The organism is Veronia pacifica, assembly GCF_001707825.1.
GTDB lineage: Bacteria > Pseudomonadota > Gammaproteobacteria > Enterobacterales > Vibrionaceae > Veronia > Veronia pacifica.
Genome location: NZ_LYBM01000029.1, coordinates 1 through 57,671 on the forward strand (window position 1 = coordinate 1; position 57,671 = coordinate 57,671).

Genomic DNA, 57,671 nt, shown 5'->3' on the forward strand with positions numbered 1-57,671 from the left:
AACCGTTGATGACCAAGTTCAAACCTTGCATGGTGCCTATGGTCTTCCTGCTTCTGTCGATGAGCTTGATGGTCTATTTATCGCAGGTACTGAAGCGGCAAGAGGTTACGGTGGTTATATTGAGGGTGCATTAGAAGCTGCAGAAGTCGCCGTGGACAAGCTATTGCAAACCAAGAACCAGCAGTCAAGCGAAGCCGCATCAATATAAATCAAAGCCGCATCATGCGGCTTTTTTATTTTCACCTCTTGATACAATGTTCAACACATTGACCGCCATTCAACCTGTGCATTTACTCTCGCTCATTGCTGACGCTCGAGAATAAGCGGCTATATGCGTGAAATCACAGTGTTCAACTTATCTCTGCAGTCTCAGTATTTTCAAGGGTTTCAAAAACACGGCTAAAACTCTGGGTGAGCTTGTGTTTAGGCTCAGAAAAAATAAGCGGTGTCTGATGGTAATGAGACTCTTTCATTTTTATCGACTGAGGCAAAAAAGGTTCAATCATTGGTAAACCCAGTTCCCTGATATTTTCGATGATCTGAGCCGGAAATTTCGCCTGAGCATTAAACATATTTACCACGACTCCCTCAAGCTCGAGTTGTCGGTTGTGATCATTTCTTAATTCAGCCAGATTATCCATTAAGGTCAACAGCGCCTGATGAGAAAAACTATCGCAGTCAAACGGAATCAACAGGCGATTTGCCGCAATCAGCCCTGCTTTCGAGTAGAAACCGAGATTTGGAGGTGTATCAATATAAACGCGATCATACTCTTTCTCCAATTCATCCAGTGCTTCCCTTAATTTGTAAATCTTATATCGTCTTTCAAGTTCAGGTTCTAAAGCAGCAAGTCGCGGGCTCGAAGGAATAATATCGAGGTTTTCATACTGCGTTTTTTGTGGAAAAGACTTTATTGGTGTCGACACGGAAAACCAGGACACTGTCTGGTCAAAGAGATCCGCCACCGTCTTTTTACTGCGCTCATTAATATCAACGCCAAGGTAATGGCTGCTATTACCCTGAATATCGAGATCAATAAGCAGTGTCTTTTTCCCGCTGGCTGCACTCAACGCGGCGAGGTTCACCGTAATACTTGATTTACCCACACCACCTTTTTGATTAAAAATTATACGACGCATTATCCCCACCCAAAATAAAAATCGGCATTAACCAACAAACAATAATTATCAATCTAACAAAACTCGCAAAAGGTTACTTTTAACTACTTCTCGATTAAAAGTAATTGATTAGCTGAGCAATTTTTAGTGTAGACGGGGAAAGTAACTACGTTTAACTCAGGTCACTGACTGTGACATACAGAGCCTTTAATCAAAATATATCGACGTCTATTGTTTCTTTATTATGTAAATAGTGACCGAGTCATCAGGATCGATTTTACTTCTATCTTTTCCTTACCTGCTTTTTTCTCTCGACCCATTGAAAAAGCAGCAATGAGCCAAGAATAAGGCAACAGCCAGCCAGCTTAGTTGCTGAAAGTGTCTCTCCGTAATAACCAAGACTGAGTAACACAATCCAAACAGGTTCCATCATCATGACCATTGCAGCTGACGTCACACTGGCCTTTTTTTGTCCCAATGTCTGAACAGCAAATCGCAGACTAGTGGCTAACAAAACACTCATGGCTAACCAGCCAAAGACAGCGGGTGCCACTTCTGACGGCCAGCTTTCAGTAAAAAAGGATAACGTTAATCCCAAACAACCGGTAACAAAAAGCTGAACCGTAGTCAGTGCCAATACGGGTATTTGTTTCGCGATCTTACTGTTCACACTGAAATGACAGGCCATTGCTAGCGCGGCCAACAAAAAAACGAACTGTTCGTCTGAAAAAGACCAACTTCCCCCACTTAGCGAGAGAAATACCATCCCCAATGCCGCCAGAGGTGCACATAACCAGAAGACTCTTGGTGGTTGTTTTCGAAACACCAGCATAGCGACCAAAGGCACAAACAACATTGACAAACTGAGGATGAAACCGCCCACTCCCAGAGAAGTGCTAATAGACACTGCAAATACCCAGATTAATAACGTGGCTCCAAGCAGGCACCCCGTGAGAGCAGATTTTACGACCTCTGAGCGGCTAAATTTACTCAGTTGTCGAAAAGAAAACGGTAAAATGAACAGTGATGCCAGAATAAACCGTAATCCAATAAACCCGAAAGGGGGCAACCCTTGAATAGCTTCTTTTGAGAAGATCCAGCCAGATGCTGCCAACAAAGAAGCGATAAAAATAAAAATAACGCCGCGTCGCTCTGATTGCATTTTTGTCTCGACTCCAAACAAAGACCTAAAAACATCATCGGTACTGCAAACCTGATTAACCGGAGTGAGCAACCCTAAAAAATAAAAATTAGATACTCTTAGACAAAAACGTAATTGTTCTGTTTGAGCACAGACTGACAAGAATGACTGAACATTAGGTGGTGGGTCAATTCAAATGACAATGTAGCTGAAGGAGTTTTGATTTTGTTTGATTTTCAAGAAAAAAGCCTCGCATCCTAGGCGATGTGATAGATTTTCACACAGGATACGAGACTATTGATAATTGACGGTATTTAGGTCCGAACTTCGGCCGGTTTACTCATTTTTGCTTGTTATTCTTTGAAGAGAGCCGCCTGAATACCAGTTCCTCCGTTTCCATCCAACGCGACTATTCCGTACAGTTTTGTTGTGACCACTTGAACGTTAGGTACTGTCAATGCGGGCACTTTAGAATTTTCTGCCGTGACTGTTACTATGTATGTACCTGCTGGAACTTCAACCCCTGTAGCAGAACCCTTGAAATCTACACCGGGTAGAGCGGGTTGCACATTCGCTATGTTACCGTCCGCAGTGAGGTAAACATCTACTTTACCCGTATTCGCAGAAGCATGAACCACAGTAAGCTTAGCTGCAGTTGCTACAGGTCGTCTGTCTTCGACAAAAGCGACCAAGTCTGGCTTTTTGCTGCCAGTTCCATTAACAATACCAGTGGCAAGCACTCTGTAAGCAGTTGCTTTTTCAAGCGTGAGTGGTTTAGTGATAACTTTTGAGTTGGGTTGATTATTCAGGGTGACGTCAAAAACTGCAGTCTCAGATAGAAGCGATGCCTTCTTTTCGTCTTTAAAATTGATGTTGCCTGCTATCTCTGTACCGTTGCGAAGAACGTCCACGCCTTGCGCATTTGCTGCAATAGCATGATAAATCCTCACATCACTCTGGACTAATCTATCCGGTATGACACTGGATGTATTACCTGTCGCACGTTGAAGCGCGATGGGCGCGCCTGCTGAGCCAGGGAATACGTTGTTAATAGCAGTCAGGAACCAGTCATCACCATTTTTCAAAGGGACCGAACCCGTATCGTAAAGCGCAACTTTTTGATTAGGCTCCGTCACTCTCACACGATAGTTACCAACGGGCAAATCCAGCTGACCACTATTCTCCAAAAAGCTCAGCGTCAATGTAGGGTTTACGTTGGCCAAAGGTGTCTCGGGCGCAGTGACATAAATATCGACTTTCGGCGCGCCTGATGCGCCATGCAACACTTGCACTCTGCCATAGCCATGCGCAATGTGGCTTGTACTGTTTGCAACGACTTTGAGTTGCAATTGTTTGCCGGCCGCGCCGTTCACATCACCCAACGCAACGACGGTGTATTCAGTTCCTTGCTTCAATGTATAGGTTTTATCAAGTTTGTTTTCGGTATTACCGCCGGGCAATATTGCATCCACTTCTACGTTATAGTCGCCAGGCTTCACTGTAAGGTAATTACTTGCTACGCCATAATCTACTTCGCTGAGTTCTTTTCTGTCATTGAGAAGAATGTTTACTTTGGGTGCATTAGAACTCGCGTGAATCACTTTCAATTTTGGATCGGGGTGTGAAGATGAGTTGCACCCCATTGTTAATGCCATGACTCCTGCAATGATTGTTGAAGCAACATATTTCATATCTAGTCCTCCTTGTTTGAAAATCCCCCACCACTACGGGTCATCAAAAAGGCGGATCACTGCCGATAATTCTGTATAAAACACCAAAACCAAAACATTAGATATATCTTAATAAAGTTAATGCTCTACTATTTACTCAATAATAATCTGAATTTAAATGAAAAAAATAAAAGTGATCTTTTTTGCATATCTTTGCATAAGCGCACTCGCTAATTAGTACGAAAAATAGAATAACTTTTTCTGGTTAAATTTTTTTTGTCTCACTTTTAAATCAATATTCGTTGCATTCAGTCCAGCTAATTTTGACCAGTGACCCGAGATGATGTTTTACAATTGACGGCTTAATATGTAATCTTCCCCGCGATTTTCCGCCTGCTGAACATGAAATGTCGCCAGCACCGAACTGAATGCTGAAAAACGCATCAGCCACAGAGACTGACTGATAAATATAAAAAAATGTGAATGTGATAGCGTTGAACGTTATTCCCACTTTCAGTTGTCCAGTTGCGGTCACAGACATACCGCCGAATTGATTTACAATGCCGCTGCCTTTCGAACGAAAGGATTTGATTACTTTTCGAGCATAAAAACATAAAAAATAAATGAGGTTCTGATGTTTGGAATATTTAGGCCAGACGCTCATGTCGCGCGTCTGCCTTCCAATAGAATTGATAGCACGTATACCCGACTTCGTTGGCAACTTTTCATCGGCATTTTCTTTGGTTATGCCGGTTATTACCTTGTACGCAAAAACTTTAGCCTTGCAATGCCTTACCTTGTTGAACAGGGGTTCAGCCGCGGTGACCTTGGTGTCGCACTTGCCGCTGTTTCAATTGCTTATGGTCTATCTAAATTTTTAATGGGCAGCATCTCTGACCGCTCTAACCCTCGATACTTTTTGAGTGCCGGGCTTTTAATGTCGGCATTAGTGATGTTCTGTTTTGGCTTTATGCCTTGGGCAACAGGCAGCATCACCGCAATGTTTATTCTGCTATTCCTTAACGGTTGGTTTCAGGGTATGGGATGGCCAGCGTGTGGCCGAACCATGGTGCATTGGTGGTCTCGAAAAGAACGTGGCGAAATTGTCTCGTTATGGAACGTAGCACATAATGTTGGTGGTGGATTGATCGGTCCCATGTTCCTGCTGGGTCTATGGGCATTCAATGATGATTGGCATACCGCCTTTTACGTACCTGCTTTTTTTGCCACTCTGGTCGCCGTTTTTATCTGGCTAACCTTGCGCGATACCCCACAATCATGCGGTTTACCGCCCATTGAAGAATACAAAAACGATTATCCTGACGACTACGACACCTCGCACGAAAAAGAGATGACGGCAAAAGACATCTTTTTCAAATACGTCTTCTCGAATAAGTTGCTCTGGTCGATAGCTATCGCCAATGCCTTCGTGTACCTGATTCGATATGGTGTACTCGACTGGGCACCTGTTTATCTCAAAGAAGCCAAAGGCTTTAGCGTAGATAAGTCATCATGGGCATACTTCCTGTACGAGTGGGCAGGTATTCCGGGCACGCTACTTTGTGGCTGGATCTCCGACAAGCTGTTTAAAGGACGTCGAGCCCCTGCTGGTATTCTATTTATGGCGTTGGTGACCATTGCTGTTCTGGTTTACTGGTTTAATCCTGCGGGTAATCCGGCTGTTGATATGATGGCATTAGTCGCCATTGGCTTCCTGATTTATGGCCCTGTCATGCTTATCGGTCTGTATGCGCTTGAACTCGCGCCTAAAAAAGCGGCGGGCACTGCAGCAGGTCTGACCGGTTTGTTCGGCTATCTCGGAGGCGCGGTCGCTGCAAATGCCATACTGGGATATACGGTTGACCACTTTGGCTGGGATGGCGGCTTTATGATTTTGGTTGCATCCTGTGTGATGTCTATCGTTTGTCTGCTCTACGCCTTGGTGGGTGAAAGTCGTCATCACAAGAACAAGCAACAACAGGCTATTGCCTGACCCCAATTGAACGCGTTAACACTCAGTCATTACCGAGATTGGGCAGCATCGCTGCCCTTTTGGGTTTAACTCGCCAGTGACAGCATTCCCTGTGTTTCAATAAACTCGATAATCGCGGGTAAGCCCTCTTTCTTTTTGAGATTGGTGAAGACATATGGCTTATCGGGCCGCATCCGGCTGGTGTCGGCGTCCATCACTTCTAATGAGGCACCAACGTAAGGAGCAAGGTCTATTTTGTTGATCACCAGCAGATCGGAACGGGTAATACCGGGGCCGCCTTTTCTGGGGATCTTCTCGCCCTCAGCGACATCAATCACGTAGATGGTGAGGTCTGAGAGTTCGGGGCTGAATGTGGCACTGAGATTGTCACCCCCGCTTTCTATGAATACCACATCTAAATTCTTATGCAGTTTTGCCAGTCCCTCTACGGCTTCAAGGTTCATTGACGCATCTTCTCTGATTGCGGTGTGCGGGCAACCGCCGGTTTCTACACCAACAATCCGATCAGCATCCAAAGCTTCAGCTTCGGTAAGCAGCCTCGCATCCTCTCTGGTATAGATATCATTGGTCACTACGGCTATCTGATAACGATCCCTCAATGTTTTACACAAAACCTCAAGGAGTGCGGTTTTGCCAGACCCAACAGGGCCTCCGACCCCAATGCGTAAAGGTTGTTTATATTCCATTTCTCTCTCCTTAAGACCGGAAAAGCCGGGTATATTGTGTTTCGTGTCGACTCGACGCAATGACTTGCGCAGGTGTAAAACTGCCGATATCTGAATCGACAATATGGTTTGATTGCTCGACGGCATTATTCATTGCAGTATCCATCTCAAGCATTACCCGTTGACCATCTGTCTGACCGAGCGGGATCAGTTTGATGCCCGCCATAGTGCTATTTTCCAGCCAACTCCAGAGGAATCCCCTGCACATACTGTCCTCATCAAGCTCCCACACCACACAGGCCAGCGCAAAACCAATCAGACTGTTATGAGCGGAAAGGTCGACAAGCGTTTTATCAGAGGAATTAACGATGCCAAGTTGGGTGATCAATCTTGCCATCGCTTTGCCCCGCGTTTTTTCCTCCGAGCGCAGTTCAAAGGTTTCACGATTAGCATAGAACCAGTCGTTCAACCGATTTACCTGATTGATGTCATTGTCTGACAATGCAGTATGCATCCGCCGGAGCAGCGGGAGTTCGAGCGTCATAAGACTCGACTCAAGCATACTGGTCAGCCACTGGCAAAATGTACTTTTGTTGGTCACCCACCCCAATTCAATCGCTCTTTCCAACCCCTGTGAATAGCTGAAAGCACCAACTGGGAGTGAGGGGCTAATTAACTGAAATAGCCGATAGTCTTTATTGCTAACCATGATCAGTCGCTGTTATTGACTTTTTGTGAGAACAGATAGGTGCTCTCTTTTCTTCGTCAGTAAATTGGTAACTTTGGGTACAGCCACAAACAAACCCGCCAAACACAATCCGCCTGCTAACAACCCACCGTGACTGATCACTGCATGAGCCAGACTATGAAGAAAACCGGGATCAACGGTATGCCCGCTTTCGTGAGACGACGCAGGTAAGCTCATCATGAGTGATACCGCAGTAAAAATAACGATGCAGGGAGATGTCACTTTTTTCATTATGAATACCTCTTTTTCAGTGATGATGTTCGGTTTGATGTTGACCATATGCGCCAGATTCAGGCTCGAACGGGGCTCGTTCCACCACAACTTTACCACCCAGTAATTCAACCATTTCATCCAGTACATGGTCGTGTTGATAGCGCAGGTAACATGCATTGATTTCGAGTGGTACATGTCGATTACCGAGGTGATAACAGAGCTTCGCCATCAAAAGCGCAGAGTCTGCCGAGACACTGCTCACTGACTCAGTCGCAGCAATTATTCTGACAGTGAACCCCTCCTCAGTGGCCACCATATCACCGCCCCGGAGAATTCTGCCCCGCGGTAAAAACAGGCCTGCATCTTCACCATTATCCAATACCACTTTTAATCGGCTCTTAATTCGCTGATCTATGGTCAGGCTGACACTGGTATCAGCCTCTATCGGGGCCTTCTCAACCAGAGTGGTCAATCTTTTCATTGGTTGCTCCTTGCCAACACGCCTACATAACGTGGATTTAGAAAAGAAAATATCGTTGCGCCATAGGTAAAACACTTGCAGGCTCGCAGACCAGCAACTCGCCATCAGCGCGAACTTCATAAGTCTGTGAATCCACTTCAATGTGCGGTTGCCAACTGTTCAGAACCATGTCGGCTTTTGAGATATTCCGACAGCCAGATACCGCCTCAGTTTTGCTCTGTAAGTTAAGCTGTCCACCAATATCAGCATCCATAGCCGCTTTTGACATAAACAATACGGACGTTTGATATTTCGCCTTACCAAAATTGCCGAACATAGGTCGGTAATGCACAGGCTGAGGAGTCGGAATCGACGCGTTTGGATCCCCCATAGGTGCGGCAGCAATCATGCCGCCTTTGAGGATAATGGAGGGTTTTACCCCAAAAAATGCTGGCTTCCACAACACTAAATCAGCCAGCTTGCCGGTTTCAATCGAACCAACAAGATGTGAAATACCATGGCTAATCGCGGGGTTGATTGTATATTTAGCAATGTAACGCTTGAGGCGGTTATTATCATTTTCTGAAGGATCACCAGCCAGACTTCCGCGTTGTACCTTCATCTTGTGCGCCGTTTGCCATGTACGACAAATCACCTCACCTACTCGACCCATTGCCTGAGAATCAGAGGCGATCATTGAGAATGCCCCCAGATCGTGCAGGATATCCTCGGCTGCAATGGTCTCCCTTCGAATCCGTGACTCCGCAAACGCCACATCTTCAGCAATTGCGGGAGATAAGTGGTGACAGACCATCAACATATCGAGATGTTCGTCAACCGTGTTGACGGTATAAGGGCGGGTAGGATTGGTTGAGGAAGGCAACACATTGGCAAGACCCGCCGCTTTGATAATGTCCGGTGCATGACCGCCACCCGCCCCTTCTGTGTGATAGGTATGAATCACCCGATCGCCTATTGCCTCAAGGGTTGATTCAACGAATCCAGATTCATTTAACGTATCGGTATGGATAGCAACCTGAACGTCCATCTCGTCAGCGACAGACAGGCAGCAATCGATGGCGGCAGGCGTTGTTCCCCAGTCTTCATGAAGCTTGAGACCTATACCACCCGCAGCGATTTGTTCCCTCAATGCCTCAGGTTGACTGGCGTTACCCTTGCCCAGCAAGCCAAAGTTCATCGGGAATTCATCTAAGGATTCCAGCATCCTCGACATATTCCATGGTCCGGGCGTACAGGTGGTAGCATTGGTTCCTGTCGCAGGTCCGGTTCCTCCCCCCAGCATTGTTGTTACACCAGAGCAAAGCGCTTCTTCTATTTGCTGAGGACAAATAAAGTGAATGTGGGCATCGATACCGCCCGCTGTCAGGATACACCCCTCACCTGCCAATATTTCAGTGCCCGGACCAATGACAATATCGACACCACTTTGCACATCAGGGTTACCCGCCTTGCCTATCGATGATATCAAGCCATCTTTGACTGCTACGTCGGCTTTTACTATGCCCCAATAATCGAGAATAACAGCATTGGTGATCACTAAGTCTGGTGTTTCAGCGCTGGGCCTCTGGCTTTGACCCATACCGTCACGGGTCGTTTTACCACCGCCAAATTTGACCTCATCACCGTATACGGTGAAATCTTTTTCTACTTCAAGAAACAGTTCGGTATCTGCCAACCGGAATCTATCGCCTGTTGTTGGCCCAAACATCTCGACGTAGGCTTGTCTAGAAATACTTACCATACCGCTCTCCAATCCCTGAAAGTGTCCGCAAAAAGTCGTTAATGACGAAGATGCAACTCGACGTTTACTTGGCGCTCAACGGCCCCATACAACGACCTTTGAAACCGTAGATTTCTCGCTTACCGGCAAATTCAACCAACTCAATCGTCCTTGTCTGACCCGGTTCAAATCGCATAGCAGTGCCCGATGCGATATTGAGTCGAAAACCTCTCGTCAAATCTCGGTCAAACCTGAGGGCATCATTCGCTTCGAAAAAGTGATAGTGAGAACCCACTTGGATTGGCCTGTCACCAAGATTGGCAACGGTGAGCCGCTGTGTTTTACGACCCGAATTGAGTTCGATATCGGCACCTGCGGGAAGGCATTCACCGGGGATCAGGTTTTTTGTGTTTTTGTTGTTATCCTTCATAGGCTCATCCCTCATACAATGGGATCATGAACGGTGACAAGCTTGGTTCCATCAGGAAACGTCGCCTCAACCTGGACATCAGTGATCATGCTCGCCACGCCATCCATGACTTCATCTACACCAAGTACGGTTCTGCCGTAGTCCATCAGCTCAGCCACAGAACGGCCCTCTCTTGCACCCTCCAAAATAGCTGCACTGATCAGTGCTACAGACTCTGGGTAATTAAGCTTTAACCCTCTCTCTCTCCGACGTTCGGCGAGAAGCGCAGCAGTGAATAACAACAATTTATCTTTCTCTCTCGGTGTAAGTTCCATCTTTATCACCTCAGATAATGAGTCACTCAATTTAGTGATATGCCTCGTAAATTTATACAAGCACATCAGCAAGAGTCATGCCCAATCACCAAAGATTTTTATCTCACTGATTTTATTGGTTAATTTAATTTTTATGTGTTGTGTACTCCCCGATGATGTCAAGTTATTGCACCATGAGTGTGCGCGCATAAAGAGGCGCACCAAGAAGAAGCAACATCGTCATTCCGGCTCACAAATGAACACGTCAACGATAGTTAAATCACCTCATACTAGGGGAGTTTGAGCTTGAGCTTGCCGAGGCTCACCTTTGATAAGAAATTACAACTTTTTCAATATAAAAGGGGCTTTGTAGATAAGGGTCGTTCTTTTGATAGAAAATAACTTTTTATTGGAACGTTTCAGGCCTGAAAATCACTCAGTAGAAAATGGAACTTTCATCGGCGCTGACAATGATAAAATTCACAAAAAAGTATTTCTTCCCATTGCTCTCACTCCTTCTTATATCAATACAGGGCTGCGGTGGCGGCGACGACGGGAATACAGAAACACCTCCTGTCAATAATGGAAATACTGACCCAAGTTTCCTGACTTCTCTCTCATCATATGCCTTCGACGACGATTCCAGAGAAACGGAGATTCTCATACGATGTGCCAGAGCATTTTTGTCCGAACAGTCCTGTAACCTCAGTGAAATCAGTCCAATAGGGGCAGGAACGTTGCGAGCAACAATTCCGCTTTCGTCGATCACCAATCGACTGCTCGTCTCGCACTCATGGATGGCTGATAGCTTTATCGAGACACTTGAAACCATTGACAATCAAGAGCTGCTAAATATGTTCGGCTCGGTCAACACGATAGTGATCAGCCACGATGTTTTACCTTCTTTTTACTCACCTCGTACTGGTTCTGTATATCTCAATCCGTCATATCTATGGAGGAATGTTGATGAGTGGGCGACGATAGATAAAAAGGAAGATCCCCGTACCGATTATGGTCGGGAATTACAGATGATGGGCTTCTCCCGCTTTATTGATCCAACTGATAAAAACAGGGTGACGACTTCTAATCGATATAGCGATGAAAACGAGACGCGCCTTTCGTCCGAGATAGCACCCGGCATGTTCTCACTATTGGTGCACGAGCTTGCACACGCAAACGACTTTTTACCCCCCAACTCTTTGCTGGCAATACCCAACTATGGCGTCTTCACCGACTATTTATATGCCCCTAATATGGTTCAGAATCAGCTGAAACAGTACTGGCCACTTCGTTCTACCACCCTGAAGAATCTCGCATCAGTGATGTTTGAAGGCAAAACCGCGACAGACAGATTGAAAGAGGTAACACCTCTGGATGCAGGACGCGCGTTTTCCGACGATGGTGCCGCAATGATGTATGGTTACTCATACTATGACTCATATGGAGCAGAAGACGTCGCGACCCTGCTTGAAGAAGTCATGATGTGGATTCAGTATGGTGCAGTTTCCGACGTTGCATTCGTCAGAAACCCTAAAAACGACAGCCAAGATTGCGCTGACTATGTTGTGAAATGGGGACAGAGAGTCCGCCTTGCAGACCAGAATGTCCGCGCACGAGCAGATTTTGTCGCTCAACAGATTTTAGGACGCTCGGTATTCATTGAGCTGCAAAACCTTCCTGCGCAACCCATAGAGTTGGTGACAGAAACAGACTGGTGTTCCAGCAGGACCGAAACGGATACATTGAGCCAAAGTGTTCGAACAAGAGCCGCTATCCAACGTGATGATAGTGGAAACAATGACTTCCTTGATGACTATGGGCCTCGTAAGTAATGCTGCAAAGTGAACATGATAAAAAAGGCTGCTCATTGGCAGCCTTTTTTGTTTTTCAGTCATATGTTCGTTTCACACCAACCAAATCCGCGGTACACCCGGAGTTTCACCTTTCCAATGGCCTCGGGTAAGCTGCCATACTCTGGTAAGCACACGGAACATCGATTCAACATCATTCGCAAGGCCTCTGACAACGGTCAGACCGTCAATGTAGGTCGCCCCCATCACGACGTTGTCAAAGTCTTCGTGGTCTTTTTGGGATTCGAATATTTCCTGCCATTGTGAACAAAGCTTTTCACCTTCATCGCATACAATGTAGGCAGTAGCGGTAATAGGAAAATCACGCATCCCTGCAGCCTGACCGACGGCTAACCCCTCACCGATTCTCATCCGCTCACTGAGTACTAAACGCTCGTCAATGTATATCCGACTCGTGCCTTTTATCAGCCCTTTTTCGAACACATCGCCATTTGCAGGTCGTCCAACGCTCCAAATATCCCAGCCAAAAAAACACCCGCCAGACTGAATATGAATGTCGGTATCAATATCCAGCCGGGTGCCCGGGAACGCAATGTTCTCTAGTGGTAACCATTCCATAATTGCGTCTTTATCTACAACAAACGTTTGACGCAGTGAAGCAACTTTGCCGCCAGACCGGTAAAAACGGGTAGCACCAGGTGTGGTCAGTAGGGAGTGAGCACCCTTTTCCGTTCGGCTGTTAAAAAACAACTGATCGCCACCGACAACGCCACCGGGAGGATGCAAAAGATAAACATGACAAATACCACCTTCTGGATACAAAGGGCGTTGTACAGCAAGAGGTCCCCTGTGGTGGTATTTCTTTAATACTGTTTTGTCGCCTCTGTCAGCAAAATCAAGCTCTAGCTCAGCTCTCCATCCATCTGGAGAGATATCTTTTGTGACATTTTTACCATTAAACTCTGCCTCAACGGCCTTTAACCTTCGGACTTCGCAACCATATGTTTACCTATCCATGGTTAACAAACGACACCATAACAATGCATGATGGTGAAAAATGCAGACAATATGCGTCTAAACGGTCAGATACTTATCAACAGTTTCATCAGACAGGTCATCCATTGTGCCTGAAGAAACTGGCCTGCCCCGATCTATGAGACAAAAACGCTGACCAAATTTTCTAACAAATGGAAGTTTCTGCTCAACTAACAAAACTGTCAATCCCATTTCTCTATTAAGCTTTTGAATGATCACACCAATCTCATTAACGATACTTGGCTGTATGCCTTCTGTCGGTTCGTCTAAAAGTAAAAGCTTTGGATCAACTATTAATGCCCTGGCTATTGCAAGCTGTTGCTGTTGTCCCCCGGATAGGTCTCCGCCCAACCTAAATCTCATTTCTTTGAGTATTGGGAAAAGCTCATATATAAATGATGGGATCTTTCTATCATTTTTCTTCCTGATAGGGAGCCCGATCTGAAGATTTTCCTCCACGGTTAACATCGGAAAAATCTGCCGCCCCTGTGGCACATAACCAATCCCCTGATGAGGCCTTAACTCAGTAGGAGACTGTGAGATAGTTTTTCCTGACAGTTGAATTTGCCCACTTTGAATCGGCAAAAGCCCCATAATGCACTGCATTAATGTCGTTTTACCTACACCGTTTCGGCCCATCAGAACTGTGCATTCACTCTCTGGTACTTCCATACTCATATCCCAGAGAATGTGGCTCTCACCATAAAACTGGTTTACCTCTTGGATGGACAACATACTTGTGATTCCCCTATCAATTTATTCACCGAGATAAACTTCTCTTACCGTGTCGTTACTTTGTACAGCAGCCATAGTGCCCTCTGCCAATACTTGCCCCTGATGTAACACTGTGACTGTGCTGGCTATCGAGCGAATAAACTCCATATCATGCTCAACCACAACGACAGACTGCTCCCCGGCCAGACTCAAGAGTAGTTCAGCGGTTCGATCCATTTCCTGATGGGTCATGCCTGCTACTGGCTCATCGACCAAAAGCAGCTGAGGTTTTTGCATTAACAGCATGCCAATTTCCAGCCACTGTTTCTGGCCATGCGACAACTTTCCCGCAAGGCCATTACGCTCTTTCTCTAACCCTATTATCGATAATATCCGCTTAATCTCATCAGTCTGGACTGCCGACAGCCGTGCCCTGAAGACCGCAACCGTGTTGCGAATACCAGCCATGGCTAATTCAAGGTTTTCCCAAACAGTCAGCGCCTCAAACACCGAGGGTTTTTGAAATTTACGGCCAATACCTGCATTGGCAATGGCCGCCTCATCCATTTTCAGTAGGTTGAGCGATGAGCCAAGCCAAACCTGCCCTTCATCAGGCCGGGTTTTTCCGGTGATAATATCCATCATGGTGGTCTTGCCTGCGCCATTTGGCCCAATGATGCATCTCAGCTCACCCGGTTCGATGTAAAGATTAAGGTCGTTAATCGCCTTGAACCCATCAAACGAAACAGACACTCCCTCCATGTAAAGCAGAATGTTATTTCGGGTATCAACCGCAGGATGCAGTTCGGGCTGGACAAAGTCGAACACTTGGTCACGACGAAGCAGTTCCCTCATCCCCTGCACGGAGCGTTGTATTTGTTCTAATCCCTCGCCTACCATCATTTCGGTTCCTCCACCAAGGTGTTGTCTCGTTTGAGCATCGAACTGAGCGTATGGAAAATACCACTGACCCCTTTAGGGAAAAACAATGTCGAGACAACAAACAAACCGCCCAGAGCAAAGAGCCAAACCTCGGGAAACTCAACCGTGAACCAACTTTTTGCGTAATTCACCAATACAGCGCCAATCACTGCACCATAAAGTGTCGCCCTACCACCAAGGGCTACCCAAACAACAATTTCAATTGAGTTAAGCGGCGAGAATTCACCCGGATTAATGATGCCAACCTGAGGCACATAAAGCGCCCCTGCAACGCCTGCTATTACTGCCGACAACACAAAGAGCCACAATTTTATGTTTTCTACCCTGTACCCCATAAAACGTACCCTTGCCTCGCCATCACGAATCGCCATCGACAGACGGCCCAATCGACTATTCACGATGCGGTGACAAACGACGTAGACCCCGACTAATGTGAGGACAGTCGCGACGAACAATCCCACCTTGGTGACATCAGACTGGAGGCTTGCACCGAGAATATCTTTAAAGTCAGTAAGACCGTTATTGCCGCCAAACCCCATCTCGTTGCGGAAGAAAGCCAGCATAAGTGCATATGTTAATGCCTGTGTAATGATTGATAAATACACACCGGACACCCGCGAGCGGAAAGCAAGCCAACCAAAAATAAAGGCTAATGTACCCGGAACCAGCGCAATCATCAGGCAGGTAAACCAAAATTGATCGAAACCGAGCCAGAACCACGGCAAGTCTTGCCAGTTAAGGAACACCATGAAATCCGGTAATAAGGGATCACCATATACACCCCGATCGCCAATTTGCCGCATTAAGTACATGCCCATGGCATAGCCACCGAGTGCGAAAAATGCTCCGTGGCCCAAACTCAGTATCCCCAGATACCCCCAGACTAAATCAACCGCCAAGGCCAGAATGGCGTAAGACAAATACTTTCCCAGTAAAGACACGGTATAGGTTTCAACATGAAAAATGCTTTCCGACGGTACCCACAAATTTAAAATGGGGACGACGAAACCCAGAGCAAGCAAAATGGCAATCAATCGGAAACTTGCAGGCTGTTGCCTGAGATCATTCAGCATCATTTAGCCCTCCGCCATTCGGCCACGTTGCGGGAACAGTCCCTTTGGCCGCTTTTGAATAAACAAAATGATGAATACCAATACCAGAATCTTTGCCAGAACCGCGCCCGCCCAAGGCTCAAGGAGTTTATTGAAAATACCCAGACTCAAACCCGCGACCAGCGTGCCCCAGAGATTTCCAACACCACCGAACACCACAACCATGAAGGAATCTATGATGTATGCCTGCCCCATATTAGGGCCCACATTGGTCAACTGAGAGAGTGCCACGCCAGCGATACCCGCCACACCGGCACCAATACCGAATGTCATGATATCAACACGCTCCGACCTTACCCCCATGGCTCTTGCCATTGCCCTGTTCTGGGATACCGCTCTCACCTGAAGGCCCAGTGCGGTTCTTTTCAATACCAGTAACAAGCTGAAAAAGACAATGAGACAAAACGCAATGATGTAAAGCCGATTCCAGGTAAGAGATAACATCGGCGAGATCTCAAGCATTCCGGACATAAATTCAGGTGTACTGACCGAGCGATTCAGTGGCGAAAACACAGAACGAACCGCTTGCTGAAGAATCAGACTTAATCCAAAAGTCGCCAACAAGGTCTCCAATGGTCTGCCGTATAAGTGGCGGATAACCGTCCGCTCAATCAACATACCGACACTGCCAGACACTATGAATGCGACCGGAATGGATAGCAACAATGCCAATCCAGCCTGACCCGGCAAGAGTTGCTGCATTACATAGGTGCTATAGGCTCCGAGCATAACGAGCTCACCATGGGCCATATTGATAACCCCCATGACCCCAAATGTAATAGCCAGCCCTATACCAGCCAGAACCAATACCGACCCGAGGCTAATGCCGAAATAAAGGGTCTCCACTCCCCTCATCAGACGCTCATACTGATCTAATTGGTCCAAAGACAAATTAATGGCATGTATTAATTCTGGGTTGCTAGTTTTTGGCAAAGCCTGTTTAAGCACCTGTTGAGCCTGCGGCAGCGCTGAAGCGCCAAGTAAAACAATATCCGCTTTGAGCTTGTCTGCTGGGTGCTTATTGAGGTTATTGACAGCATGAATGGCAAGCGCCAGTTCAATCGTCTCTTTAATCTCGTTGTCAGTTTCATTTTCCTTTTGTTCTGACAAGATGTGCGCAGTGCTCGCATCAATCTTTGTCATTAACCGTTTAACTGCTGACAGACGCTTTTCTGGGGAAGTATCCGACAGCTCAAGCCGAGCAATCCCCTCGTTGATAGTACGGCGGACAGCATTGTTGATTGTCACTTTTCTCAGCTTGAGCGACTTTGGCTCTGCGTGAATATAAGAATCAGCAAGACGGCGTGCTGTCTTACCCTCAAGTATCCAGAGTTGGAGGGCTTTCTTGTCATAAACCACTTTTCGCTCAAGCAGTGCCGCCAGCAAATCCCTGGCATCAGGGTGACCTTGACTGACCAGCCATGAGATGGCCCTTTGCTTTTCTTTAAACTTGCCTTTTGAGAGGGTTGACTCAACATCCGCAAACCCAGAAATTGTCGCCTGTGACGGGAGAGAAAAAACAGCGCAGCATAGCAGGCATATTATCGTGAACATGTCCTGCACGTGTTTTTTGCTGAGCCAGGGCCTGATGATCATATCCATATCGTCTTCCGCTTTTTAAGCGATTAACGCCAACATCAATGTCGGCAGCTCCGCTAAACAAGGTAAGGTGGGTATCAAAGGCAGCCCGTTCAGGCTGCCTGTTCTGACAATAAGTTACTTGCTTTCGCCTGAGCATTTGCCTGTCTGAACATTAAAGCTCCCACACGACATCGGCTTCAGCCAACTGGCAAACAGGTCTTTAGAGCCCGACAGAAAGTCTGACCAGGCATCTCCGGCAATGACATCTGTGGTTTCCCAGACAGACACAAACTGACCGTCGTCCTGAATTTCACCGATAAGGACGGGCTTGGTGATATGGTGGTTTGGCATCATTGTCGCATAGCCACCCGACAGATTCGGGACAGTCACTCCAATGATGGATTCCTGCACAGCTTCAGAGTCCGTGGTACCCGCTTTCTCGACCGCTTTTGTCCACATCTTGAACCCTAGATAAGTGGCTTCCATCGGGTCGTTGGTCACGCGCTTATCATCTTTGATGAACTTGTGCCATTTTTCGACGAAGGCGGCGTTGGCATCCGTCTCAACACTCATGAAGTAGTTCCACGCTGCGAGATGCCCCACCAGCGCCGAGGTATCCATACCTGATAGCTCCTCCTCACCGACAGAGAAAGCCACAACAGGAATATCCTCAGCTTTCACGCCTTGAGCAGCAAGCTCCTTGTAGAAGGGCACATTCGCATCGCCATTAATTGTGGAGACAACAGCAGTCTTTTTACCCGCAGCGCCAAACTTTTTAATGTCAGATACGATGGACTGCCAGTCAGAATGACCGAAAGGTGTATAGCTAACCATGATGTCTGTCGCTTTGACGCCTTTATCTTTCAGGTAAGCTTCAAGAATTTTATTGGTTGTTCGAGGATAAACGTAATCCGTTCCCGCCAATACCCAGCGTTCGATATCCAGATCAGCCATCAAATAATCAACAGCGGGTATTGCTTGCTGGTTCGGTGCCGCTCCTGTGTAAAACACATTTTTTGATGACTCCTCACCCTCATACTGGACAGGGTAAAACAGCAAGCTGTTCAGTTCTTCAAAGACAGGTAACACCGACTTTCTCGAAACGGATGTCCAGCAACCGAACACCACATCTACCTTTTCTTTTTCGATTAATTCACGGGCTTTTTCGGCGAATAGTGGCCAGTTAGAAGCAGGATCCACCACAACAGGCTCAAGCTTTTTGCCTAAGAGGCCACCTGCTTTGTTTTGTTCGTCAATCATCATTAACACTGTATCTTTCAGTGTTGTTTCACTGATTGCCATCGTCCCTGACAATGAATGAAGAACACCGACCTTTATGGTGTCATCATCGGCGTACACATTCATTGCACCAAAAAGTGCCAGGGTAAGTGCAAGTTTGCGAGTAAAACGTATTCTGTTCTTTTCCATCTCTGAGCCTCTCCATTTGAAATTAGTTCCAAAGCCAAACAGAGATAGGCCAGATCTATGCCAACTGAGTCGCAAAAAAATTAACTCAATGAAGTTATTGCAAAAAATCAAATCAGTGAGAAGAAATACTGAAGAGTAAAAAAAACGTAACGACACTTCATGGTGCACAATGTTTATTTTTTGCACCAAGATGAATGTCTGGTAAGGCGGCTTATGAAAACCTGTCTAGTTAGGTGCAGCAGAGACGTAATCATGGCTGACAGAAGTGAAGAAGAAAGAAAAAATGCAGTGTCTGTGGTGTGTATCTGAGTGGAAATTAGCCTCTGGTGTTCACTATTATTCAATCCTGCAAGATACAGAGGCTTTCTGAGGTTTATATTACTGACATTATTTCCGCTATTGCTGCGATAGATGCCCTATGCTTCTTGGTTACCTTCATTACTGTCATCGCTGTCGCTTGACAGTTCATGTCTCTCATCGAGATTCCGCTCAGGCGCGAGTATCTTGTCAATCGTTATCCGCGCTTCCATCAAAAAGTTACGTTGTAATACTTTAGACTCTTCCCACAGCTCAGAGCTGTTGTGCTTGACCATTACCCAAGCGTCGTCGGAGACCTCTTTTATCACCACCCACCAGTCGGCAGCGCGTAACTCAATCCAGTGCCATGCATCATCGCTTTTATCTTTGATAGCAATCCAAGCGTTGTCAGCGGCATCTTTCGCTGCATCATAAGCTAAGCCAGCAGACTCAGTGGCTTTGTCCCATGCACGCTCCGCTTTAGTATCGTCAGCCAAGCTGACAAGCGGGCACCACAAAACAATCACTAAGAGTAACTTCTTCCATAAAGTCATGAGTTTTACTCCAATCAGCAACATATTTGCCTGCCGAAATTTTAGAGAATCACGTATGTCAGCGCAAAGCCTCAGACCATGTAAGGGCAGAGAAACACCTTCATTATCACTTCTGAAACGAAATACTTAAATATGCTCAAGTTACCCGTCTTACTGACTGTCGCTATCTATTATTCTGTGAGCTAGCTGTATAGATAAAATTTCCAATAAATAAAGTTATAGTGCATTAAAGTTCAAATTCGAAGTAGATGGGCGGTCTCAATCATAAAATCAGAGCGTGTGTGAGAAGTCTCTCAGAACACAAATGAAAGAGCATAGTAGTTCGAGTGAACGTTGAAATACGATTATCCACTCTTCTTCTCAACACCAGTAGGTGATTAATATTATTTAATATTTTTATATGAGGAGAGTGCAATGGCCGACTTATCTGATCATCAACCTTCATCCAATCACCATAAAGTATCTGATGATAATCGTCAGGCTGTCTGTGTTGATGTCAACATTTTGGATGCCTATTTTGCGGAATTGCGAAAACATGAAAAGCATCTGGGAAGTGCTGCTGTCTACAGAAATGGGATAAAGCAGTATCAGCATACACTCGAACTTAACGAAAATAACGAAACGGTCAGTTCAGAGAATATGCTGAAATATCGGATTGGTTCTGTTACCAAAACGTTTACCAGTGTCCTTGTTTTCACTTTGATTGAACAAGGTCTGTTGAGCCTTGAAACAAAGCTTTCAACCTTTTATCCCGGCATAATTCATGCCGAGAAAATAACGATCAACCAGTTGCTCTCTCATACCAGCGGTATAAAGAATTTTACCTCAATCACAAACTTTCATGAGTTCGAGCGCGTCGAACAAAGCGTGGATACCTTGATTGAACTTATCGCAAGTTTCGACTCCGAATTTGAACCCGGGGACCAGGTTAGCTATAGCAACAGCAACTACTATCTGTTGGGCCAAATCATTGAAACGGTGAGTGGAAGCAGTTATCAAGAAAATCTATCCAAACACATTACCGACAAACTGAACCTAAGCGATACTTATTATGGCGGTGAAATTGATACCAAGGCTGGGGAAGTCCACTCTTACTACAAGCAAGATAACAAATGGAATCAGTTAGAATATAACGCTCATATGAGTGTCCCTTATGCTGCTGGAGCTATTGTATCGACCACCCATGATCTGTGTGTCTTTATCCATGCTCTTTTCAACGACCAGTTGTTAAGTGAATCCTCGTTACAGTCGATGCTTGAGATGGACGAGGATACTGGTAAAGGTCTATTTAAATTAGACATGAATGGAACGTCCGTTTTTGGCCATGAAGGCGGGATAGACGCGACCATGTCGTTTCTTATTTACGATGTAAAATCGGCTACAAGTGTCTGTGTCATATCCAATGGTCTGGTGTTTGGCACCTTACCCGTAGCAACCGCATTGTTCGCGGCAGCTGATGGCGCTGATATCACTATGCCCGACTTCAATTACATTCAGGTATCTGATGAAGCGTTACAAAAATATACTGGCCTCTATACCAGTGACACGTCACAACAAAACGTTCGTATCTTTGTTGATGAATCAACATTGATGTTTCAATTTGAAGGTGACGACGCACAGCATCTTGCAATGAAAACACCTTGTGAGTTCGACTTTTCAAACTCTTCTCAATCAGTGGTATTTGATGAAGATCTTCGCGGTTTATTCTGGAGACTCGGAAGCTACTCTGAACAATACACCCGGAGTGAGACCGCAGAAAACGAAAAGCCGTCGGTTGATGAACAAACTATCAGTAATTAATTGGCGGTAAGAGAAGCAGTAAGAGGCGGAAAGCGTATGTCAATGGCGTGACCGTTTATCCAAAGTAGTGAGTCCGAAACAATATCGGGCTCACTCTTCGATAAATAACGTCCTAATGGTTGCCATCAGAACGACTCAAACAGTACTCAGCAATGGCAAGATCCAGTTTTGCAACGCCAGTTAAGTCACAGATCGTCAGGCCAGGTTGAGGCGCTTTGGCTATATCCGCCAATTCAACAGGCACAAATACTTCATCCAAATCCTCTGACGTTATTTCTTTTAATTCACCGAGTGTGAAAGATTGGTTGATATCGTCACATACCCATCGATCTGCTGACAACACCAGAGATGTCTCTAACTCACGCTTACCTTTACTGTCAGCACCCATCGCAATGATCAGTAAATCTGAAAACTGGCGGCAAGCAAGCACTGTATTTTTATGAAGTACAGGTACATCACTATTTGTGGCGGTAATGATCAGATCGGCGCTTGTGACTGCATGTACCTCTTCGGTAAAACACGATATGGAGACACCATGCGTGTCCAACGCCCAGGCAGCATAGCGCGCCAGACGCTCTGTATTTCTTCCCAAACACCTAATTTCTCTCGGCTGTCTGACCAGTAATAGTCCAGTGAGCTGCATCTTCGCCTGTGTGCCTGAACCCACAATGACTGCAATATCAATCTGCTTAGGTGCAAGTTGGTCAATGGCATAACCACTGGCCGCAGCAGTACGGATTTGAGTGAGGTAACCGTTATCGGCAAGAATCGCGCTGAGTTGCCCGGAAGATGAATCATACATAGCCATCATGCCGTGTATTTCCGAACTCTCTCCTTGATGCCTGCGATAATTCCCTGCCATTTTTACAACAAAATGCGATTTTTCAGACGTATAAAATGACTTTACACACATCAGGCCATTCAGTGGTTCTAGCTCCATTTGCTGTACCGGAGGTTGGCAGTGAAAGCATGAATTATCTGACTGAAATGCCTCCCCTACTTGATGTATCACTTCTCCGGTCAGTGAGACGGTATTGCGAATCTCGGCTTCATTAAGAATAACCATCCTAGTTCCTTTTCACGTAGCGGCAGAAAAATCGCGGTTTCGCCCACTTACCACACAAAGAATCGTTTCACCTTCTCTCCGTTTTTCATCAACAATTGCGGCAGCAAGGGGGATTGCTCCGCAAGGTTCAGTCGCAAGTCCAAGATAAGCCTCTAACATGTTCATCGCGGCTGTAACTTGAGTATCAGATACCGACAGGAAACGGCTGACATTCGCTCTCACAATAGGCCATGTCAGCTCACCCGGCATGGGACGCGGTGGAAGAATAGCGTCACAGATAGATTCTTTTTGCTGCTGGACATGAGTGCGTTCATTTTTCTGCATTGACACAAACCATGGTCGGGACACCTCGGATTCCACACCGACAAGGTGACAATTTGGAAATTGCTGGCGAAAAGCGATGGAGATTCCTGCAAGATAACCGCCGCCTGATACGGGCACATAACAATGGTCAGGAGAAATATGGTGAGCATGGCAATAATTGACCATTTCAAGACCGCTGGTACCCTGCCCCGCAATGACGTCCGGGTGATCATATGGCTTAATCAACGTCATTCCATGCTGTTGCTGAAAATGCTCAGCCAGACTCTCCCTTGTTTCACACTCAGGATCAAAAAGCACCAACTCTGCACCCAAGGCGCGGGTATTTTTGATTTTTACCTTATTGGCATATTTGGGCATGATAATGATGCCTTTCACGCCAAACTGGCGACAAGCATAGGCTACCGCCTGTGCATGATTGCCCGTCGAGAAGGCAACCACTCCGGCCTTTTTTTGTTGCTCAGTAAGGGATGAAACCGCATTTAATGCGCCGCGCAGCTTAAATGCACCTGTCGCACACAAACTATCCGCTTTAACGAGCACTTTGCTCCCGACTTGCTCATCGAGCAAAGGCGATGAGAGCATCGGTGTCTCATCCATAAATGGCCGGATGTTTTTTTCTGCCGCTAATAGCATCTGATAATTCAATAGTTGACTCCTTGTGCTCCTGCGGTGTGATTCGGGCCTGCATTGATTCCCTAAAATGCCGGGCTTTTTGACTTTAAGACCCATGTTCTGTCATTTACCTGTTTACAGTGTAGAGACTGGCAATATGAAAACAATTAGGGTTTGTTGCCAAAAGGCTTTAGAAAAACTTAACTATAAAAACGACTCAAAGAGAGACTATAAAAGAGAGACCCCTCGTAGCCATGCCAAACTTTCCATCTATGAACGCGTTCAAAGTGTTCGCTGCTGTCGGTAGATACCAGAGCATTCGATTAGCAGCACACGAGTTAAACATCAGTGAGTCTGCTGTCAGCCAACATATGAAAAATTTAGAGGAGCGATTGCAAGTTACGTTAATAGAGAAGGTAGGCAGAAATATATCGCTAACAAAAGAGGGTAAACGCTTTTACCCTTTCGTTGTCCGTGGCATGTCAGCTTTTTATGAGGGAGTGGCTTCATTAGAGGAAGACCAGCTCAAGAAAGATGTCACCATTTCACTGATCCCATCAATGGCAAAGTGGTTGGTGAATAGATTGCCAGATTTTATTCACGCCAATGATGGAATTCGCGTCAGCGTCAAACCGACTAATGTTCACACTAACGAGCATGACACAGATGTGGACATTTCTCTGAGGTTTGGTATTGGGCAATATCCCAGTATGACCTCTACGCCATTACTTCATGACAAAATAGTCATTGTGACATCCCCTTCATTAATGATTGATGAAAAAAGACATCTCACACCTGATTTTGCTCTGTCTTTGCCCTGGCTCGGTTACTATGCCAAAGACATCGAAGACATTAATATTGCCATTCAACAGTTTTTGAATGACGAGAACCAAACTATTGCCACGTTAGCGGGTGGTATTGAGGTTCACGACCCCATCGTTGTTCTGGAAGCAGCTTTATCAGGGCAAGGGGTTGCTGTTACACGGCTCACTATGGCATCACAATATATCAGCACGGGGCAGCTCGTTTGCCTATTTGAAATGCCTACGTTTACTGCATTCCAATACTTTATCGTCCATCCCCTAAAAAGGCCTTTATCGAAGGAAGTCGAACGCTTTGCTGCATGGCTAAGGCAATGCCTTCATCATGATTTCCCAGCGCTCATATTAACAGAATAAAAAGTATTGGAGAGAAGGTGTTATATTTATGACCTTGCTTTCAATAGAGCGGTGCTATTTCTGCTGATCTCTAAGACTGAAAAAATATAAACTTATTTAATAAGTATTATGAATCAGTTTTATAGATATCAATCAAACTGATTTTGAGTAAAAAAAACTTAGATTAAAAAGTAAACATCCACCTTCTAAAGAAGGTGGCTTTCAATGATCCCCCTAAAAGGGGGCTTTTGGCTAATCCAGCTCTATCTCTAACTGACTTTGCTTTTCCACCTTTTCTTGGTGTCTTACATATCGGCGAATTATTTCTTCATTGATGCCAACCATATCAACGAAATAACCCCTCTGCCAGAAATGACTTCCCCAAAGCTTGTTCTTACGCAAATACGGGAATTTGCTAAACATCTTCAGAGCTATTTTTCCTTTCAATGCCCCCATTAGCTTGGATATTGATAGTTTGGGGGGACACCTTGACGACTAGGTGAACATGGTCAACCTGAACGCTCAGTTCTACCACTTCACATCCTTATTGACTGCAATAAACATGGATGCATCGAAACACCTCCTTGCCTATTTTATTTTTTAAAATCATCAACCTATATCTCGGCGTCCATACAATGTGATATTGACACCTCCAGTACACATGCGATGCTTGCTTGTATGTACTCATGCTTTATGTCCTCTTCGACTTCGCTAAAAATCGAGATTCCGTTTAGCATGGGTAGATAGGCAGGCAAAGCCTACCTGAATGATAACCACCTACTGAAGTAGGTGGTTTAGGGCTGAAAACAAAAAAGCGCCCCAAGATGGGGCGCTTGCTGAGGAATATCACCCTTATAACTCTATCCTTTTATTTGGGTCTGATATACCTGCTAGTATAATTGACATGATTGCTGGCCATGCAGCATTTGGGCTGTCAGTAGCGACCTTGAATTGACCGTCTGCATCTTGTGATGCCCCAGTTCGCGTATGGAAAAAACTTGGGCGGCCGGGATTTTCATACCCTGCAATTTGACCATGTGAAACCGCCACGTACCCATATCCACCTGCCGTTGACTCATATGGCACGATAAGTGCCACTTCACCATCCGCCTCGCGCAACATCCTGACTGTATTACTTCTGTAATCATCGTCTGACCAATTGTTTACACTGTCATATGAACTAAAATCATGTATCCACTCTCGGGCTGTGTTATATCCGTCTGATGACACATCTTTAAACGTCGTGTCTTCTATATTAAGGTTTTCATTGAATTGAGCATGTCCTTTGTATAATATTTCGCTATCAAGTTTATCTTGTATCGATTTGTCGATAATTTTGAAATTTTTATTCAACTCGAACTTAAATTCATCATTGCTAGGGTCTAGATTAAACACTCCAACTGGAGCATTATTGGAAAACACATCAAGCCTATCATTAACCCGTCTTATATCTATTTTACCCTTAAAATTTTCATCATAAGGGCCAAGATTTACAATATCGCCTTGTTTAATGATGGTATTTTCTCGGCCCACGATTGTCGGCTCTAAATTATCATAAAGAATTTTTACTTTATCTTGATTACTCAACAGTTCGCTGAACGTCGTTGTCGTTAGAGGATATCTCGTAGGTTGATCCGGTCCTTCAATGTTAGGCGTCACTGACCGAGACAATGGTTTATCCTTATCATTGCTGTTGGACTGGGTGGACGACGATTGGTGATTTTCTAAAGCCTCAAATTGTTTTGCCCATGCTTCCAGCGTAGTCACTGGCTTTTGAATGACGCCCGCGGCACCAGAGGATGCATCATCGTCATCATCCCTTGGAAATTGGCTCGCCAAAAGTGCCTGTTCGTTCTTGAGCGCCCCGTAATTGGTATAAAGTGGATTCATGACAAACCCCCCTAAGACTGCTCTTCTGTTCTTTTGATCCCAATATACTGGTGTAGCACCGACTATATTTCCCCCCGGCACGTTCCCATCAACGACAACTTCATTTTCATCGGAATATTCTGAATTGGGAACTTCAACGTTGACATCTTTTACCTCATCGAGGCCCCGTGGATCTATTTCGTACACCCAAAGAGGCTCTCCTCTTGCATTTGCTGCGGGACCGTAACTTCTTCCAACAAAATCCGCAGCAGTCCACTGGCTCTTTGAAGTTGGAACAAAGTTAGAGGGTCGATTGAGTAAAACATGGTCTACGATGTCTACCTTTACACCAGGAGCTCTCGGCTTGAGTCCATTGCTAAAAATATTATCAGGATTGCGGGTATCCCCTCTAAAAAGCATATTAGGTGGCAGGACATTCGCAGAAGTGACTGGGGAGGCATTAAGAAATGCATAGGCATCTCCCGAGATAAATCTCCTATTACCCGCTTGAGCTTGTCTTAACAAACTGTTCAGTAATTTCGGACCTTTAAGCAAAGTTTTCGGCAAGAAATTCGAGATCCCATTATTATCTGAGTCAGCAGCATTAATCATGCCTGAAAACGGTATTGCTCGCTTGGCTGAGTCGTCTCCAATCGTTTCCAGTTGCTGATTGACTTTGCCAATCACAGCCGCTTCATTATCTTCAAGTCCCTGTCCTTTATTTAATAACGCATGGTTTGCCTCGTGGAGAGCAAGGCGTCCAACAGTTACATTTGCCGCATTACCGTTTACGTCCTGATATGTACGTTTAAGGTCTTGGAGGTTTACTCGTATCTCATTTTTTTTATGATCATACTGAGAACTAAATTTTCTATATCCTTCCTCGTCACTGTCATTATATTTTTCATTTATTATTTTCACTGAAATTGGTTTATTCTCCTCACGACGGGTATCTACTGACTTTTTAAACGTCTCGTCTGTATCATAAACCGCACCCAGTGTTTTCTCGATTTCTCTCTGTGCCCAGCTATTTTTTGGCATACTATCGAAATGAAACGCTTCACTGATAGCATTTTTAGTTTGGTTGGAAACACTAAGACCTACACTTTTTCTATCTGGCAGGCTATCGATTGGCATTAACTTGTGATTTGTATTAATTTTTTCTCTTAACCGCTCTCCATTTATCTCAATATTCTTAACTTTTTTTATGTGAGATGGAGATACCTTACTCGAGTGCTTAAGTGAATCTCCTTCTTTTTCTATATCCTTTTTAGTGTCTATTTCTTTATCATTATGAAACTTTTCATTACTGACATTTCTATTAAAATTAGGTATTGATACCACATCCCACCTCACAATCCATTCATTAATTAAATATAAAAAATAGACTAATAGGTAATAAATAAAATGTATTAGTTCATAGTGTTCATATTGTTTTTTATGTCAATAAAATCAAAAGATAATATTTTAAATTTTGATAAATTAATCTTAAACACTAAAGATAATAAATTACATCTAAACACTAAACGTTAAGTTAACTTTTAAACTTATATATTGATTAGACATACCACAAAACCCGACGCAACTTTCGTCACGCCGGGTTTTTAGATTCATTTTTACTGCTAAATCAATTACTCGCAGTGAAATTTGCCGTTGTTAATCCATGCATCAGGTGATGAGGCTGGGCTACTGTTGACCCACCATTTCGCCTGATATAGGTAACCTTCAAAGATCACTTGCTCACCCGCCAGATACGCTTTGCCTGCAGTCCACACTACTGGAATATTGCTTTTGAGTTTCCATGCATCGCTTGAATAAGGTAATGCACCCTTCACCCAATACTTGGCCTCCCAAATCAAGCCGTTGAAACTGACCGTTTCGCCACCCGTGTAGGTGACAGCATCAGACCACACAGGATGGTTTACTGCTTCAGGATCAGAACCACATTGTTCGTTTTGCTCAAGTAAGGAGAAATCTAGCGTTTGCTGATCAACCAGATGACCTTCGTGATCTTTTGACCTTGAAACCAACATATGATGACCAGGCTGTACATTATTTAGCTGCATATCAATCGTTTTAGACCTGCCATCTTTTAAGCTTAATTTTTCGTAAGCCAACGCTTCCTGATCATGGTTGTAAACCGTCAATTCAACAGTCTGATCGCCAAATGCAGTCACAGAATAACTCAGATCAACCTTGTCACCATCCAGTGTATACTCTGCAGCCAACCCATCGATGCTGACACCATAATCAGGCGCTGGCGACTGAATATCGTAGCCAACTTCTACTCGTTTTAAATCACTGGAAGACTTGAGGTAAATTGGGTTGGCGCCAAATATAGGACTGAAACCGCCGTTTGCATCAGTCTGGCCTGCTTTTATGTGCTCATAGTTTTGGTTGATTGCTTTCGCCAGATTGTAAGACCAAGTATTTGCTTCACCCGCTTTATCACTGTCGATGCTCATCCGTATTGATAGTTCAGGACGTTCCCCCTCTGCATCAAAGACTCGGGTAAACACCGCATCACCTTTGTCAAGGTTCATACCGGGATTGATTTGACCATTTTGAATCCATTCCGGCACGACAGGCGCATCGCCATCAAACTGAACATCAATCACGTTGTAGAATGCTGCTGCAGTATCACCTACATCCCAGACAGCCAAGATAACCTGATAGCCTTCTCGCGTAGGAACATTACAGCTGTGAAACATAGTCTTTGGCGGTTTTTGCATATTCCCTTGAACTACACAGAATGGGTTTAAATCAAACGTATTGCGCGTCAACGGCAGGTTAGGATTCCAGTCTGCTTTGGTTATATAGTACTTCCAATTACGAGTGACGTGATTTGCCGTAAACGTCCACTCGAAATTCTGCTTACCGGCCTGAATAGGTTGCTTTACCCAACGTGAAGCAGTCTGCTCATCAAGCGGTGAAAACTGTGTCAGTCCTGCACTGGCAATTTTGCCATCCGGCGGACCAAAATGAGGAAAGCCTTCGGGCCCTTCAACACTTTGCGGTTCCCATTGCACCTGACCACATGCACTGTTTTGTTCACCCGTCGAGGAGGTGTATTTACACAGTGCTGCACGTCCTGCAGCAACGCCGCCATCTGTGGCACTGATATAGCCATGAGACATAACATTTGCACTGAATAAGGCAGCTGCAACCGGTAGAAGAGTGGTTTTAAGTTTGAGCATTTGTGTGCTTCCTAGGTGATCTACAGTTCTTACCCAAGCACGGACAAACTATCGCATCGGTACATTTTCATTGCCCAAAAAGGCGCCCGAAAATGGCGGTCCCGCTATCATAAGTGATGTTGAATTCACTCTTAGACCGGAAACTTTGCGCACTACCTTTTCAGGCAGTTTGCCGTTGACTGTGGAATGGCGCGCATCATATTCAGAAATGACAAACGCACAATTTATTTTTTTGGCATTTCCATACATCGATTTGATTAGTGAACCAGCATCACATTTTTGGTCTTTTTGACGATGTAATGACCTAATTTCACCCCTATTGGGTCATCGAGCAGAATGTCATGAACAGTGTACGTCGTATCAAACTGGCTTATTACAAGACACGTAGACTTCTGATAGTGAGTTAAATCAGATATGAACGAGACAAGGTTATGAAGTCGCAAAGAAAGCTATTGATTGATACAAGATTCACAAAGCGCCGTTGTGGTTTATGCCTGTTGGCTTTCGTTTTGGGCAATAGTTTTATAAAAATATTGAGAAAGCTCTTTTGGCAAGATCTTCAGCTGAAATAAAACCTTATCAGTCAACATACTGATAAATAACATTTAAAAAATAAATAAAATTAATGCCTTGATAGGTCATCGTCGGGCCAATGTATGTATCTTTGGTTATAGCGTATTAATGCGAGGTGAGTGCTTTATTGTTCTGCCATACCTCGGTGCTGTATGGCAGAAGACAACAAAATTACGGACGACTAACCAATATCCCCTGCATAACATGCAACTTATCTCTCACCCTGTCTCGATTAAACTCAATGTTACGAATCTTATTTATCCACATGTGCTGCTCTCTATTGGCATCAGCTTTATCCATATGAAGTTGACCACCCGCATCTATTAGGCCTTTCTGAGCCTTCTCCAGCCTAATCGCAATTCTATCTCTCTGTTTTAGAAGTTCATCTCGTTTCTTTATCACCTCTTTCGTTGATTTGTCTTTCCATTTATCGTGAAATCCCTCTTTGAATGTCTCATAGTCTGCACTATACGTTTGAGGTTTGCCGGGCTTAGCCTGATCAATGTTTATTGTCGGTAATCCATTATCGTATGCCAGATGTTTGATAGCACCCTCGTTATCTCGAATATCACATACTTTATATAAAACATTGAGTTTATTTCTCGCTTTGTTAAGCAGAAACTGAGCTTTAGCGTGGTCCTTGGGTGAGAAATTTTCATTTCCTTTTTCCTCAATATCTCGACGAATTTCATGCAATCTTTCTTCGAGCTTCTTTTCAACACCTTCGAGCCTATGTATTAATTTTTGTGCTTTCTCGGGCGGTAACTCTCCACGCTCTATTAATGTATGAATCTTATTTTCGTAAGATCTCAAATGGTCGCTAAGTTGGGCGGAGCCTACATAAGGGTTCTGATTGTTATTTCTATTTTTTAATGGATTATCACTAATTGGATTTTCATTTTTTTTATATCCGCCACCTTCTTTTTTATCTGTTTTGAATTCAAGTTGAGTCGGAATTGGACCTGGCCGAGTCATCCTCATACTTGGTACTGCTTGTATCGTCATATTTAATACTCCTTTTAGCATCATGGCTAAAATTTAATGATTAATTTATTACTCAATGTGTACCAGCCACAATAATAAAGTTCAACAGAATACCAATATTTAATAGTGCAAAAATTCTAAAAAATTCTATTTTCATATGAATTATATTACCCAATCATTTTATTTACTCATAAATTAAATGAAACGATATTCATATAGTTGGCCGTTATATTTTTTATTTGTTTAATCGTTATTACACGTGATTAATTTTTATAAAAATTCATATAAAACAATTAATTACACTTTATTTAAACCTCTATATGATTAAAATATTTCATAACTTAAGCTTACTATCAGTACTTTTCTTACACTATTTAAATTAAAGCCTACTCATAATATTTATAATATATTGATACGACTTACACTATAAATGAAACTGATTCATATGAAGTCAGTAGAGAGAATAAGTAAGTTAAATAAATACCCAGTACATCATGTCTCTTATCTAGAGTGATTAATTCGAAAAGCACTCTTTATCATTGTCTGATAACCTTTACAATACAAGGCCACTGAACTGATCGCCAACTTAAAGTAATTTCAATAAGAGATAAATATTATCTAGGTAAGAGTATTACGTTACACCTGCCAACACTGCAACTATAAAGATAAAATGGCGGCATAAAAAAACGGCAGAAACTCTGCCGTTTGATAGATAGTTTAAAATATTAGTGTTTAAGATGTGAGTTCCTTTCGCACAATTTCTGCACCCGCACTCAATGCGTTTAACTTCGCTCTCGCCACATCTCGCGGTAATGGAGCCATACCACAGTTTGTACATGGGTAAAGTTTATCTGCATCGACAAATTGAAGCGCTTTTCGCAAGGTATTCGCGACATCTTCCGGGGTCTCGATAGTATCTGTTGCCACATCAATTGCCCCTACCATGACTTTTTTGCCTCTGATTAATTCGAGTAGTTCAATGGGAACACGAGAGTTATGGCACTCTAACGAGATAATATCGATTTTTGACTTCTGTAGTTTAGGGAAGACTTCTTCATATTGTCTCCACTCAGAACCCAACGTCTTCTTCCAATCTGTGTTGGCTTTTATGCCGTAGCCATAACAAATGTGGACTGCTGTTTCACATTTCAGTCCCTCGATAGCCCTTTCCAGGGTTGCTATTCCCCATTCATTGACTTCGTCGAAGAAAACATTAAACGCAGGCTCGTCAAACTGGATAATATCTACACCTGCAGCCTCTAATTCTTTGGCTTCTTGGTTTAATATTTTTGCAAATTCCCATGCCAGCTTTTCGCGGCTTTTATAATGAGCGTCGTAAAGCGTATCTATCATGGTCATAGGGCCCGGCAGAGCCCATTTTATCGGTTGGCTGGTTTGCTGGCGAAGGAACTTGGCATCTTCAACAAAGACAGGTTTTTGTCGGCTTACCGGGCCAACAACCGTCGGCACACTCGCATCATAGCGATCGCGAATTTTCACTGTCTGACGGTTTTCAAAATCGACACCGCTCAAATGCTCAATAAAGGTGGTCACAAAGTGTTGGCGGGTTTGCTCTCCGTCACTGACAATATCTACCCCTGCCAACTGTTGCTCCTGCAGAGACACACGCAGTGCATCTTGCTTGCCGTGAGTGAGTTCTTCACCCTCCAGTTTCCATGGTGACCATAGTGTCTCTGGTTGTGCCAGCCAAGAAGGTTTGGGTAAGCTACCAGCGGTTGATGTCGGAAATAGTGTTTTCATAATCAATACTGCCCTGTATTTTTATCCATTAAATCGCGTAATTTTCAGACCATTGCTTGAGAACAGTTTGATATGGCTTGATGAAATGCTCTTCAGCGAATTTTCCCTGCTTTATTGCTAACTTGCTGCGCTCTTCCCGATCGTAAACAATTTGCGTTAGTGAGTGATCAAGATTCTTCAGATTAGGCTGATAGCATTTTCCTGCTACTGCATTAGCGTTGTAAATCTCAGGCCGATAGATCTTTTGGAATGTTTCCATTGTGCTGATGGTGCTGATAAGCTCAAGATTGGTGTAATCATTGAGTAAGTCACCAAAGAAGAAGAATGCCAGAGGTGCAACGCTGTTAGGCGGCATAAAGTAACGAACCTGCAAACCCATCTTTTTAAAATACTGCTCAGTCAGTGACGACTCATTCGGCAAGTATTCATAACCCAATACAGGATGCTGATTCTCAGTGCGATGATAAACTTTATTGTCAGACACACTCAGGCAAATAACAGGCCGCTTGTTGAAGTGCTGTTTGTAAGCTTCTGAGCTGACAAAGTACTTAAATAGTTTGCCATGTAAGTCGCCAAAGTTATCCGGAATACTGAATTTCGGCTGATCCTTATTATGATCAAGCAGCAACACACTAAAATCATAATCTCGGACATACGAAGAAAAGTTGTTTCCCACGATTCCTTCAGTGCGATCGCCTGTTTGGTGATCGACAATAATGGTTTTCAATATCTCAATAGATGGGAAAGTGTTGCCACTGCCCTCAATATCCACATCGACAGAAACGATCTCAAGTTCTAGAGAATATCGTTCACCATTAGGGTTATCCCAATGCGCGAGAGCATTAAAACTGTTGTCGATCATCTTCAGGGCATTTCGTAAGTTCTGCTGACGACTCTCTCCTCTCGCTAAATTCGCAAAGTTAGTGGTTATCCGCGTACTATCTGATGGATGATAGTTCTCGTCGAGACATATGCTGCTGATTGAAAATGTGAAGTTCTTATTCATGGCGTTCCGGTATCCAATTCTTTAAGTTAAATCCTGACTGTGTGCTTTACGCTTACTGGACTTTGCACTTTTCTTTTTAATTTTTTATCCAGTAATTTGTTCGTTTCGCGACTCAATACGTCGCTAAAAGAAGTTTGTGGTTTTGTATGCGTAAACAGTAAGTTAATTTATACGTGGACATCTGCATGATTAAAACTGCTTTTATTTCATAAGCAACATGAAAGATATTCATAATGAGGCTTTTTAAAATTATCCTCAAGATGATAACGTCAATGGTAAGTGTTCTGAGTTGGCAGTGACAAAGATGGGGACTCTCAGTCATTTCGATACGCCTTAGCAATCGGGTATTCGCATTCAGGTCTGAAGACTGTTCCTGTCACTGTTAACTACAGGAATCACGCCTTCATTTTCCTCTCCACTTTCCCCGCAATAACGCCATATCGAACAAGCTTTAACCATTTCGCTGTGGATTCAATCAGTTGATTAGCGTGAGGCATGATTTAACAGCATCTTTTCCGGCGATGCGGTATTCTCCTGAAACTCAAAAACGAACTGCTCCAGCAGTCAAACATAACTATTACTATGCATTACCAAGATTCTATGGGATATCGCTATCCGAAAGGTCGATTTGCGATGTTCAGCGTCTATTCATTTACCGGCGCTGCTGTCATTACATCTACTGTTTTTTCTCTTCTCCTGTTCCTCTCTATTGATGACGACCCTATGATGAAAGTCCTTTTCGGGACGCTCGCGGTCATCTTTGAGGCGGGAAAGTTCTTTGCCTGGTATGAATACGGGGAAAGGCGTGCTCACAGGAACTTTTCTGGAGCCTTTGTTGCCCTGTTCTTTTATCTCATTCTCGCTGCAATTTCCGTTGGCGGCAGTATTGGCGGTATAAACAGCGCAACTAACAAAGCGCAGAGTCATCTGACAATCAATGATTCTAAAATTTCATCCTATAACAGGCAAATAGAGGCGATTGAAAAGCAAATCGCGTTGAATGATTTAGCCGCAAAAAAGTATATTGAGATGGAGCGTATTGCCTCTGGTGTGGACCGCATACAACGGGAGAACAATAAGCTACGTCAGGAACAACTGAAACTGGCTGCCGAGCGTGATGCACTTCCTCCCGTGACTCAGGGATCTGCGATTGGACTTATCGACAGCATTGCGAAGTCTTTGAAGCTCTCAGCTCAGGATGCCCAATTGGCGCTGGTCATATTCTTATCGTTTTTGCTCGATTTCTTTGCTGCATTTTTTGTTGGTGTCATTGGCGAAGAGCTCCGATTCCGCCAATTTTCAGGCGTCATCGTGAAGTGACTATTGATGCCATTGCAACACCTGTCCCTGCTGCACTGTTGGAGCGACCATCCGCCAACTCTGACAATGAATTATCGACAGCGGCTGAAAACTTGGACGAAGAAAATGCGATTGAACCGGTTGAAGAGCCACTGCCGCTGGAACAACAGGTAGAAAATGCACTCAGCGATAGCGTCATTCCATGTAGTAAAAAAGCTGTGATCCGTCACTTTAATCTGAGTAACGAAAAAGTCGATATGCTGTTCAAAGACATGTCAGAGAAAGGAATGATAGCTAAAAAAGCCAATAATCATTACTACTGGGTGAAGCAAGAGCCAGAAACGGTCTAAACCTGAGTATTTCTCGTCGCAATGAAGGAGGGGCTGCCAGTGACAGCCTCTCTTTCTTTATTTTTGACGGATGCGCACCACCCCGCCAAATGTTCCTGTCACGATGTCTCCATTCGCCCCAATCTGCGTTGCGGCATAAAAGCTATTGTTAATTGGCAGTATCCCCAAGGGATAATGAAATGCAGATTCCCCGGAATGCCAGTCAATCCCCTCAAGAGTCCACACACCTGCTCGCTGGCCAATACAATATGCCAAACCAGTCGCTGCACTCATTGTCGGTATTCCGTTAGGACAACTTATCGCTTTGTTTGACCAGTCGCTCTTAACAGTTTTAAATACAGGATCCCAACTGAAACGTTCAACACCATATGGCGCATTTGGGCCGATATTCGAGAAAAACACTGTCGTGTATTGCAGTAGTCCCGGTAACCATGATGAGCTGAAAGCATAGTCATTACTGACGACCATGGCGCTGTAGTCTCTCACCAACACAGATTGCTCTGACACGCTAGACGTCGCATTCGGGTTACCAAATGTAATAGGAATTTCTGCTGCAATTCTCCTGTCTTTTCCCGGACCAATCGCCTGCCAGTCATTGGGGATCTCTGACCGCCAAAACAAGACCAGATGCGCCAGCTCCTGACCATCAGTGACAACAACAAACTGGTCTTCACCCTGATTCCCCATCAGCGATGGCGTTGAACCAGAACCCGTGCCCAACCTGCCCGGTAGAGGCTGCGTCGGTCCGGTTTCGTATCCAGCCTGCCATGAACCATCATTGCTGCTTGTAGACAGTAAACTCCCTGTCCATTGCACACGGTTCATATATTTGTCACTGACAATATAGATACCTCCTTCTTCATCAATCGCGATGGAGTTGGAGATAGTCTGGTTTTCTTTCAATGTTATGCAATCAAACTGGTTTAGATTTCTGTCAGCGTTACAAACAACACCATTTGCGGTAACGACAATCAAGTGGCCGTCATATGTCATATTTACGCCAACAATGTAATCGCCAGGCGCAATATAACCAGACGGAATTGCAAGCTCTTGCAGCTTTTCAATACGTGATGTCTTCCACCACAAAAACGAGACCTCTACACGTTTAAACTTGCCTAATGCCGTATCACCGACAGGAATAAAGGTCGCATTATCTTTGTCTACAACAATGTAAGCGCCGGACAGCGCATTCTCTGCGATAGGCTTCTTAACATAAACATTTCTATGAATAGATTGAGGTCGGGTTTCTGCATTGAATATGGTAAACAACGAGCTGCCCCAAAATTCTGTAGGCTTATTACTTTCAGTATTTGCATAGCCAAGCGTAATCGAAACAGGCAACCCCGGCAGGTAATCTGAAGTCAAAGACTGTTTCGACGTGGGACCAGGGTAACTGGACGAACCTTGTGCATAGGGGCCTTGATGAGACATCGGCCATGGAGAATCAGCGAGAAAAGGATTTTTAGGCGGAGCCTCTGCATGCGAATGAAATGCAAATAATGTTGCTGAAATAGCAATGGCCCACCTGATTAAGTCGCGCATATTATCTCCTGACTGAATAGATCATGAACGTCAGCGCAAGAGACTTTATTGGTCACTGGCTATCTGTTCCGATTTGATGTAATAAACTCATCACTGTATTTTTTGCTTTTAAACAGGTCGGATGAGTTGTCATTTGAGGATAATAGTGGAAGATAAACAGGCTTTTGGATGACTCAATATAGATACATAAACGGAAATAATCTTTTTTTATGATTTTATATACATAAGGTTTTATATTAAAGAAAGCACACCTTAATAAATATAAAATGTGCTTTCCGATTAATATTATTTAATTTTAATTACGAATATTTTATTAATATTCAGACTCAACATGAAACTACTTTATCGCTCTTCCTCACTTATATCGAGTTTACTTTCTAAGCTGCTTATCTTTTCTTTTAATATAAGGTTTTGTTTTGTTGTATCGTCAAGCTCATTTTTAAGCTTTCTGATTGCAGGCTGATCATTTTTAGATTGCAATGTTATAGTATTCGCATACTTCGCCAATTTTTCTGCACGTGATGCTATGGATAATCTTCGCATACTCTCACCATCAAGTGCCAGATTGATATTATCAAGATAGGCCTCAATGTTGAGTAAATATGCCTCGTATTTTCTGCCTCGGATAGACTTAAGGTTTTTGACTTCTTGAGCAATATTTTCAGTATGTTGAATTTCTATCTGGCCTTTTTCAACCGCATCGGCAATTTTATCTTTATCTCGCGGAGAGGAATGTACAACAGACTTGGCCGTTTCGACAGCCGCACTCAATGCAAGGAAGCTCAGCGGAACAATGTCATCATAATCATCACTCTCCATTCGATCCACAATAGATTCTAAAGGTTCAATGTAGATTTTATGGGCAACTTTAACCTCTAGCGCCTTCGCATCACGCAGAAACTCTGCCTGTAAACTCTGTGCATCGTCAATATCATTGCTTTCCACTTCCCTGAAGAGACGACGATACTGTCTTGCTAATACCTTAAATTCTCGGGAAGATTCCTTATCTGCACCTATTGATGCCAGATATTTCATCGCTTTTATTGAAGGCGCTAATAACTTGTCGGCGCGCTGTTGTAATGCCAAAAGTGCAAGATGCTTCTCGGCGAGGTCTGCAACAGCTTGATCGAATGTTTGCGCGTAACTACGAGATGAAAATAAAGAGTAATCTTCATTTACTCCGCCGGGCTCTTTTTCTATTTGCCTATAAATATGCTGAACATCCTCCCATTGATCCAGAAGATCATTCACCATATTTTTACTATATATACTCATCGGATGGCTCGCCTTTATTTTAGCGCGCCACTCTGTATGTACTTCCCTAATCCTCTCAATTGTTGCTAATAAGTCGTTTTGTTCCGTTGATACCGATGTTGAATCTTGTCCACCCTCAGGAGATTGTGGGGTCGACTGACAGCCAGTCATCATTAAGAAAACCATGCATAGGGCACTGCATTTTATATTACGCATCATTCGACCTCTTCCTTTTAGGGTTATGCATATGAAAAATAAAATTCGCGTGATCATTAACCTTAATAAAAGAGAGAAATAAAAATAGCGCCCAAAATATAAACAGGGGAATTGAATAGACCATAAATAGTATTATTTAATAACTATTTAATTATCTCTCTTTTATAGATCATATGTAATATATTTAAGATTTAATGCCCATACAAGCGAGTTATAACTTTAGCCATTGGAATGTGAACCAGAGTATGATTTTCTTTCTTTTGAGAAATATAGCAGGAGTGTCTAATATAGATAATTATGGATATATAACAGGGCGTTAAAGAAATTTATCCATAATGGTAACGATCACTTATCTTGAACAAAATGTCAGCACCTTTTTCTACTCAGCGCCAGCCTTTCCTATTTCAACTTTTGCCCTATGAATGAAAGTCATGGTCGGGCATAAGGATTAGCTAAAGCGGCAGTATTATGGGCAAATCTATTATGCAGCTCGCACCCTCTGCGTCTGTTGAGGTTCCTCGACTAGAGCTGTCCCTTTTGAGATTTAGGTCTTTTTTGCTGCAAATAATCTCGGAATCAATCAGGAATATTGTATTACCTGCCTGTCGATGTACCCTAGACTTTCAAACGGACTATTTTCGGCTGGGAGAAAGGTGTAAATGGATAAAATCAACAATCGAGAACTGATAAGAGTGCTTTGCGAACAGGGTAATGACACCATTTCTATTGATAACCCTGCCACAGGAAAAACCATCGGTTACATTCCTTCAATGTCCGAGGAAGACATAAACGCCCTGATAGATAAAAGCGCCATCGCCCAGCAGCAATGGTCTGAAAAAACAGCAAAAGAACGCGCTGATATACTGCTGCGATGGTATCAACTCATCATTGATAATGCCGACGATTTAGCTCGCATCATGACAATTGAACAAGGAAAACCGCTAAGTGAGTCTCGCGGCGAAGTCCTTTATGGGGCCTCTTTCGTTCAATGGTTTGCAGAAGAAGGAAAGCGCGCATATGGCGAAGTGATCCCCTCGCCGCGTAATGACAGAAAAATAATCACGCTAAAACAACCGGTAGGAGTGACGGCAGCAATCACACCATGGAATTTTCCCATTGCGATGATCACCCGTAAAGCCGCACCAGCTCTCGCCGCTGGTTGCAGTATGCTGATAAAGCCTGCAAATCAGACGCCTTTGAGTGCCTATGCGATTGCAACACTCGCCCATCAAGCTGGCATACCCGAGGACTGCCTGACCATTGTTTCAAGTACTCGTTCTTCTGTCATAGGCAAACTTTTCTGCCAGCACCCAACAATCAGTAAGCTCTCTTTCACTGGTTCGACACAGGTCGGCCGAATTTTGATGAGAGACTGTGCAGAAAGCATTAAAAGAACGTCGATGGAGCTGGGCGGAAACGCTCCTTTCATTGTATTTGATGATGCCGATATTGATGCCGCCGTCGAAGGCGCTATTGCTTCCAAATTTCGTAACGGCGGACAAACATGTGTCTGCGCAAACCGTTTCTATGTCCACCAAGATATTCATGACAGCTTTGTCGAAAAATTCGCTCAAGCCATGGCTCAGCTTACCGTAGGAGATGGTATTGATTCATCCACTCAGGTCGGGCCGTTAATCGATGAGAAGGCCAAGCAAAATACGCTTCGCTTGCTGACAGAATCTTTAAAACAGGGCGCGACGCTCGTTGCAGGTGGAGAAGATCGAGGAGGCAGGTTTGTGACGCCCGCTCTTCTTACCAATGTCACATCAGAGATGTCTGTCGCTCAAGAAGAAATTTTTGGCCCGATTGCACCCATTATTCGCTTTTCTGACGAGCAGAACCTTATCAAAGAAGCCAACAACACGATATATGGCTTAGCCAGTTACTTTTACAGTAAGGATATCAATCGAATTTTTAGAGTTGCTGAAGCTCTTCAGTCAGGCATGGTCGGTGTCAATGAGGGCATAATTTCAACTGAGGTTGCTCCGTTTGGCGGAGTTAAGCAGTCAGGTATCGGGCGGGAAGGCGCAAGGCTGGGACTCGATGAATACTTGAACATAAAATACATTTGTCTTGGCGGAATGTAACGAGAAGACAAACTGTGCTGACGGGCTGCGCGCCGTATTGAGTCGTGGTGGTGAATCATGGTGGTGAGCACTACTGACCACACCATAAAAACGGCAAAAAAATAGAGAGCATTACGCTCTCTATCTATTTCTGTAAAAAAATAACTACTCTTTGGCAGGCACTGGTGCGACATACTCGTCTTTGATGTCCAGTATGAAGCTGTCCATGAGTGCTACCATTCTCCCCATTTCGGGTTTGGTTATCGTATCGTTCGCACCGAGTTGCAGTGCTTTACGCCTGTTTTCCTCACTCATCAGTGACGAGAACATAATGATAGGTGTTTTCTTGAAGAAGCTGGTGTCGCGGAGGCGTTTCAATAAGTGCATTCCATCCATTTTGGGCATTTCAACATCCGTTACTACGCCGTCGACATAATTGGTAACGGGAACACCCTCTTCGTCCGCTGTTTTCGCAAAACCCATCAGTGTCCGATATGCCTCAGCACCATCCTTCGCAGAAATAATGTTATAGCCTGCTGAACGCAATGTGTTTTCTATCATGCGACGGATAAAGCCGGAGTCATCGACCACCAGAATACTTTTCGAATTACGCTGCGAAACGGCGTCTTCGTCCAGATGGATATTTTTATCCGTCGTGATGTCATATTTTTCCATACTGATTTCTGGGTTAATATCAGCAATGATCTTCTCGAAATCAAGTATCATTATCAGGTTGCCTTCCTGACGCACAACTGCCACTACACAGTCCTGATTACCCGCTTCAAGGAACTCGCTGGGAGATTCAACTTCTTCCCACGACACCCGGTGAATACGACTCACACTGTCTATCAAGAAACCATTTATCATTTTGTTGAAGTCGGTAACAATGACGACTTTATTGTCCATTTCGTAATCGGTGTCCACCCCAAGCCAGCCAGCTAAGTTAACTAATGGGATAAGACGATCCCTCAGGGAAAATACCCCTAAAACATTAGGCTGCGCATTTGGGTAGTCGGTGGTGTCAGGTACACGAATAACCTCGCGGACTTTTGCTACGTTTATGCCGTAATAACATACCTTTTTAGTCCCATCCGGCAAAATTCTGCGAAGGTGAAACTCAATAATCTCAAGCTCATTCGTACCACTTTCTAGAAGAATTCCAGTTTGATGTTCCATATTTACGCCGCTCTTCACTGGTTACAGGGGCAAAATTTCGTTTATCTAATTAACAGCATAGTCACAAACTAGAAACGCGTGACTCAATTGAGAAAAAATATCTCGTCAGGGAATTATTGAAATATAGAAAAGTAAGTCTTAGAAAGGACTGACCCGCCTTGGCGGGTCAACAGTGATTTGTGGTTGTAAACTTGAAGTTAAACGGGATCTCGATCATCCTCAATATACCGAGAACAAACCATTCGGTTGCCGTGTTTGCCTGTCCATAAGAACAAGTGATCACCATCTCTGTGGTAGTTGAAGATTGCTGAGACCCCTTTTTCAGACTTCAATGCCTGCTTCCACTTATCAATATCACCCCAGACCCAGTCGATATCACTGAAAGTCAGCGAGAGTGTATCGTTCGTTTGCTTATAGTTGATGGTGTAGTCGATTTGATAACCACGCTGTCTGTCATTTTCCAGTTGCTGATAGCCACGTTTGATGAGACGAGCATCTTTGCCTGACAGAAAAATAAGGGTGTCGTACTCATGCCGAATACCTGGTACTACACTACCTTCTCTCTGTGAGAACTGAACATACGAATTACAGCTCCATGTTGTATTGACCAGCGGCTCAGGAAAGAAATAATTCCAGCCGAGAACCGAAACGATGACTAAAGATGCAAGGAAAAATAGTATTAAGAATGGCATATTTTACGAATCTCCATAAATGAACGTTTCAACACACCCTTAATCTCAGTTTGCCCGACCTCTTTATTCACTATATTGATGGTGCCTCTGTCACCCTTGTTAAAGGCATACATTTTTATACCCACTCTGTTTTGGTCAAACAAAGCCTGGTATACCTCAAGATAAATACTTTGCGCGCATCCTGGTAATGCCTGCACATCGGCATCTGCCATAATCGCGTCAAAATCAACATTACTATCGCGTGCCTGAAAGTCTTTCTCGACGAAGAGATGGGAGTCACGGTAGTAACTATTGGCATCTAACTTTACAAACTGGTCCCGATCAAAGAATTCAGAATTCAGAGCATGAAACGCAAAAAATAGTGATATGACCAGAGATAAGCAGGTGACAGCAACAACGATTACTAACGCTGAATGTTTGGCCAGACTTGATGAACGAGACGTTTTATCATCTACAATCATCTCTTTTTTTTGAGGTGCCGTTAATTCTTCGCCCGAAGGTGATGTAGGTTTAATAACACTGCTAACCTCTTCTGGCTGAGTACCGTTATCCACCGTATCGGAGGGAGATTCTTTTTGATTCTCGTCTATCTCGCCAACACTGTCATTGTCTCTGGATGCTCCCACTGATTTACGCTTTTTACCGTCTTTTGTTAACCCAGCCACTTGAGCAAGATCAAAGGAAAGAACAGGTTCGGATAGTTCAACCGCGCTATCTTCTTGAAGTCTTTCTACCTGACCGTCGACCTCCAGCACATAACCCAACTTTGTAATTGTTTTAATTCGAGTATTTTGTGCGCCAACTGCATTCAGTGCCTTTCTGAGCTTGGAGATAACGTTTGTTAACGCTTGATCTGTCACCACACTACTGGACCAGCACCGCTCAATAAGCATCTCTTTACTGACTGGAATGTTTGGGTTGTCCAACATTACAGCTAGAGCCTCAGCAGGCAGGGGCCGTAGCTGGACAGTCTCGGCGCAGTCAGAGGTCAACTCCCTCCGCCCGGTATCAAATATAACGTTATCAAATTGAATTTTTTTCATGTTTGGTTATCACTGTTTTCTTAACCAGAGAGATGTTCTGTAGGGTTAATGCTTCGTACATACCTATCATATCTGGTGCCATTACAGCTGACTTCATTGGAAGCAAGGATGAGTGTTTGCGAGGCTTTACAGCTTCAACAGATTTTCTAATTTCTTATAAGATTTCATTTTTTATTGCGTAAACTCGGTAAAAGTCGCAAAACATTACATTTTGTTTTTACTGAAAAAGTTTCTAAATTCACACCATTTTCAAACCTGAGATCGAGTAGTTATCAGAAGTGATATTGAGTCTCTATTTAGATTTACTTCAAACGCCCTTAAAAAACGGTGTTCATTTTATACTAAGACAGGGTGAAGTCAATATCTCGTGACAGAGTTCACATTGAAGAATATGCAACATGGAAAGAAGTTTTGATGTTCTTTGCTGATCACAACCACAAACTAAAAGTAATTTACGGGCAAAGACATTTGATTTAGCTAATCTTAGGTTTGATTGATCTGTTCTTCTACACAAAGCATATTATCAACCGCCTCAATCGGTTACACAGCTCTCTAAAAAGGAGGTGAACCGCCGAATACGCGCTCTTTCAATATCATTGTGCCCCCAATTAAGGAGTGACGAAATGAATGGATTAATGTGGTTCCGCCACGATCTTCGCTTGTCAGACAACCCGGCAATCACTGCTCTAAGCCGCAGATGTAATAAAGCCATATTTCTGTACGTTATCGATCCAAATTGGTTTCGTCCTGTGCGTTTTCAATGTTCACATATGGGGAAATTTAGACAAGAATTTCTTTATCAAACACTTAGAGAGCTGGACACACAACTTCGTATCAATAGGCAAAGATTGGTCGTAAAGGTGGGCAATCCGCTCGAAATCATCCCTAATTTATGCAAAAAACACCGTATTGATCTGATTTCAATGACATCGCACCCTGGTGTGTACGAGCGTCATCAGGTCGCTAACCTTCAGCGCCAGACTGACTGCGAAGTGCAAACAGCTGAAAGCTTTACCATGTTTCTGGAAAATCAGATCCCTTTCCAGCAGGACGATTTCCCTGCAACATTTACCAAGTTCAGGAAATACATAGAAAAGAACCATATCCTGCCCTGCTTCCCAATCTGTGCACCAGACGATTACCCGCAAAGGATCACAGAATCCAGCGACAGTTTCGATGATCAAGAATTTATTTTCGACTTACGTCCTTACCGTGGCGGAGAAGACAGTGCCAATTTCCAGTTAAATCAATATTTCTGGAAATCACACAGAGTGAAAAATTACAAAGAGACCCGAAACGGTTTTGACGGCTGGAACTTCTCATCACGTCTTTCGGCTTGGCTGGCTAATGGATCCATTTCTGTAAGAACGGTTGCCGCAGAGCTTGAGAATTATGAATACAGGCATGGTAAAGACGAATCCACTCAGGCTTTGTACTTTGAGCTACTTTGGCGTGAATACTTTCAATGGATGATGAATATTCACGGGTCTAAGATGTTCCAGTTTGCAGGAATAAAACAAAAAAGACCGCTCACTAGTTTTTACAGCCAGCAATATAAATCGTGGGAAGAAGGCACGACCGACTACCCGATCGTCAACGCCTGCATGCGACAGTTAAAACATACGGGATGGCTGTCAAACCGTGGGCGGCAGATTGCAGCAAGCTGTCTCGTTAACGAACTAGGCGTGGATTGGCGCTTCGGCGCTGCCTACTTCGAACAGCAGTTAATTGACTTTGATGTCGCAAGTAACTTCGGTAACTGGCAATATTTGGCGGGGGTTGGTGCGGATCCACGCGGTCAACGCCACTTTAACCTTGAAAAACAGGCCGCGTACTACGACCCTGATGGAATGTTCGTCAAAAAGTGGTCTGCGGAATCAAGCACCATCCGTTAGCGGTATGAAGAGTAAGGGTGAACACACCGCTAATAATGCTTTGTCATCACTTCTATGCCGCCTTCCCGGGCGGCGTACTCAGGACATCAAGCACTTTTCGATACACTTCTTTAGAAATTAACAACGTAAAGTGATTTAAACGGAACAGCTCAAAGTCCGTCATTCCAGGTACCTTAGTCTCTTCGACTAACACAGTGCCATCTGACTCACCCTTGTTGAACAGTGCCGATATGCCTACCGGTGCGTTTCCTGCGAGACTGTAAAGCTTGGCCTTGTGGGTCCAGCTTGCATCATGGTTAGGTAACAAGTATTTTTTACTTTTATACAGTGCCCAGCCGAAACCTATATTGGTGAAAAAGTCTGCAACATGTGATCCTTTATGTGGTGTACCTAAAGTTACCACTGTGCTAATTAACTGACTGTTTTCACTGCCTGCTTCTAAGTAGGTACGTGCGATAATCCCCCCCATAGAATGCGCCACAATAGCAGCTTCAGGCTCACCCGCAATGAAGTAATCAATTTTTGCAAAAATACTGTCTACATCAGGCTTCACAGTGTTGTAAGTGATCGTCAGAGTTTCATGCCCAGCCGCTTTAAGCTGCTTAGCCAGTGGAATAAGAGTAACTCCATGCATATACAACCCATGTAATAAAACAACTTTCATTGCTTTTCCCCTTTTCTCAAAAAAATTAACATCCCATTTTCACGGGTTAACGACACCGAACACGGGCTCACTACATAAAATCCGCTATCACAATTTCTTTTGTGATACTGCCTCTGACAACTTCAATATGTTTGCAACCGTATTTCATCTGCTGGATGACTAATCATTGGCTGAATGCTAGGCGCATTGCAAAATGGCTGACCAATCCAATCGTTATTAGTTGCACAACATGTCCGTGTTTTGATGATCGGCTTAATTATGGTTGAGTAAATGAGGGTTACATGCGTCAGCTTTTGAGAAAAAGTGAGTAAATAGACTAAAAAAAGCAGTGCAAACGGACACTGCTTTTTTGATAATTCTGTACTTATATCAAAATATTATATGTGCAACGCCTGCAATCACCGGAAGCGTCACCAAGGTTCTGAGTAAAAATATCAGCACCATTTCCCATAACTTAATTGGGATACGGCTACCCAGCAACAAAGCACCAACCTCAGACATGTAAATAAGTTGAGAGACAGATAAAGCTGCCACAACAAACCGGGTTAGCTCACTATTAATATCTGCTGCTAATATGGCTGGTAAAAACATATCTGCGAAACCAATGACCATAGTTTGCGATGCTGCAGCAGCCTCAGGTATGTGCAGTAATTCGAGCAAAGGAACAAAAGGCATACCAATTATTGCGAAGAATTGTGTGTGCTCTGCGACGATCAACGCCAAAGTGCCAATTGCCATCACGATAGGTAATACACCAAAAAGCATATCCATTGCATTGTGCAGCCCTTCTTTGCATACATTTCGCAATGACGTTACGCCCGATGCACGATGAACAGCCATGTTAAAGCCATGCTTGAAGACATTTTCACCGATTGGCAGCTCATCATTTTCACTGGGTTTTTCTTCACCATTCACCAGAACATCTTTTTTCCAGCTAAGCGGCGGAAGTCGGGGAACAATAACAGCGGCGATGAAACCAGCCAGACATACTGTCAGGTAAAATGGTACGAACATGTGCTCGAGACCAACCTGCGCGATGACAACCAGACTGAAGCTTATGGAAACCGCAGAAAAAGTTGTTCCAACAACAGCAGCCTCACGCTCAGTGTAAAAACCCTGCTCGTATTGTTTACTCGACATTAAAATTGCAACGCTGCCGTCTCCGAGCCATGATGTCGCGCAATCAACTGCAGAACGACCTGGCAGACGGAAAAGCGGCCTCATTATCCGGCTCAACATCGCACCAAACATTTCAAGCAGACCGAAATTGGTGAGTAAAGGCAGAAACATACCGGCGAACAGGAAGACAGCCAGCAAAGTAGGTAATAACTCGCTGAAGATGAATCGACCCGTATCTTTGCCAACGATAAGCTCAGGGCCGATAACCTGATAACTCATAAAGACAAATACTGCGCCAATAATACGAACAGCAAACCAAACTGGGGACACAATGAAAAGACTGCTTAAAAAGGAATTCCGCATCAGCCAGTCAGGTTTAAAAACACAAGCCAGTGTCGAAAATACCGCACTCAGAACAATGATGACGGTGACAACAAAACCACTGTGTTCACCCAGTGCCGCAAGGATCATTTTTGAAAAAACAGCAACAGGAATTGTGAACCCCTCGTTCTGACTCACGGGAGCCATAAACAGGAGAATGCCCAATATAGAGGGGATCAGAAACATCAATACGTTTCTAGATGACAGCTCTGGCTTAATCATCGTTGAAGGATTCTGCATAAATTAAACTACTGCTCGATTTTGTTTCGGTGACTTGCAATATATTGCGAGGAAGTTGCGACTGAGATTAAATCAGTACCCTATCAAAGTAAACCATAATTAGTCATAAATTTTGAATAAAACACACAACATGGAGAAATTGACTAAATAATAAGCAAGTCATTCATCCTTCACTACAAGCTTAATGAGATCATAGAGATGAGTCCCTAATCAATCTGTATATCTATCAACCTCAAAGACTTCCTTTCATGCAATCAGCCTATTCTATTGTCGATTTTCTTATATTCCGACCGTATCCAATCGCCTAGATCATCGATTAATGTTACCACTGCCCGTTTGGCTACCCGCTTTCTTTCAACCAGAAAGAAAAGCCTCTCCATTTCTGTGCTTTTGTCTGGGTAGTGCTTTAGGAACCTTACAGAACATCCTTTTAATGCGTGTTCCCACACTTTTTCCTTGTGAGCAACAAGACCAAAAGCGGCTCGAATTAATAGCTCTGCAGCTTCTGACGCGGCATCTAATTGCTGTCCCCACTTGGTCGACTGAGCGACCTTACGTCGAAGGATTGACAACTGGCTGCACAATGAATTGTTCATCGCTTTGGCAACTTCCCAGCTCACCTCAAAATGACCAAACCCCTCAGCGAGGTTTTTCCCGGCAACACAGACAGCACAATGTTTGAGAAAGAATCCCCACCTAAAAATATTACTCAAATCAACAATGCGATTATGTGGAATACATTCAATATGCAGTTGCGTTATCTGCGGATAAGCGCGACAGTACTTATTCCTGACCGTGTTTAAGCCAACAAACTCTTGTGTACTAAGCTCTTGATGCACCACAGCAGTGAGCTTCATGACCGCCTTTTCACCCTCAACGCACCGCAAAGCAATATCACCTGACAAATACAGACTGTGAAGATTATCGCCGAGATACGCTTCGAGATACTGTATGGATGCCTTCACTGCTGAATCGAAGTTGCTCTGAAAAGGAGAACGATTATCTAACTCCGGCAGGTAGCCAGCTCTGGCTTTTGCTTTGTACAAATTTTTACTCCATTTATGGTCATACCAATATGCTCGCCTTACGTGATAGCAATGTTTTCATTGCGCTAAATTCGCGTCGACAACACACAAACACCAAGCGTTCAAAAGATAGCCAACCTAAAAAGTCGTAATGCGATTTACTTGGGTGAATCGCGCCATTCTGTTTTAATGACTCCAGACTATTTTAAATTAACAAAACGCATAAGTGGCGTGGATTCAACTAAAAATGGATCCTGAGTCAAGATTAACTGAGAGACCATAATGACAATTGAATTAGTCAGTATAGACGAGACGCTGGACAACGCTTTCGAGATATTTTATGAGATGGCTGAGGACAATCTCGACTACAACGATTTACTCGCGTACCGGGAATCATTTGATGAACAAGGTGCTGGTGTTGCCGTAGAGGCTGACAGCGACTGGGAACAACATGTGGGGTTTGATGTTGACCGCAGCGCATTTATCGAGGTTCGAATAGGATTAGTCGAAGGCGAGGAACTGAATGATGTGCTGGTCAGAATGTTGATCAGTCGGGACCCGGAAAAGAAATTCTGTCACCTGCTTTGGAAACGCGCTGACAGTTAGTGTGGTTCTATCATGATGAAAACTAAAAAAGGCAGCTAAGCTGCTTTTTTATTAAGGTTACGCTGTTGCCGTATTCAGCGTATTCGCCTTTTCGCTCTGGCCTTCTGCACCATGCATCCAGTAGATGAGACGGTTTGCAAATATCAATAGTAACAAGCCCGCGAGGAACGCAGTGATTGCGATACCTGCAAAAATAGCCAGTGGGCCTGCATTGCCAATGTGGCTACCAATAATGCCTGCCACATAGTTTGCTACTGCGTTGGCACAGAACCAAATCCCCATCATCACAGACGCAAGGCGGAGCGGTGCCAATTTCGTTATCAATGAAAGACCGATTGGCGATAGACATAACTCACCCAGCGTGTGGAAGAAGAATGCACCTACCAGCCACCACATTGACGTTTTAACGGCCATATCACCGCCCTGCTCCAATGCCGCACCAACCATACACAAGAAGCCCAGCGCAAGAAATACCAGCGCCATCGCAAATTTGACGGGTGAACTTGGCTCTGCTGCTCCCATGCGACGCCACATAACAGCCAGAACCGGAGCAAGCAAAATGATAAAGAACGGATTCAGAGACTGGAACCATGCTGCAGGAATCTCAAAACTGCCCAACATACGGTCAGTGTATTCTTGAGAATAGATATTCATCAGGCCACCAGCTTGCTCAAAGCCAGCCCAGAAAACGATAACAAACAGACTCATGATCAAAATAACCTTCAGTCGATCACGCTCAATCTTTGTCAGCGGTTGCTTCTCTTTTTTACCCGTCACTCTGGCCTGACGTTTCGCTGCAGGCTCAATACCTATTTCGCCAAGCAGAGATCGAGCGAAGCCAAACTGAATCACCAGACTGAGAAGCATCCCTATGCCCCCGCAGACAAATCCAGCTTTCCAGCCAAACATTTCCGCCGCGAAGCCAGATATGACAGCCGCCATCAGTGAACCAAGGTTAATGCCCATATAGAAAATGGTGAACGCACCGTCGCGTCGGTTATCACCATCTTCATAAAGCTCACCGACCATAGTAGAGATATTTGGCTTAAAGAGACCGTTACCCGCAATGAGCAACGCCAGTCCAGCATAGAATGAGAAAAGGTTCATATCGCCAACAATGCTCTCAGGCATCGCAAGCGTAAACTGACCGGCCGCCATCAGGGCACCACCAATCATAATTGAACGGCGTTGGCCGAGGAAATTGTCGGCAATATAACCACCAAATACAGGCGTAAGATAAACGAGCCCGGTATAGATACCGTAGAGATTGAGGGCCTGCTCAGTGGTCCATCCGAGGCCACCGTTGATAGTCTGATCTGTCAAATACAGAACAAGAATGGCGCGCATGGAATAGTAGGAGAATCTTTCCCATAATTCGGTGCTGAACAGCAGGAAAAGACCTTTAGGATGCCCGAACCAGGTTTTCTGGGAGTTTGAGTGCATAAATTCGATACCACATATCAGTACAAATTGGCCGTCAGCGTCAACTGTTTGCTACTCCCTCAGCGACCAGTGTCGGCGAAACGGCTTTCAGACTGCACTAATGCGATAAACTTCGCAAATGTTTTGTAATCAAATGCGCGATTATTACACCAAATAGAGACATCAAGTGATAATTTCGAGATTTGACTCACTTTCATTGTTTCGGGTGAGAAGTAAGCTCGTGGCACTAATGAAACTCATTAACATCAGGATCATACCAAGATGAAGCTGGCTATCCGTCGACGCTAATGAAGCCAATAATGTGCATCCTCCTGCCACCAGGTTCTGCATCCCTCCCATCAACGCACCTGCAGTACCCGCATGGAATGGAAAAGGTTTTATCGCTGCTGTAGAGGCAGAGGGAAATAAAATACCTGCCCCGAGGAAATAGATAAACGCGCCGCCAATGAGTGATGACACAGTAACCATCCCTTCCAGACCGGGAACAGTTATCACCAACGCACCCAATATGGTCGCAACAACACCAAGGCGAAGAGTAAAGGGATTTGACACACGGGTTGCCAGTGGAGTCGATAGCCAAGAACCAAGTAAATATCCCGGTAGCGGCATCACAAACAACATACTGACTGTCGCTGCGTCTAAAGCGAGTGTTCCACCAAGTAAGACTCCTGCAGCGGCTTCAAACACAGCAACACCAGAGAAAGTTGCCACCAGACAAATCAGATGTCCTACAAACTGTCGATGACTAAAAACATACGTATAGCTTTTTAAAACAGGCGAAATTTGACGTGATTCTTTAGGCAGGGTCTCCTGAAAAGAAAACACGATAAACCCGGTTACGCTTAACGCCAGAATAAGCAGAAAAACATAGCTAGCCTGCCAAGGAAGGTATGTACTCAGAGTGCCACCAAGGACAGGTGCGAGAAGCGGGGAAAATATCAGTCCCATACTGGCTAAACTGTTTGCACGGTGTAATCTGTTACCAGAAAAACAATCGCGAGGAATGGTTCGGGCCATTGCACCACCGCAGCCAATACCCAACCCTTGAATGACGCTGGCAGCCAGAAATACAGCGAAGCTATCTGCCATTAAAGCCATACAGGTACCCAGCACATAGATAACCAACCCAGCAATAATAACAGGCTTTCGACCCACGCGGTCTGACAAAGGACCATAGAAAAACTGTGATAATCCATAAGGAATCAGATAACAGGCCATCACAGCCTGAAGATTTGCAGCAGACACAGCGAAACCCTCCGCCATCAGCGGTACCGAGGGTATATACATGGTTTGAGTCATCTGGCCGACAGCAGCAAGAATAATAATGGAGAACAGAACCTTTGGCAGCGCCATTGCCGAAGACATGACAAAATCCCCTAATGCAAAAAATATGAAAAATGATTTATGGAGAAAAACAAACTCTGGCTGTCTTAATGACTGATTTTTAGAAGTGAATTTGTTTTTTATCTTTTGATGCGGGGGATGTTAGAGGCAGTTCTAATAATGAACAACTGATTTCTCTCTTAAAATACACGATAAGAAATCATATTAACCATTAGAAAAACTAATGAATGTTTTGATATCATCAAATTGATTACATTGTGTGCGTCGAAATAGACTCGGCAGTGGAAAAAGTGTGAAGACGCAATTACCTTAATACGCAACCCCCTCAATGGGCATTATCTCAATTGGCAATACCCCAAGATAACCCTTCGTTCTATTCGACCATCACTTGATGGCTCTCATTGCCCTCTGACATTAAGAAGCCCCACTTTCAATTTTTCAGCTAGATTGTAAATGTTTTTTGCTCGCTCTGTGCCGACCTTTGCACCTGCCATCAATTCATCAGATATTGACTGAATCACTTTTGTATTTCGATCTAACTCTCTGGTTGAGGAACTTTGTAACTCGGATGATTCGGTTATCTGGCTTGCCATCTCAGACACCTCCCTCACTTTATGTAAGAGACTACTGAACATATCTGTCGTACTGGCAACATCGCTTCTGCCTTTTTCTGCTAAAGACTGACAACTGTCCATTGTTGATGCCGACTTGGCGATAGCCTGCCTAAGTGCTGATAAAATATCTGTGATCTCATGTGTCGATTGCTGAACCCTATGAGAGAGCTGCCTCACCTCATCGGCAACAACAGCAAATCCTCTGCCTGACTCTCCGGCCCTTGCGGCTTCAATCGCAGCGTTGAGTGCCAGAAGATTCGTTTGTTCTGCAATCGATTCGATGTTGTCGACAACATTAGTGATTTCCTCACTGCTTGTCTCAAGCTCTCGCATAAAGTTTGCTGAATTTTGGATCTCTTCAGTCAATCTATTAATTGATTGATTACTCGTTTTCGCGTTATTAAACCCTTGCTCACTGATTTCAACCATACTGGCTGCATGTTGTGCTGCGCTTCCAGCACTGGAGGAAATTTTGTCTGCCGCCTGAGAAAGCTCACCTACAGTATTGCTGGCTTGTTCAGCCTCATTTAACTGAATATCGGCCATTTCTGATCGTCGTTTGGCTGACGAAAGAATCTTGTGTGACTCATTGTCCAAATCTCTCATTAGCTCACTCAGTTCAGAAAACAAGCTGTTCAACTGTTGGAAAAGGGAGGTGACTTTATAAATTAACCCTGTTTTTGCCACCGCGAGATCACCAAGATCGGCATGCTGGGATGAGTCAGCCGCCTGATCAAGTCGTCCAGCCGCTGCATGCTCAACCGCAGAGACCACAATGCTATTTTGGACGAAACTGTTGTTGCCCTCGTAAATAAAATAACAGGCAATAACGAATGAGAGAACGGCCACAACGACGTGGAAAATGAGAGGTGATAATAGCCCGAGTGCTGTGTTTTCTCCCCAACTGAAGATAGTGACCGGATCACCAAATAGTGAAATGCCATAAAACTGACAATAGGTGAAGCTCAGATGATGAACCACTGTCGTCACCACTAATGTCAGTACTGGAACAATATCTCGATAGCGAATAAGTAGCGTGAAATTAACAAAAAATAGAAAGTGCCCTTCCCCTAGCCCCTCAGACTGCTGAACAGAAATAGCCAGCATAGCGGTCAAGATTGTTGCCAGTGTCATTCTGCAAAGCACTGTGCCTGCACACAGGGTTTTTACCGCCAGTGCGATCAGGAGTAACGCGCCCCCTCCGAAGAAGCCAAGCTCAAAACGGCTGTACATCAATGGCGTCAAAGTGCAGACAATCAGAAGTATGCGAAAATAGCCTTCACCATCACACTGTCTGTTTTTTCGAAGTCGTCTCGAAATTTTTGTTGTAGTGAATCAGATAGCGACTTGTTGTAGGCAATAAACAGACTCTTTAACATGACTTTTCCTCATGGCTCATTATCTGGCAGCGCAATCACACTCGCCCAAACGTTTATAACTTGATGTAATTAAGAGAATAAAAGGTTATTAATAAAGTTCTTCTAACAAATCGCGGGGGTCAAACGCGCCCGCCGGATAAGTTTTAACCCAGCTCCACTGACCAGACTGATCTTTTCGCAAAAAATACGTTTTACCCGCATGTGCTAATACAAAACCTTGCTCTCTAACCGGAATACCAAAAAGGCTGGCCAGTTCGTTTATTTCTGGAGTAGAAGGTTTGATACCACGAAAACTGGTGTGGAATTGTTTTGCATATTCATCAGCATCTTTCGGATGATTGTTTCGATCGATGTCGATGAACAAGACCTGAGGGCGACTGCTGCCAGAGGGCTGAGAGACAAACTGGCTCAACTTGGCCAGCGTTAGCGGACACACATCTGTACAACCACGAAAGCCAAAGAAAATAAAGGCAGTGTTTGACCCACTTGAATCAAGAAAGTCCAGACTAACTTCTTTACTGCTGCTGACAGGCAGGTATGACACCAATAAAATCATACTGAACGCCAGTATCAAGCAACATAAACCCAAACCTTGTCTCAACACTCAGATGAACCCGCTTGATGGCTAAAAAAGGATGATATTTTCTCGAACAAAAGTCGAACAACTCACACATTTGCTGTAAAAACGCTATTTCTAACGTGATGTCAGTAAAGATTAGTTAACCGTTTCAGGATCCGCAAAGATGAAGTGTTTACCCATTGTCTTTACTGTAAAAAACATAATTTCTTATGCTTACTGTATTCTTCGGGAGAGTAAAATCGGGGAACAAGAGGTTGCGATGTAGGAAGCGTTAACAAAAGATGAGGCTTGGCGAAGAATAAGCAGCATTATGTAACGTAAGTGGTTTGGCTGTTCACTTCACGTCTGACTAAAGATATTACAAAGATGATGAAGGAGCATCTGAACGTAAATCATTTTAACATTGAATTGTTTCGACACGAGATTGTTTAGATAGCGAATCGTTCGAGTGCCTTTTGCGGATGGCGCCAGTCTGACGGATAAAGCGAAGGCATCTAAAAGAATAACCCAAGGCGATTATTTATCTATCGTCATGACCTTGGGTTGTGAAACCTCCAGATGCCGTGTTGTTTAATAACTCACAGGCAAATATTGGTGTGTCTTACGGATCACAATCGACAATGTCTACCTTTGGCACTGCCCGACATTGTACTACATACTGCTCAGCCGTCAGCGGTGTGTAAACAACGCGACGTTTTGGGTTTGTGTCGGAGTAAAATTCAATATAGTCGGCACCTTTTTGCTCTACGCTCCAGTTTTCGAGACCTTCGATGTTTTTTGCCAACAGTTCCATTCCGTCACGACCCCATGGATAGCCGCAAGCCACAAAACCTTTTCTGCCACCTATCTTTACTTCATGGACTTCACTCCCAGCCTCTCCCTGAATAATCGCCTCGGCGTGTATCAAGCTAACCTCGTCCTTTACAGCAGCGGCTAAGCCCTCTAATGAGCCCTCATTGGCGTCTTTGGAAAGGTTTAGAAATTTTGGTACTGCTGTTACCGCCAGAATGCCAAGTAGGACGATGACAACAACCATTTCAATTAAGGTAAATCCAGCTTGCTTTGTTTCTACTTTGATCATGTTTACCCTCTAAATCATTTATCGCATACGGCCCCGGCGAGGCCGTATAAGTTAATGACTCAGCAGCCTGCTCCACGCATAAAAACAGGCAGCGTGGTTACCTTATTCTCAGATTGCTACTTCAGCAGAACGTCTTTTTCATCCCATCGACATTTAACCTGACGCATCACTACATAACTCACCAGTAATACAGAGAGGCTCGCTCCAATCCAGGCTGCATGCAGGGCGGGGTCATCTGTCAGATTTAATACTTGATAGGCCAGTGTTGAAAACACGACAGCCTGCAACATTGTCCAGCCACCGATAAAAGTCGCAAACTGGCGGCCAAATTCTCGGACATACGCGCCCATCGCAGCAACACATGGGGTATACAGCAGAATAAATACCAAATACGCGAAAGCAGACGATGGAGAAAACTTTTGCTGCAGCGCGGTAAACACGCCGGAGTCAACACCCTGATCGTTCATGACTCCTTGTTCGCTGGCATCTACTGACACCTTCAACGGATCGGTGAAATCCAGAGCAGCAATGTTATGCGGGATTGTCTGTAAGGCGCTCACCATTGTTGCCCAAAGGTCAAATGGCTCATCGGAATTTGAAGACTGGCTGTACAGGCTGTTAAGGGTTCCAACGACTGATTCTTTAGCAAAGATACCCGTGATAATACCAACCGTTGCCTGCCAGTTATCCTGCTCGATACCGATAGGTTTAAAAACAGGGGTGATAGTCTGAGCGGCTTTCGCTAAAACAGAGTCGCCGCTATCTTGGTGGCCGAAACTCCCATCAGTGCCAATGGATTGCGCAAAGCTCAGCAAAGTAACAACGACAACAATTGTCTTACCTGCACCCAACACAAAACGTTTGAGTTTATTCCAGGTTTTCAGCATTACATTTTTGACAGTTGGCATTTCATATTCAGGTATTTCCATGACCATACATTCGCTTTCCCCCGGATACAGGGTATTACGCAGCATCACACCCGTGATAATGGCGACTAAGATCCCCGCGAGATAGAGAATAAAAATGATGTTTTGTGCTGAAGCCTGAAAAAATGAAGCCGCGAACAGGGTGTATACCGGAAGACGCGCACCACAGGACATAAACGGCGCCATCGCGGCGGCGACTTTTCTCTCTCGTTCCTGTTCCAGTGTTCGTGTTGCCATAATTGCCGGAACATTGCAGCCAAATCCCAGTACCAGAGGTACAAATGCTTTTCCGGGCAATCCAATTTTCTGCATAACTCGGTCGAGTACAAAAGCTGCACGCGCCATGTAGCCGGAGCTCTCAAGTACAGACATAAACAAATAGAGGCAGGCAATGACAGGGATAAAGGTACTCACGGTTCGAATACCGCCACCAATGCCATC

The 57,671-nt window shown here is 44.2% G+C and carries 47 protein-coding genes, 3 pseudogenes and 1 riboswitch (1 of these 51 running past the window's edge); of the genes and pseudogenes, 9 read left to right on the plus strand and 41 right to left on the minus strand.

Annotated features, from left to right (window positions below):
* Window positions 1–208, plus strand: a pseudogene (locus A8L45_RS14965) (FAD-dependent oxidoreductase); the annotation flags it as partial.
* 142 nt (window positions 209–350) lie between these two features.
* Here the strand turns inward: A8L45_RS14965 and A8L45_RS14970 are convergent.
* From A8L45_RS14970 to A8L45_RS14985, 4 genes are all read right to left on the minus strand, one after another.
* Window positions 351–1,139 (minus strand): ParA family protein, encoded by a 789-nt coding sequence (locus A8L45_RS14970; protein ID WP_068903675.1) that lies wholly within the window; start codon window positions 1,137–1,139, stop codon window positions 351–353.
* Window positions 1,140–1,401: 262 nt separating this feature from the next.
* Entirely contained in the window at window positions 1,402–2,280 is an 879-nt protein-coding gene (locus tag A8L45_RS14975; protein ID WP_068903677.1) for a DMT family transporter, read from the minus strand.
* Between the two features lie 332 nt (window positions 2,281–2,612).
* Entirely contained in the window at window positions 2,613–3,950 is a 1,338-nt protein-coding gene (locus A8L45_RS14980; RefSeq protein WP_068903680.1) for a DUF4397 domain-containing protein, read from the minus strand.
* A gap of 271 nt (window positions 3,951–4,221) precedes the next feature.
* Window positions 4,222–4,464, minus strand: a complete 243-nt coding sequence (locus tag A8L45_RS14985) for a hypothetical protein (protein WP_139122389.1) — start codon at window positions 4,462–4,464, stop codon at window positions 4,222–4,224.
* 99 nt (window positions 4,465–4,563) lie between these two features.
* Here A8L45_RS14985 and glpT point away from each other — a divergent pair, with 99 nt between their 5' ends.
* The gene (gene glpT / locus A8L45_RS14990; RefSeq protein ID WP_068903684.1) at window positions 4,564–5,922 is read left to right on the plus strand and encodes a glycerol-3-phosphate transporter; all 1,359 of its coding nucleotides are present in this window, start codon (window positions 4,564–4,566) and stop codon (window positions 5,920–5,922) included.
* A gap of 65 nt (window positions 5,923–5,987) precedes the next feature.
* On the opposite strand, the gene ureG is transcribed toward glpT, so the two are convergent.
* The 7 genes from ureG to ureA form a co-directional block, all read right to left on the minus strand.
* A complete protein-coding gene (gene ureG / locus A8L45_RS14995; protein WP_068903687.1) occupies window positions 5,988–6,608 on the minus strand; it encodes an urease accessory protein UreG in 621 nt (206 codons plus the stop codon).
* 10 nt (window positions 6,609–6,618) lie between these two features.
* A complete protein-coding gene (locus A8L45_RS15000; protein ID WP_068903689.1) occupies window positions 6,619–7,296 on the minus strand; it encodes an urease accessory protein UreF in 678 nt (225 codons plus the stop codon).
* Window positions 7,297–7,308: 12 nt separating this feature from the next.
* The gene (locus tag A8L45_RS15005; RefSeq protein WP_139122390.1) at window positions 7,309–7,566 is read right to left on the minus strand and encodes a hypothetical protein; all 258 of its coding nucleotides are present in this window, start codon (window positions 7,564–7,566) and stop codon (window positions 7,309–7,311) included.
* A 16-nt stretch (window positions 7,567–7,582) separates the two neighbouring features.
* On the minus strand, window positions 7,583–8,029 hold the full coding sequence (gene ureE, locus A8L45_RS15010) for an urease accessory protein UreE (protein WP_068903693.1): 447 nt from the start codon (window positions 8,027–8,029) through the stop codon (window positions 7,583–7,585).
* A 37-nt stretch (window positions 8,030–8,066) separates the two neighbouring features.
* Window positions 8,067–9,770 (minus strand): urease subunit alpha, encoded by a 1,704-nt coding sequence (gene ureC / locus A8L45_RS15015; RefSeq protein WP_068903695.1) that lies wholly within the window; start codon window positions 9,768–9,770, stop codon window positions 8,067–8,069.
* A gap of 64 nt (window positions 9,771–9,834) precedes the next feature.
* Window positions 9,835–10,179 carry an urease subunit beta gene (locus tag A8L45_RS15020; RefSeq protein ID WP_217492165.1) on the minus strand — a complete coding sequence of 115 codons (345 nt, stop codon included), beginning with the start codon at window positions 10,177–10,179 and terminating at the stop codon, window positions 9,835–9,837.
* Window positions 10,180–10,190: 11 nt separating this feature from the next.
* The gene (ureA, locus tag A8L45_RS15025; RefSeq protein ID WP_068903697.1) at window positions 10,191–10,493 is read right to left on the minus strand and encodes an urease subunit gamma; all 303 of its coding nucleotides are present in this window, start codon (window positions 10,491–10,493) and stop codon (window positions 10,191–10,193) included.
* A gap of 449 nt (window positions 10,494–10,942) precedes the next feature.
* Here ureA and A8L45_RS15030 point away from each other — a divergent pair, with 449 nt between their 5' ends.
* Window positions 10,943–12,304: a hypothetical protein gene (locus A8L45_RS15030; RefSeq protein WP_139122391.1), complete on the plus strand. Its 1,362-nt coding sequence runs from the start codon at window positions 10,943–10,945 to the stop codon at window positions 12,302–12,304.
* Window positions 12,305–12,376: 72 nt separating this feature from the next.
* On the opposite strand, the gene A8L45_RS15035 is transcribed toward A8L45_RS15030, so the two are convergent.
* From A8L45_RS15035 to A8L45_RS15065, 7 genes are all read right to left on the minus strand, one after another.
* Window positions 12,377–13,216 carry an urease accessory protein UreD gene (locus tag A8L45_RS15035; RefSeq protein WP_068903700.1) on the minus strand — a complete coding sequence of 280 codons (840 nt, stop codon included), beginning with the start codon at window positions 13,214–13,216 and terminating at the stop codon, window positions 12,377–12,379.
* A 141-nt stretch (window positions 13,217–13,357) separates the two neighbouring features.
* Window positions 13,358–14,053 (minus strand): urea ABC transporter ATP-binding subunit UrtE, encoded by a 696-nt coding sequence (gene urtE, locus A8L45_RS15040; protein WP_068903702.1) that lies wholly within the window; start codon window positions 14,051–14,053, stop codon window positions 13,358–13,360.
* Window positions 14,054–14,074: 21 nt separating this feature from the next.
* The gene (gene urtD / locus A8L45_RS15045; RefSeq protein WP_217492167.1) at window positions 14,075–14,932 is read right to left on the minus strand and encodes an urea ABC transporter ATP-binding protein UrtD; all 858 of its coding nucleotides are present in this window, start codon (window positions 14,930–14,932) and stop codon (window positions 14,075–14,077) included.
* Window positions 14,932–16,047, minus strand: a complete 1,116-nt coding sequence (gene urtC / locus A8L45_RS15050; RefSeq protein WP_068903786.1) for an urea ABC transporter permease subunit UrtC — start codon at window positions 16,045–16,047, stop codon at window positions 14,932–14,934. The genes urtD and urtC overlap by 1 nt, the downstream gene beginning before the upstream one ends.
* A gap of 3 nt (window positions 16,048–16,050) precedes the next feature.
* A complete protein-coding gene (gene urtB / locus A8L45_RS15055; protein WP_417852015.1) occupies window positions 16,051–17,688 on the minus strand; it encodes an urea ABC transporter permease subunit UrtB in 1,638 nt (545 codons plus the stop codon).
* Between the two features lie 114 nt (window positions 17,689–17,802).
* Window positions 17,803–19,032 (minus strand): urea ABC transporter substrate-binding protein, encoded by a 1,230-nt coding sequence (gene urtA, locus A8L45_RS15060; protein WP_245680741.1) that lies wholly within the window; start codon window positions 19,030–19,032, stop codon window positions 17,803–17,805.
* 479 nt (window positions 19,033–19,511) lie between these two features.
* Window positions 19,512–19,946: a hypothetical protein gene (locus A8L45_RS15065; RefSeq protein ID WP_139122392.1), complete on the minus strand. Its 435-nt coding sequence runs from the start codon at window positions 19,944–19,946 to the stop codon at window positions 19,512–19,514.
* 414 nt (window positions 19,947–20,360) lie between these two features.
* On the opposite strand from A8L45_RS15065, the gene A8L45_RS15070 reads away from it, so the two are divergent.
* On the plus strand, window positions 20,361–21,746 hold the full coding sequence (locus A8L45_RS15070) for a serine hydrolase domain-containing protein (RefSeq protein ID WP_068903712.1): 1,386 nt from the start codon (window positions 20,361–20,363) through the stop codon (window positions 21,744–21,746).
* 112 nt (window positions 21,747–21,858) lie between these two features.
* Here A8L45_RS15070 and A8L45_RS15075 read toward each other — a convergent pair whose 3' ends face one another.
* Together A8L45_RS15075 and A8L45_RS15080 are read right to left on the minus strand one after the other, a co-directional pair.
* Entirely contained in the window at window positions 21,859–22,812 is a 954-nt protein-coding gene (locus tag A8L45_RS15075) for an ethanolamine utilization protein EutC (RefSeq protein ID WP_068903714.1), read from the minus strand.
* 12 nt (window positions 22,813–22,824) lie between these two features.
* Window positions 22,825–23,781: a threonine ammonia-lyase gene (locus tag A8L45_RS15080; RefSeq protein ID WP_083228358.1), complete on the minus strand. Its 957-nt coding sequence runs from the start codon at window positions 23,779–23,781 to the stop codon at window positions 22,825–22,827.
* A gap of 239 nt (window positions 23,782–24,020) precedes the next feature.
* On the opposite strand from A8L45_RS15080, the gene A8L45_RS15085 reads away from it, so the two are divergent.
* Entirely contained in the window at window positions 24,021–24,926 is a 906-nt protein-coding gene (locus tag A8L45_RS15085; protein ID WP_245680738.1) for a LysR family transcriptional regulator, read from the plus strand.
* Window positions 24,927–25,157: 231 nt separating this feature from the next.
* Here the strand turns inward: A8L45_RS15085 and tnpA are convergent.
* The 6 genes and pseudogenes from tnpA to A8L45_RS15115 all read right to left on the minus strand — a co-directional run bounded on the left by tnpA (window position 25,158) and on the right by A8L45_RS15115 (window position 34,295).
* Window positions 25,158–25,593, minus strand: a pseudogene (tnpA, locus tag A8L45_RS15090) (IS200/IS605 family transposase).
* A gap of 164 nt (window positions 25,594–25,757) precedes the next feature.
* The gene (locus A8L45_RS15095; protein ID WP_139122393.1) at window positions 25,758–28,118 is read right to left on the minus strand and encodes a scabin-related ADP-ribosyltransferase; all 2,361 of its coding nucleotides are present in this window, start codon (window positions 28,116–28,118) and stop codon (window positions 25,758–25,760) included.
* A gap of 287 nt (window positions 28,119–28,405) precedes the next feature.
* Window positions 28,406–29,971, minus strand: a complete 1,566-nt coding sequence (gene gbpA / locus A8L45_RS15100; RefSeq protein ID WP_068903723.1) for an N-acetylglucosamine-binding protein GbpA — start codon at window positions 29,969–29,971, stop codon at window positions 28,406–28,408.
* Window positions 29,972–30,062: 91 nt separating this feature from the next.
* A riboswitch (cyclic di-GMP riboswitch) is annotated at window positions 30,063–30,155 on the minus strand.
* A gap of 560 nt (window positions 30,156–30,715) precedes the next feature.
* Window positions 30,716–31,549, minus strand: coding sequence for a hypothetical protein (locus tag A8L45_RS15105; protein ID WP_068903725.1), 834 nt, complete (start codon window positions 31,547–31,549; stop codon window positions 30,716–30,718).
* A 711-nt stretch (window positions 31,550–32,260) separates the two neighbouring features.
* Entirely contained in the window at window positions 32,261–33,289 is a 1,029-nt protein-coding gene (locus tag A8L45_RS15110; protein ID WP_068903727.1) for a methionine synthase, read from the minus strand.
* Window positions 33,290–33,317: 28 nt separating this feature from the next.
* Entirely contained in the window at window positions 33,318–34,295 is a 978-nt protein-coding gene (locus tag A8L45_RS15115) for a DUF1852 domain-containing protein (RefSeq protein ID WP_068903729.1), read from the minus strand.
* A 582-nt stretch (window positions 34,296–34,877) separates the two neighbouring features.
* Between A8L45_RS15115 and A8L45_RS15120 the strand changes: the two are divergent.
* Window positions 34,878–35,944, plus strand: a pseudogene (locus A8L45_RS15120) (Preprotein translocase subunit SecY).
* Between the two features lie 57 nt (window positions 35,945–36,001).
* Here the strand turns inward: A8L45_RS15120 and A8L45_RS15125 are convergent.
* Together A8L45_RS15125 and A8L45_RS15130 are read right to left on the minus strand one after the other, a co-directional pair.
* Window positions 36,002–37,486, minus strand: a complete 1,485-nt coding sequence (locus tag A8L45_RS15125) for a hypothetical protein (protein ID WP_068903731.1) — start codon at window positions 37,484–37,486, stop codon at window positions 36,002–36,004.
* Window positions 37,487–37,828: 342 nt separating this feature from the next.
* Window positions 37,829–38,959: a hypothetical protein gene (locus tag A8L45_RS15130; RefSeq protein WP_068903733.1), complete on the minus strand. Its 1,131-nt coding sequence runs from the start codon at window positions 38,957–38,959 to the stop codon at window positions 37,829–37,831.
* Between the two features lie 656 nt (window positions 38,960–39,615).
* Here A8L45_RS15130 and A8L45_RS15135 point away from each other — a divergent pair.
* Complete coding sequence (locus tag A8L45_RS15135; protein ID WP_068903736.1) at window positions 39,616–41,043, plus strand: NAD-dependent succinate-semialdehyde dehydrogenase; 1,428 nt, start codon at window positions 39,616–39,618, stop codon at window positions 41,041–41,043.
* 144 nt (window positions 41,044–41,187) lie between these two features.
* Here A8L45_RS15135 and A8L45_RS15140 read toward each other — a convergent pair whose 3' ends face one another.
* From A8L45_RS15140 to A8L45_RS15150, 3 genes are all read right to left on the minus strand, one after another.
* Window positions 41,188–42,198 (minus strand): chemotaxis protein, encoded by a 1,011-nt coding sequence (locus A8L45_RS15140; RefSeq protein WP_068903738.1) that lies wholly within the window; start codon window positions 42,196–42,198, stop codon window positions 41,188–41,190.
* A 197-nt stretch (window positions 42,199–42,395) separates the two neighbouring features.
* On the minus strand, window positions 42,396–42,890 hold the full coding sequence (locus A8L45_RS15145) for a hypothetical protein (RefSeq protein ID WP_068903741.1): 495 nt from the start codon (window positions 42,888–42,890) through the stop codon (window positions 42,396–42,398).
* Complete coding sequence (locus A8L45_RS15150) at window positions 42,878–43,933, minus strand: winged helix-turn-helix domain-containing protein (protein ID WP_068903743.1); 1,056 nt, start codon at window positions 43,931–43,933, stop codon at window positions 42,878–42,880. Before A8L45_RS15150 ends, A8L45_RS15145 begins: the two co-directional genes overlap by 13 nt.
* A 623-nt stretch (window positions 43,934–44,556) precedes the next feature.
* Here A8L45_RS15150 and A8L45_RS15155 point away from each other — a divergent pair.
* The gene (locus A8L45_RS15155) at window positions 44,557–45,828 is read left to right on the plus strand and encodes a DASH family cryptochrome (protein WP_068903745.1); all 1,272 of its coding nucleotides are present in this window, start codon (window positions 44,557–44,559) and stop codon (window positions 45,826–45,828) included.
* A 52-nt stretch (window positions 45,829–45,880) separates the two neighbouring features.
* Here A8L45_RS15155 and A8L45_RS15160 read toward each other — a convergent pair whose 3' ends face one another.
* The 3 genes from A8L45_RS15160 to A8L45_RS15170 form a co-directional block, all read right to left on the minus strand.
* The gene (locus A8L45_RS15160) at window positions 45,881–46,492 is read right to left on the minus strand and encodes a PGAP1-like alpha/beta domain-containing protein (protein ID WP_068903747.1); all 612 of its coding nucleotides are present in this window, start codon (window positions 46,490–46,492) and stop codon (window positions 45,881–45,883) included.
* Window positions 46,493–46,861: 369 nt separating this feature from the next.
* A complete protein-coding gene (locus A8L45_RS15165; protein ID WP_217492166.1) occupies window positions 46,862–48,232 on the minus strand; it encodes a YjiH family protein in 1,371 nt (456 codons plus the stop codon).
* 254 nt (window positions 48,233–48,486) lie between these two features.
* Window positions 48,487–49,278, minus strand: a complete 792-nt coding sequence (locus tag A8L45_RS15170) for a hypothetical protein (RefSeq protein ID WP_068903750.1) — start codon at window positions 49,276–49,278, stop codon at window positions 48,487–48,489.
* A 261-nt stretch (window positions 49,279–49,539) separates the two neighbouring features.
* Between A8L45_RS15170 and A8L45_RS15175 the strand changes: the two genes are divergently transcribed.
* Window positions 49,540–49,863, plus strand: a complete 324-nt coding sequence (locus A8L45_RS15175) for an HI1450 family dsDNA-mimic protein (protein WP_068903752.1) — start codon at window positions 49,540–49,542, stop codon at window positions 49,861–49,863.
* Window positions 49,864–49,920: 57 nt separating this feature from the next.
* Here A8L45_RS15175 and A8L45_RS15180 read toward each other — a convergent pair whose 3' ends face one another.
* From A8L45_RS15180 to feoB, 7 genes are all read right to left on the minus strand, one after another.
* Window positions 49,921–51,306, minus strand: coding sequence for a peptide MFS transporter (locus A8L45_RS15180; protein ID WP_068903754.1), 1,386 nt, complete (start codon window positions 51,304–51,306; stop codon window positions 49,921–49,923).
* Window positions 51,307–51,468: 162 nt separating this feature from the next.
* Complete coding sequence (gene emrD / locus A8L45_RS15185; RefSeq protein ID WP_068903757.1) at window positions 51,469–52,671, minus strand: multidrug efflux MFS transporter EmrD; 1,203 nt, start codon at window positions 52,669–52,671, stop codon at window positions 51,469–51,471.
* 377 nt (window positions 52,672–53,048) lie between these two features.
* On the minus strand, window positions 53,049–54,497 hold the full coding sequence (locus tag A8L45_RS15190) for a methyl-accepting chemotaxis protein (RefSeq protein ID WP_068903759.1): 1,449 nt from the start codon (window positions 54,495–54,497) through the stop codon (window positions 53,049–53,051).
* A 23-nt stretch (window positions 54,498–54,520) separates the two neighbouring features.
* Entirely contained in the window at window positions 54,521–54,643 is a 123-nt protein-coding gene (locus tag A8L45_RS25525) for a hypothetical protein (protein ID WP_281181524.1), read from the minus strand.
* A gap of 88 nt (window positions 54,644–54,731) precedes the next feature.
* The gene (locus tag A8L45_RS15195; protein ID WP_068903762.1) at window positions 54,732–55,199 is read right to left on the minus strand and encodes an SCO family protein; all 468 of its coding nucleotides are present in this window, start codon (window positions 55,197–55,199) and stop codon (window positions 54,732–54,734) included.
* 625 nt (window positions 55,200–55,824) lie between these two features.
* Window positions 55,825–56,304 carry a pilus assembly FimT family protein gene (locus A8L45_RS25530; protein ID WP_068903764.1) on the minus strand — a complete coding sequence of 160 codons (480 nt, stop codon included), beginning with the start codon at window positions 56,302–56,304 and terminating at the stop codon, window positions 55,825–55,827.
* Between the two features lie 116 nt (window positions 56,305–56,420).
* Window positions 56,421–57,671, minus strand: partial view of a Fe(2+) transporter permease subunit FeoB gene (gene feoB / locus A8L45_RS15205; RefSeq protein WP_068903766.1) — the 3' portion only. The gene runs 1,026 nt beyond the window's last position; the window shows 1,251 of its 2,277 coding nt (coding positions 1,027–2,277); its start codon lies beyond the right edge, outside the window; the stop codon is at window positions 56,421–56,423.

Coding starts and splice junctions, on each gene's coding strand:
- A8L45_RS15125 (WP_068903731.1), bottom strand. CDS start 37,486: ATGCGCGACTTAATCAGGTGGGCCATTGCTATTTCAGCAACATTATTT.
- urtE (WP_068903702.1), bottom strand. CDS start 14,053: ATGTTGTCCATCCAAGAGGTAAACCAGTTTTATGGTGAGAGCCACATT.
- A8L45_RS15165 (WP_217492166.1), bottom strand. CDS start 48,232: ATGCAGAATCCTTCAACGATGATTAAGCCAGAGCTGTCATCTAGAAAC.
- A8L45_RS15020 (WP_217492165.1), bottom strand. CDS start 10,179: ATGAAGGATAACAACAAAAACACAAAAAACCTGATCCCCGGTGAATGC.
- A8L45_RS25530 (WP_068903764.1), bottom strand. CDS start 56,304: ATGATCAAAGTAGAAACAAAGCAAGCTGGATTTACCTTAATTGAAATG.
- A8L45_RS15175 (WP_068903752.1), top strand. CDS start 49,540: ATGACAATTGAATTAGTCAGTATAGACGAGACGCTGGACAACGCTTTC.
- A8L45_RS15075 (WP_068903714.1), bottom strand. CDS start 22,812: ATGGTTATTCTTAATGAAGCCGAGATTCGCAATACCGTCTCACTGACC.
- A8L45_RS15140 (WP_068903738.1), bottom strand. CDS start 42,198: ATGGAACATCAAACTGGAATTCTTCTAGAAAGTGGTACGAATGAGCTT.
- emrD (WP_068903757.1), bottom strand. CDS start 52,671: ATGTCTTCGGCAATGGCGCTGCCAAAGGTTCTGTTCTCCATTATTATT.
- urtB (WP_417852015.1), bottom strand. CDS start 17,688: ATGGATATGATCATCAGGCCCTGGCTCAGCAAAAAACACGTGCAGGAC.
- A8L45_RS14970 (WP_068903675.1), bottom strand. CDS start 1,139: ATGCGTCGTATAATTTTTAATCAAAAAGGTGGTGTGGGTAAATCAAGT.
- A8L45_RS15105 (WP_068903725.1), bottom strand. CDS start 31,549: ATGACGATACAAGCAGTACCAAGTATGAGGATGACTCGGCCAGGTCCA.
- A8L45_RS15150 (WP_068903743.1), bottom strand. CDS start 43,933: ATGAAAAAAATTCAATTTGATAACGTTATATTTGATACCGGGCGGAGG.
- A8L45_RS15130 (WP_068903733.1), bottom strand. CDS start 38,959: ATGATGCGTAATATAAAATGCAGTGCCCTATGCATGGTTTTCTTAATG.
- A8L45_RS15005 (WP_139122390.1), bottom strand. CDS start 7,566: ATGAAAAAAGTGACATCTCCCTGCATCGTTATTTTTACTGCGGTATCA.
- urtD (WP_217492167.1), bottom strand. CDS start 14,932: ATGGTAGGCGAGGGATTAGAACAAATACAACGCTCCGTGCAGGGGATG.
- ureE (WP_068903693.1), bottom strand. CDS start 8,029: ATGAAAAGATTGACCACTCTGGTTGAGAAGGCCCCGATAGAGGCTGAT.
- A8L45_RS15110 (WP_068903727.1), bottom strand. CDS start 33,289: ATGAAAACACTATTTCCGACATCAACCGCTGGTAGCTTACCCAAACCT.
- urtC (WP_068903786.1), bottom strand. CDS start 16,047: ATGCTGAATGATCTCAGGCAACAGCCTGCAAGTTTCCGATTGATTGCC.
- A8L45_RS15160 (WP_068903747.1), bottom strand. CDS start 46,492: ATGAAAGTTGTTTTATTACATGGGTTGTATATGCATGGAGTTACTCTT.
- A8L45_RS14980 (WP_068903680.1), bottom strand. CDS start 3,950: ATGAAATATGTTGCTTCAACAATCATTGCAGGAGTCATGGCATTAACA.
- A8L45_RS15115 (WP_068903729.1), bottom strand. CDS start 34,295: ATGAATAAGAACTTCACATTTTCAATCAGCAGCATATGTCTCGACGAG.
- A8L45_RS15065 (WP_139122392.1), bottom strand. CDS start 19,946: ATGACTTTATGGAAGAAGTTACTCTTAGTGATTGTTTTGTGGTGCCCG.
- A8L45_RS15135 (WP_068903736.1), top strand. CDS start 39,616: ATGGATAAAATCAACAATCGAGAACTGATAAGAGTGCTTTGCGAACAG.
- A8L45_RS15190 (WP_068903759.1), bottom strand. CDS start 54,497: ATGTACAGCCGTTTTGAGCTTGGCTTCTTCGGAGGGGGCGCGTTACTC.
- A8L45_RS15195 (WP_068903762.1), bottom strand. CDS start 55,199: ATGATTTTATTGGTGTCATACCTGCCTGTCAGCAGCAGTAAAGAAGTT.
- ureG (WP_068903687.1), bottom strand. CDS start 6,608: ATGGAATATAAACAACCTTTACGCATTGGGGTCGGAGGCCCTGTTGGG.
- A8L45_RS15085 (WP_245680738.1), top strand. CDS start 24,021: ATGAACGCGTTCAAAGTGTTCGCTGCTGTCGGTAGATACCAGAGCATT.
- A8L45_RS15070 (WP_068903712.1), top strand. CDS start 20,361: ATGGCCGACTTATCTGATCATCAACCTTCATCCAATCACCATAAAGTA.
- A8L45_RS15180 (WP_068903754.1), bottom strand. CDS start 51,306: ATGCACTCAAACTCCCAGAAAACCTGGTTCGGGCATCCTAAAGGTCTT.
- urtA (WP_245680741.1), bottom strand. CDS start 19,032: ATGAATGTGTACGCCGATGATGACACCATAAAGGTCGGTGTTCTTCAT.
- gbpA (WP_068903723.1), bottom strand. CDS start 29,971: ATGCTCAAACTTAAAACCACTCTTCTACCGGTTGCAGCTGCCTTATTC.
- A8L45_RS15155 (WP_068903745.1), top strand. CDS start 44,557: ATGAATGGATTAATGTGGTTCCGCCACGATCTTCGCTTGTCAGACAAC.
- A8L45_RS25525 (WP_281181524.1), bottom strand. CDS start 54,643: ATGTTAAAGAGTCTGTTTATTGCCTACAACAAGTCGCTATCTGATTCA.
- A8L45_RS14975 (WP_068903677.1), bottom strand. CDS start 2,280: ATGCAATCAGAGCGACGCGGCGTTATTTTTATTTTTATCGCTTCTTTG.
- glpT (WP_068903684.1), top strand. CDS start 4,564: ATGTTTGGAATATTTAGGCCAGACGCTCATGTCGCGCGTCTGCCTTCC.
- A8L45_RS15000 (WP_068903689.1), bottom strand. CDS start 7,296: ATGGTTAGCAATAAAGACTATCGGCTATTTCAGTTAATTAGCCCCTCA.
- A8L45_RS15145 (WP_068903741.1), bottom strand. CDS start 42,890: ATGCCATTCTTAATACTATTTTTCCTTGCATCTTTAGTCATCGTTTCG.
- ureA (WP_068903697.1), bottom strand. CDS start 10,493: ATGGAACTTACACCGAGAGAGAAAGATAAATTGTTGTTATTCACTGCT.
- ureC (WP_068903695.1), bottom strand. CDS start 9,770: ATGGTAAGTATTTCTAGACAAGCCTACGTCGAGATGTTTGGGCCAACA.
- A8L45_RS15030 (WP_139122391.1), top strand. CDS start 10,943: ATGATAAAATTCACAAAAAAGTATTTCTTCCCATTGCTCTCACTCCTT.